Consider the following 57,671-nt stretch of genomic DNA (forward strand, 5'->3'; position numbering starts at 1 on the left):
ATCCGTACCCGCGGCCCGGTCTCCCCCGCCGGGCGCAGCCACAGATCCCAGACGCCCTCCGTCAGCTGGGAGTAGGCCACCGTGAGACCGAACCGGGCCTGGTCCAGGGTGACTTCGGCCCGCACCACGGTCTCCGGCTCCGCGCGGACGCGCAGTTCGGCGTAGGCGTCGGGGGTGAGCTCGACGCCGTACACCTGACCCCGTACGCCCAACTCCGCTTTTCCGATGCGCAGTTCGCCCGCCTCGGCGTGCGGGGCGCGCAGCCAGCTGCGGACGGAGAGGTTGCCGTGCTTGGTGCCGTACGGGATACGGACGGCGACATGGCCGCGGGCACCGCTCGGCACCCGGTCGACCAGCGAGCGCAGGTCGTTGAGGCCGGGTGCCAGGCGCTGCGGCTCGCCGCCGGCGACCTGGGCGTAGGCGTCCCAGCGGCCCTCGGGCAGCTCGACACTGCTGGGCAGCGCGGCACGCAGCCGGCCGTCGGCGGCCGGGGTGAGCGGCAGCCGGACCTCCTGGACGCCGTCCCGGTGCCGGAGCACGAGATGCGTGTCGCCGACCGCGGCGTCCGGGCCGGGGTCGGTGATGTCGAAGGTGAGCCCGCCCGCAGAGTCGGCGATGCAGTCGGCACCCGGAGGCATGGTCACGTCCTTCTCGGAGTGCCGGTGCGAGGCCTGCGGAGCCACCGTCATCATGCGGAGCTGTCCTTTCCGAGTACGGTCCGTCCGGCATCCCGGACGGCATACGCACCGCCGAGCAGGGCGCCGCGCGTGCGATGCAGTGAGCCGCGCATCCGGCCGATCTTCGAATCGCCGCCGCGCGGGACGAGACCGGAGAAGATCGACTCGTAGCGTTCGGCGATCCGGGCGGGGTCGAAGCGCGCGGAGTCCTCGAGCGCGGCGTGCGCCATCCGCTGCCGCAGCTCGTCGTTGTTGATCAGTTCGAGCAGTCCGTCGGCGATGGCCTCGACGTTGCCGACGGGCACGAGACGTCCGTCCACGCCGTTGTAGATGATCTCCCCCGGGCCGTGCGGGCAGTCCGTGGAGACGACGGGCAGGCCGCAGCGCATGGCCTCGACGATCGTCATGCCGAAGGACTCCAGGCTGGAGGTGACGGCGGCGATGGATCCCTTGGCCCACTCCGGCTCGATGGGATGCGCCGGGCCCATCAGCAACACGTGGTTGTAGAGGCCCAGTTCGTCGATGAGCTTTCGCAGCTTGTCCTTCTGCTTGCCGCCGCCGTAGATCCGCAGCCGCCAGTCGGGCCGCTGCCGGCGCACCCGGTCGAAGGCCTTGATCAGCAGGTCGTACCGCTTGACCGGGGCGAGCCGCCCGGCCGCCACGACCCACTTGCCGGAACCGTCCGCAGGCTCGATGCCGGGGGCGGGCACCGGGTTGGGGACGGCCTCGACGTGCACGCCGGGCAGCCGCATCTTCTTGCCGTACGCCCCCGCGTCCGCCTTCGTGGTCGTGGTGAGCGCGTCGAGCCGCGGGTAGGCGCCGCGCAGTTCCGTGCGCAGGGACTCCGAGTGGGTGTCGAGCGTGAGGTGCTCCTGGCCGACGCGGAGCGGCCCCCGTCTGGTCTCGCGGGCCAGATGCACGTTGAGCCCCGGACGGGTGCCGATCACCACGTCGGAGTCGACCTTCGAGAGGTGGTCCGCGATACGGCGGTCGGTCAGAGCGCTGTACTGGTCGTAGCGGACCTCCCCACGCGGGAAGACGCGGGCCGGCGCCCGGTAGGCGGGGTCGTCGCCCTCGTACCCCGGGCTGTTCGTGCGGATGTCGACGAGATGGCGCACGCGCACACGTGGATCCGGTGCGAAGACCGGCTCGTCACGGTGGCGGAGTACGGAGACGATCTCGACGTCGTGCTGCTCGGCAAGGGTGTTCGCAAGGTTGTACGTCGTCCGGATCGTCCCACCGATTCCGTAGGCGTTGTGTATCAGGAAAGAGATCTGCATGCGTCCCCGTATCTCCGGCTCATCCAGCTACCTGTGGGTTAGACCGGGGAGTTGGGGTGATGGTTGGGCTTACTTATCATCCTGTTCCCGAACAGTTGCGCCATCGGTAGCCGGATGGGGGAACCTTTTGGCGCCGGGACGCATCAGGGCTTGTAGGGCAACTGCGGCACGTCGAAGCATTCGTCGTTCATGTCGCCCTGAGTCACCCACCCGTCGGCGTCCTCCCAGCGGGCCACCGAGAGGCAGGTCCTGCGGGTCTTCGGGGGTTCGGGCAGGCGCTCGTACCGGACGGGCAGCAGCAGACCGTCGGCCGTGTACGGCTTCCCGGTGTCCATGAAACGGTCGACGCACGCGCGCGTGACGCCCGTCTTCGCGCAGGACCTGGCCGCGTCCGTGAACCACATCGCGGCGGCCCAGCCCTCCAGCTGCCACTGGGAGTGGCTCTTCAGGTTCTTCGTGCCGTCCCGGAACTCCCGTAGGGCCTCCTGGTCCGTGGCCGTGTCGTCGTAGTTGCGGCTCGCGCTCGTCGCCCACAGGGCGTTGCGGCAGCGCGGCGCGTCCTTGTAGTCCTCACGGACGGTGGACGTCCAGTTCTGCACGTTGGTGACCTTGGCGAGGACATCGGCGCCGACGTCGTCCATCGCCTTGCACAGCTGCGCGTTGCCGTAGGTGTCGATGGCGTCGAAGACCACGTCGGCGCCCTGTTCCTTCAGATCGGCCGCCGCGGCACGGAAGTTGGGCAGCGCGAAGTCGACCTGTTCGGTGACCACCTTGTAGCCCTCGGCCTTCAGGCCCTGGGTGACGAGCCGCGCGTACGCGGCCGACGCGGACTGGTTGTACGAGACGACGGCGGCCGTCCGGGCGCCCTGCTCGCGCTTGAAGTAGCGGTAGATCTCGGTGCCGCCGTACAGCTTCCCGTCCCAGCCGGGCTTTCCGTTCCGCGGGGCGAGGCTGCCGTAGATCCCGTACAGGTGCGGATAGGTGTCGTACGCCGCGCCGATGGGCTGCCCGCCGATGTCGGGCACGCGCGCGCGTGACACCCGGGAGGCGCCCGCGTAGTCGAGCGCGCTGGTGGCGACGAGGGCGACGACCTTGTCCTCGTCGACGAGCTTGTGCACGCATTCGTTGTTGCCGACACCGCTGCCGCCGTCGTCGCACATACGGACGTCGACCCGGCGGCCGTCGATGCCGCCGCGCGCGTTCAGCCGGTCGAAGTAGGCCTTCGCACCGTCACGCGGCCCGGTGAAGGTGTTGCCGCCGACCGGGCTGGTGGCGCTCGTGATGATGCCTACGCGCAGGGGTTCCGCGGTGCCGCTCCGCGTAGGCGTACGGCCTGGCCGGTCCTCGAAGTCGCTCTCCGGGAGACGGCTGCCGCAGGCCGTGCCCACCAGGAGCAGCAGGCCCGCGACAGCGCACTCAGCAACCCGGACCCGGCGACGCATTGCCGCTCAGCCCGACCAGACCGCACAGCGTCTTGACGGACACCTTCCACGTGCCGTCCTGCTCGACGGCGGTCCCCGCGGCGTTCGGCATGACCGTGGCGCCCTTCAGGGTGAGCGTGTACGTCACGTTCGCCGCGGTCGGCGCGGTGAACTCGACCTGGTCGACGGTCGCCTCCACCTGCCCGCCGCGCTCGTCGCCGCTGAAGCTCTCCAGAACCTGAGCCATGTTGTCGCCGTTCTCCAGGACGGCCTGTTTGTCCTTCAGGGGGACGTCGGGGTCGAAGAACTTCTTCCAGTTCTCCTTGATCTCCTTCTCGGCCGCCGCCGGATCGTCCGGAGCGCTCGCGCTCGGACTCGGCTCGGTCGTCGTGGGCTGCTCCACGGAGGGCGAGGGCGGAGTCGTGTCGTCGCCGCCGCTGTCGTCGCCGCAGGCCGTAAGAGCCGAGGCGAGGACGAGTACCGCCACCGCCAGCCCCCGGCCTGTCCCCCGCCTGAGGTCACTCCCGAGAACCATCTGGCTCACCACCGGGTGTCGGTCCGGGCCAAGTGCGCCCGGAGCTTTCAGGGTCAGCTTGCAGAAGGCATAGTGCAAGTCCATCGGCGGACTTGGAAGACAGCCGGACACATGACATGGGAGCCCCCATGCGAACAGCTCGACTGCGGACCGTGCACCCCGTCCTCTGGGCCGGGTGGGCCGCGCTCGCCGCGGGAGCGGTGCTGTGCGTCCTCGGCTGGTACGGGATCTCCGGCGAGCGGTTCGCCGAGCGCCAGCTGCCCTACCTGGCGTCCTGCACGGTGCCGGGTGCCGCGCTGATCATCGCGGGCGCGGTGCTCCTCACCCACGGCAGGAACGCCCTCGCTGCGGCCCGCGTGGAGGAGCTGTACGGGCTCCTGGTGGCCGCCGATCCCGCCGACGCCGACGAGTCCGGGCAGGCGGCTTCCGCGCCCGTGGCCGTCAGCGGAGACCTCCTGATGGTGCCCGGCGGCACGCTGTGGCACCGCGCGGACTGCCCGCTGGTCTCCGGGAAGACGGAGGCCCTGCCGGTCGACTCACGGGTCCTCGCGGGCGGGGAACTGGCCCCCTGCCCGATCTGCGAGCCCACCGCCTCGGACGCCCGGTCGTCCGGGGCGGACGGCTGATGGCGACCCTGACGTACGACCTCACGCTCGCCGGGCTCTCCGTCGGCAGCGCCGCCGCGCTCACCGGGATCGGCCTGGTCGTGACCCACCGGGCGACCGGAGTGCTCAACTTCGCGCACGGCGCCATCGCCATGGTGTGCGCCTATCTGCTGTGGCAGCTCACGGTCGAGTGGGACTGGCCGCTGCCGCTCGCCGCCGCGCTCACGCTGCTCGTGGTGGCCCCGGGCATCGGCATGGCGCTGGAACGGTTCGTCTTCCGTCCCCTGTCCGTCCTCGGCAGCGACCCGGCGCAGACCCTCGTCGCGTCCATCGGCGTGTTCGTCCTGCTCGTCGGCGGCGCGGCGCTGATCTGGGGCCCCGGCGCGCGCTCGGACGCGCCGGCACTCGTCTCGGCGGACCCCTGGGGGCAGCTGGCCGTGACCCTCGTGCTGGCCGTCGGCGTCGGCGCGGTGATCCGCTGGACCCGCTTCGGCCGGGAGCTGCGGGCCGTGGTCGACGACCGGTCACTCGCCGTCCTCGGCGGCATCGACGCGGACCGGGTGGCCGCGGCCGGCTGGGCCTTCGGCTCCTTCACGGCGGGCCTGACGGGCGTGCTGCTGGCCCCGTACGTACGCCTGGACCCGTACGGCATGCCACTTCTGGTGATGGAGGTGGTGGCGGTCGCGGTGGCCGCCCGGATGCGGAGCCTGCCGGTGGCCGTGGTCGTGGCCCTGGGCATCGGGGTCGCCCAGAGCCAGCTCACCCGGCTGCATCCGACGGGCTGGCGGGAGCCGCTGCTCCAGGCGGTGGGCGCGAACCTCTTCGTCGTCGCCCTGCTGATCGCGGCGCTGGTCCTGCCGGGAATCGGCACGCGGGACGCGCTTCCGCGCACGGCGACGGCCCGGGTGGCAACCCCGCCGGGCGCGTGGATCGTGGCCGTGGTCCTGTTCCTGCTCCCCCTGGGCTTCGCGGGCTCGGACCTGCACACGTCCGTCCAGGTCCCGGCCCTGGGAGTCGTCCTCCTGTCCCTGGTCGTGGTGACGGGCCGCGGTGGCCAGATCTCACTGGGCCAGGCGGCGTACGCGGGTCTGGGCGCCCTCTTCACCGCACTGCTGGCGGCCGGCCGCTTCCCGGGCCTGCCGGAGCTCCCCGAACTGGCCGCGCTCGCGGTCGCCGTCCTGCTGGTGGCACCCCTGGGCCTGCTGACCGGCTGGCCCGCCATCGGCCGCCACGGCCTGGCCCTCGCCCTGGCCACCTTCGCGGTGGGCGTCGGCGTCAGCCGCTTCGTCTTCGCCCAGCCGTACGCGACCTCGGGCCTGACGCTCGGCCGCCCGGCGGGCTTCGACGGCGACCGCGCCTACTACGCCCTCGAACTCGTCCTCCTCGCGGGCGCGTTGCTGGCCGCCCACGCACTGCGCCGGGGCCGTACGGGCCGGGCCCTGGCCGCGATGCGCGACCACGAGGCGGGCGCGTCGGCGGCGGGCGTCCGCGTGCCGGCGCTCAAACTGACGGCCTTCGTGGCGGGCGCCGCGCTGGCCGCGCTCGGCGGCGGCATGCTCGGCATGGGCCTGCGCGCCTTCGACCCCGCCGCGTACGACCCGGTCCGCGGCCTGCTGTGGTTCGCCGCGATCGTCGTCCTCGGCGCCGACAGCGTCCTCGGCGCGCTGCTCGCGGCGGCCCTCCTGGTCGGCCTGGACGCAGGCACACGCGGCGGCGTCGCGGCGGCCCTGATCGGCCTCCTGGCCGTCCTCGTGGGCCGCTTCCCGGGCGGCCCGTACGAGGCCCTGCGCCTGGCGGCCGAACGCCTGCGCCTGCGCCGCGAGGTGACGCTCACTCCCCTGGGCACCGGGGTGAGACGGAGACTGCGGGCGACACTCACGGGGCCCGGCACCCGCCCCCACGTGGTGGCCGCGGCGGGCGCGACTGCGGTGACGGTCCCGTACGCCGCCCCGGACACCGGCATGAACACGGGCACGGACACCGGCACGAGGCTCACCGGAGGCCGCCCGCTGGTGACTCGGCCGGTCCCACGGCCGACTCCGGCGACCGGCGAGCCCGGCCCTTCCTGGCCATCCGACACGACGGACCGTGCCGCCGGTCCCAGGTCCACGGATTCCGGCGCTCCTCCGACGCCCGGTGAGGACCGGGGCGAGGGCCCGGCTCGACCCGCCCAGGTCCCCGAGGCGAAGGGCCCGGGTCCGGGTCCCGCCGAGAACCGGAACCAGCCCAGCACGCCCGGCCCTCGCACCCACGGCGGCGAACCCAACACCCCGCGGCCCCCCGACCACGCCAGGCAATCCGACGCGGCGCAGCCGACCCCGCCCGTCGGCCCCGGAACCCCCACCACAGGGCCTGCCTCGCCCACCCGCCCCCGGCCGTTCCGCACCACGCCGGTTCACCCCGTCCACCCCGTGCTCCGCGCCCGTGCCCTCCGTGTCGCCTACGACGGGTTCACCGCTCTGGACGGCGTGGACCTCGATCTGGTCCCGGGTCGGATCACCGCGGTCGTCGGGCCCAACGGGGCAGGGAAGAGCACCCTGTTCCACTGCCTCGCCGGGACCGTGCGGCCGGATGCCGGGCGGATCGGGCTCGGGGAGCGGGACATCACCCGGCTGCCCGCCCACGCCCGGACCCGGCTCGGTATCGCCCGCACCTTTCAGCAACTCGCCGTCTTCCCCACCCTCACGGTGGCCGAGAACGTACGCGTGGGTGCCGAGCAGGGCCGAGTCGTGGACGCGGACGCCGTGGAACGGACGCTGCGGCTGCTCGGGCTCGACGGAGCCGTACGGGCACTCCCGGCGGCAGGCCTGCCGACCGGCACCCTGCGGCGGGCCGAACTCGCACGGGCCCTGGCGGGAAACCCCCGTGTCCTGCTCCTCGACGAGCCGGCGGCAGGGCTGGACACGGCCGAAGTGGCGGCGCTGGCCCGCGTGCTGGGGGCGCTGGCCGCGGACGGTACGGCCCTGCTCGTCGTCGAGCACGACCTGGACCTCGTGGCCGACCTGGCCGACACCGTGCACGTGATGACGGCGGGCCGCGTCGTCGCCTCCGGCCCCGCCGACCACGTACTCGAAGGCCTCGACCGGCTGGAAGCACACCAGGGGTACCAGGGACACCAGGGCGGCCAGGGAAGCCAGGGGCTCGGAACGGCGGTCGACGGATGAGCGCGCCCGGGATCTCCCTGCGCCACGCGCGCGTGCGGTACGGCCCGCTGGAGGCGCTCCACGGGGTGTCGCTCCACGCTCCCGCCCCCGGCGTCACCGTCCTGCTCGGCCGCAACGGCTCGGGCCGTACGACCGCGCTGCGCGCCCTCGCCGGAACCGCGCCCCTCTCCCGCGGGGCCGTGGTCTGGGACGGCACCGACGTCACGGGGATGCCCGCGTACGAACGGGCCCGCCGCGGTCTGTGCCTCGTCCCGGACCGCCGGGCCGTCTTCGGCTCGCTCACCGTCCGCGAGAACCTCGGACTCGCCGCCCCCGGCCAGGACTTCACGCCCGCCCTGGAGGCGTATCCCCAACTGGGCCCGCTGCTCGCCAGAAGAGCGGGAACCCTCTCCGGCGGCGAGCAGCGCATGCTCGCCCTCTCCCGCGCCCTCCTGGCACGCGCGCGCGTGGTCCTCGTCGACGAACCCGCACAGGGCATGTCCCCGACGGTCGCCGCCCGCACCTACGAGCTGCTGAGCGGCCTCGACGCCTGCGTGATCGTGGCCGAGCAACGCCTGCCGCCCGGCCTGCGCGCAAGGACGGCGATCGTGTACGAACTCCGGCGCGGCGCTGTCGTGTTCAGCGGCGAGGCTACGGAGACGGCGGAAACGGCGGCGACGGCTGCCTCGGCAACGGCGGGCCCATCAGGACCGGCAGAGGCTTCGAGGCGGCACGGGCCTGTGGGGACTGCAGGACCTCCTGCGTCTCCCGTGCCTCCCGTGCCTCCGAGTCCGACATGCCCGAGAGACTCGGGGAGCCGGTGGCCGCGTCCTCCGGAGGAACCGCCGGAGGAACCGCCGGAGACGTCACCGGAGGAAGCACCGGAGTGACCAGCCGTCCCGGTCCCGCCCCCTTCGGCAGCTTCAGCATGGTGCCGGAATTCAGCTGCCCCGGGTCCTCGCCGACCATCTTCCGGTTGAGCTTGTAGAGCGCCTTCCAGCCGCCCTTGACGCGGTACCGGCGGGCGATCGACGCGAGTGACTCACCACGTTTCACGAAGTGGGCCCGGCCCTTGAGTTTGTACCTCTTGGCACAGACGGGCCACGCCTCCCACCCCTGGACGCTCACCACCTCCTCCGCGACCCGGATCTGCTCGGCCCGCGTGGCGAGGTCCGCGCGCGGCGCGTAGGCCAGTCCGCCGAACGCCTTCCAGGTGGGCTGCCAGAACTGCAGCCCTCCGTAGAACCTGTTCCCGGTGTTCGCGTTCCAGCGGCCACTGCTCTCGCACTGGGCGAGACAGCCCCACGGCCACTGGTCCTTGGCACAGCTGTAGGGCACCCGGCCCGGCACCGACGGACCGGGTGCCGTGGGCGGCGGTCCCGCGGGCGGTGGTGCCGCGACCGCCGCCCCGGGGGCGAGTAGGGCCAGGACGACGGCGACGACAGCCGCGTACCGCATGCTCTTGATCGACATCGGGCCACGCTAGGCAGGGTGGTGAGGGCCCATCCGTGAGCCGCGCAGGCGTCCGACGGGGCCCCACCCGGTCGGAGGACCGGGTGGGGCCCCGGCCCGAAGGCAGGAGTCCGGCTCAGAGCCTCGGGCTCAGAGCTCCAGACGCTGGCCGGGGACGATCACGTCGGGGTCCTTGCCGATGGCGGCCTTGTTGGCGGCGTAGATCCGCTGCCAGGTGGTTCCGTGCCGGGCCGCGATGGCGCTCAGCGTGTCGCCGCTGCGGACGGTGTAGTCGCCGCGGGACGAGCCGCGGCCGGTGTGGCCCGTCGAACGGTCCGGCGTCTTCGCCGGCTTCGACGGGGCGGCCTTGGTGGTGGGGGTGCTGGGCGCGGACGCCGCGGGCGCACCGCCGGACGCGCCCGCGCGTGACGAACAGGTGGGCCAGGCGCCCCATCCCTGCCCGCGCTGCACCTTGGTGGCGACAGCGATCTGCTGCGCCTTGGAGGCCTTGTCGGCCGTGGACGCGTAGGCCGAGCCGCCGTACGCGCGCCAGGTCCCGGCGGAGAACTGGAGTCCTCCGTAGTAGCCGTTCCCGGTGTTGATGTGCCAGTCGCCGCCGCTCTCGCACTGGGCGATGCGGTCCCACACTCCGCTGTCCGCCGCCGCGGCGTTGCCGGTGGCGGCCAGCAGTCCGAGCGGGGCGAGCAGTACCGCCCCGGCGAGGACCGCCGTGGTGCGGGTCTTACGAGTGGTATCGGCACATTCGGACATGTAGTTCCCTCTCCAAGGACCCGGGCTCCCCCAAGGCGGCACGGAAGGTCCCGCGTGTCGACGCGGCCCTTCCGTTTCGCCCCGTCCGCCGGAGATGGTGCTGGTGTTGCTGGTGGCGCCGGTGTTGCAGGTGGCGCGTTTGACTGGCTTGCGGTGCGTTCGGCGGACGTACCCGAGCGGTGCTCGTTGCACACGGCGGAGCAATGTAGAGAGCCCGGAGGCCCGGTAACAACCAACTCCCTGTCATTCCAGGCCAGTTCACCGTTACCGGGAGTATCAGCGAATTTGAGACACCCGCTTCATTCGCTGATTTCCGGATTTGTCGACCAACGGACCTGACGATCTGTGACTCACCTCACCGGATCAACTTCCTTGGAACCCCGAGAAGTTGGCGTGGAGTAACAGATTCCGCAGCCGGGTTCACCCTGTGCGCAGGATGGTTCGATTCCGTTCGCTCTCGGGCGTGACTCCGGCCACAGATCGCCCGTTGTCTTCTTCATGAGCCGGGAACCCATCCGGTTCATGGGCCGGGGGCCACCCGGCCGCACCACGCACCGCATCCCGAGGAGCCACCCGTGCCGCGCATGCTCGACGTCAGCGACGACGTACGCGCCGAGATCGGCGACGAAGAAGCCGACCGGCTGCTCGCCGGAGAGAACGCCCCGGGCAGTTACGACTGCACGTCCTGCCGCACCCAGGGCGACTCCGAACAGGAGCGCACCAGCACCGTCCTGTTCATCGGCGACGAGACGGCCGTACTCGCCTTCGCCCACGCCACCTGCCTGCCCTCGCAGGTCGTCCAGGTGACCGAGGAGCAACTGCAGGGCGCCGTCCGTTCCATCACCGGCGACTCCATCACCGGGGACGAGCGCCCCGCCGAGGCCCTGCCCGAGCAGGCCGTCCTCGGAGTCACCAGCGGGCTCGTCCTGCTCGGCGGCGAGCTGCACCCCGCGCTCGTCGTCGAGCCGACCGGACGCATCGCCCGGCCCGGCACGACGGGAGGAGCGGGCGACGACTTCCTGCCGCTCCTCATCGAGCAGGGCTTCATGCCGCTGAGCCAGATCACGGAGGTGCCGCCCGTACTGCACGGCTGGTCCGTGCTGCTCGCCATGGGCCAGCTGCACGCGGTCCTGCAGCCCGGCACCGGCGGCGGCTCCCCCGTCGCCTGGTGGCAGGCCCACCAGCCGCTCCAGGTCACCGACAGCTGGCGGGCCGCCGCCAACAAGCACCAGCAGGTGCTGCTGTTCGCGGCCCCGGTCGGCTCGATCGGCCGCCAGCCCCGCGAGGACCTGCTGCGCCAGGCCCTCGACAAGGCTGCCGCGGGCGGCCAGCTGGTGGCGAGCGCGATGCCCCTGGCCGGCACCTGAGCGCGGGCCCCGGTCCACGAATGCGCCGGAAACGCTCCCGGTGACCGGCCAATACGGACCGGCGGCCGCATCCGAAGGGCGGCGGGGTCGTTGGCACAGACGTGCACACCTACGACTCCCCCCGCCGCCTGCCGTACACGTCCCCCATCCCGGCCATGCGGCCGGTACAGGACACCGCGGGCACCCCTTCGGCCACGCCGATCTACGACGCGCTCTTCGCGGAGTTCCGCAAGGCCTTCCGGACCCTGCCGGGCGACCGCAGCGGCGAGGAGGAGCTCGGCTTCACGGCTTTCGGGACCGGGCCGCACGGCGGAGGCCTCTACGGCTCGGGGCTGCACGGCTCGGGCCTGCAGGGGTCCGGGCTGCACGGGACGGGGCTGCTCAGCACGAGCTCGTACAACTCGGGTGCGTACACGCCGACCGCGTACGGAATGCGGCACGTCGGGCAGCACCAGACGGGGCAGGTGTCCACGCACCAGAGCCAGACCGTCACGTCCGTCTGGCAGCCGGTGGCGCGGCAGCACGCCACCGGTCTGATCCCGGCGGCGCTCCCGCCCGGACCGCGCCGGGAGCGCTGAGGCACCGGGAAGACTGAGGCACATGGGTGAGGGCCCCGCGGTTCTGCGGGGCCCTCACCCATGTGCGTACACGTCCTGTGCGGCTACTTCTTCTTGCCGCGCTTCTCGCGCACCCGCACCGAGATGTGGATCGGCGTGCCCTCGAAAGAGAACTCCTCGCGCAGCCGGCGCTCCACGAAGCGGCGGTAGCCGTGCTCGATGAAGCCCGAGGAGAACAGCACGAACCGCGGCGGCTTGGTGCCCGCCTGGGTGCCGAAGAGGATGCGGGGCTGCTTGCCGCCCCGGACCGGGTGCGGGTGGGCGGCGACCAGCTCACCCAGGAAGGCGTTCAGCCGGCCCGTGGGAACACGCGCCTCCCATCCCTCGATCGCGGTCTCGATCGCCGGGACGAGCTTCTCCATGTGGCGGCCGGTGCGCGCCGAGACGTTGACCCGGGGCGCCCAGGAGACCTGGGCGAGCTCGGTCTCGATCTCGCGCTCCAGGTAGTAGCGGCGCTCCTCGTCGAGGGTGTCCCACTTGTTGAAGGCGAGGACGATCGCGCGCCCGGCCTCGACGGCCATGGTGACGATGCGCTGGTCCTGGACCGAGATGGTCTCGGAGGCGTCGATCAGGATGACGGCGACTTCGGCCTTCTCGACCGCGGCGGCCGTACGCAGCGAGGCGTAGTAGTCGGCACCCTGCTGGAGGTGGACACGCTTGCGGATGCCCGCCGTGTCGACGAACTTCCAGGTGACACCGCCGAGTTCGATGAGCTCGTCGACCGGGTCACGGGTGGTGCCCGCGATCTCGTTGACGACCACGCGGTCCTCGTTGGCCACCTTGTTCAGCAGCGAGGACTTGCCGACGTTCGGGCGGCCGATGAGGGCGATGCGGCGCGGGCCGCCGATCGCCGTGCCGAAGGTCTGCGCGGGGGCCTCGGGCAGCGCCTCCAGGACGGCGTCCAGCATGTCGCCGGTGCCGCGGCCGTGCAGCGCGGAGACGGGGTGCGGCTCGCCGAGGCCCAGGGCCCACAGGTACGAGGCGTCGGCCTCGCCGCTCAGGCCGTCGACCTTGTTGGCGCACAGGACGACGGGCTTGCCGGCCTTGCGCAGCAGACGCACGACCGCCTCGTCGGTGTCGGTGGCGCCGACCTTGGCGTCGACGACGAAGACGACCGCGTCGGCCGCGTCGATCGCGTACTCGGCCTGCGCGGCGACGGACGCGTCGATGCCGAGGACGTCCTGCTCCCAGCCGCCGGTGTCGACGAGCTTGAAGCGGCGGCCCGCCCACTCGGCCTCGTAGGTGACGCGGTCGCGGGTGACGCCCGGCTTGTCCTCGACGACAGCCTCTCGGCGGCCGATGATCCGGTTCACCAGGGTCGACTTGCCGACGTTCGGACGGCCGACGACGGCGAGGACCGGGAGCGGGCCGTGGCCGGCCGCCTCGATCGCGCCCTCGATGTCCTCGACGGCGAAGCCCTCTTCCGCGGCGAGCTCCATGAACTCCGCGTACTCGGCATCGCCAAGCGCCCCGTGCTCGTGCTCGGCCGAGCCGTCGGGCTGGATGTGGTCGCTCATGAAGTCCGTACCTCGTAGTTCATCGTGGTGATCGGTGGACCACCCGTATCAGGTGATCCACTACTGAAGTGTCTCTTAACGCCCCGTGAGGCGCCTGGCGTTTTCCAGGTGCGCGGTCAGCTGCTTCTGGATCCGCACGGTCGCCTCGTCGAGCGCCTTGCGTGTACGCAGTCCGCTGCCGTCGCCCGCCTCGAAGGGGTCCCCGAAGACGACGTCGACCCGGCTGCGCAGCGGGGGCAGCGCCTTTACCAACCGTCCGCGCCGCTCCGTGCTTCCCAGAACGGCGACCGGGACGATCGGGGCCCCGCTGCGGACGGCGAAGTAGGAGAGCCCGGCGCGCAGTGCGGCGAAGTCGCCCTCGCCGCGCGTGCCCTCCGGGAAGATCCCGAGGACCCCGCCGTTCTGCAGCACGCCCAGCGCGCGCGTGATGGCCGTCCGGTCGGTGGTGTGACGGTCGACCTTGATCTGGCCGATGCGGGTCATGAAGGGGTCGAGCGGGCCGACGAACGCCTCCTTCTTGACGAGGAAGTGCGAGGGCCGGGGCGCCACACCGATGACCATCGGGCCGTCGATGTTGTGGGAGTGGTTGACCGCGAAGATCACCGGGCCGGTCGCGGGCACCTTCCAGGCACCCAGCACCCTCGGCTTCCACAGGCCGTACATCAGGCCGACGCCGATGCGCCGCCCGACCTCGGCGCCCTTGACCGAGGGCACGGACGCGACGCTCACTTCGTGGCCCGCTTCTCCTCGACGAGGGTGACGACGCACTCGATGACCTGCTGGAGCGTGAGGTCGGAGGTGTCCACCTCGACCGCGTCGTCCGCCTTGGCGAGCGGCGAGGTCTTACGGCTGGAGTCGGCCGCGTCCCGCTTGATCAGGGCCTCGCGGGTGGCGTTGACGTCGGCGCCCTTGAGCTCGCCGCTGCGGCGGGCCGCGCGGGCCTCCGGGGACGCGGTGAGGAAGATCTTCAGGTCGGCGTCGGGCAACACGGTCGTGCCGATGTCCCGGCCCTCGACGACGATGCCCTGCTCGGCCGCCGAGGCGATCGAGCGCTGCAGCTCGGTGATCCGGGCCCGTACCTCGGGCACGGCGCTGACCGCGCTGACCTTGGAGGTGACCTCCTGGGTGCGGATCGGGCCCGCGACATCCGTGCCGTCGACCGTGATCGTCGGCGCCGAGGGGTCCGTACCGGACACGATCTCGGGCTTGCCGGCCGCGTCGGCGATCGAGGAGGGGTCGGTGATGTCGATGCCGTTGGTCACCATCCACCAGGTGATCGCCCGGTACTGGGCGCCCGTGTCCAGGTAGCTCAGGCCGAGCTTGGCGGCGACGGCCTTGGAGGTGCTCGACTTGCCCGTGCCGGAGGGACCGTCGATGGCGACAATCACGGCCGGAGCGGTCCGGGCGGCGGTGGTTTCCACGGGTGCGGGCACCTTCCTGGTTCGGGGTGGTGGGCTGGTTCGGGGCGCGATCGTGCCCCGAACAAGGTTACTGGCTTCCCGGACCCCGTTTTACGGACCCCGCGGTGCCCCCGTCCCAGCCCCCGGGCCACCGCCGCGACGATCACCAGGACGATCATCGGGACGGCCACCGGAACCGGGTTCACGGCGTCGCGTCGCGCGTCGTCGCCCGGCGCTACTGCCGGATCGACCAGCCCCGCTCCCGCAGCGACGCCGTCAGCACGGGTGCCGCCGAGGGCTTCACCATCAGCTCGACCAGACCCGCCTGCTGCCCGGTCGCGTGCTCGATGCGGACGTCCTCGATGTTGACGCCCGCGCGGCCCGCGTCGGCGAAGATACGGGCCAGCTGGCCCGGCTGGTCGTCGATGAGGACGACGACGCTCTCGTACACGGTCGGGGCCGTGCCGTGCTTGCCGGGGACACGGATCTGGCCGGCGTTGCCGCGGCGCAGGACGTCCTCGATGCCGGTGAAACCCTCGCTGCGCTTGGCCTCGTCGGAGGACTGGAGGGCGCGCAGGGCCTGCACGGTCTCGTCCAGGTCGGCCGAGACGTCCGCGAGGAGGTCGGCGACCGGGCCCGGGTTCGCGGAGAGGATGTCGATCCACATCCGCGGGTCGGAGGCGGCGATCCGGGTCACGTCACGGATGCCCTGACCGCAGAGGCGTACGGCCGCCTCCTCGGCGTTCTCAAGGCGCGCGGCGACCATGCTCGACACCAGGTGGGGCATGTGGGAGACGAGCGCGACCGCGCGGTCGTGGGCGTCGGCGTCCATGACGACCGGTACGGCACGGCAGTGCGAGACGAGTTCCAGCGCGAGGTTGAGGACCTCGGTGTCCGTGTCCCGGGTCGGCGTCAGCACCCAGGGGCGCCCCTCGAAGAGGTCCCCGGTCGCGGCCAGCGGGCCCGACTTCTCACGGCCCGACATGGGATGCGTACCGATGTACGCGGACAGGTCCAGGCCCAGCGCTTCCAGTTCGCGGCGCGGGCCGCCCTTGACGCTGGCCACGTCGAGGTAGCCGCGCGCGACTCCGCGCCGCATCGCGTCGGCGAGCGCCGCTGCCACGTGCGCGGGCGGCGCCGCGATGATCGCGAGGTCGACGGGTCCGGTGGGCTCCTCGTCCGTACCGGCGCCGAGCGCGGCGGCCGTACGGGCCTGCTCCGGGTCGTGGTCGGCGAGGTGCACGACGACGCCGCGCCCCGCCAGGGCCAGCGCGGCGGACGTACCGATCAGTCCGGTGCCGATGACAAGTGCGGTTCTCACTGGGCGATGTCCTTGCGGAGCGCGCCCGCGGCACCCAGGTAGACGTGCGCGATCTCGGCGCGCGGCAGATCGGACTCGATGTGCGCGAGGACCCGCACGACCCGGGGCATCGCGCCCTCGATGTCCAGCTCCTGCGCGCAGATCAGCGGTACGTCGACGATGCCGAGCTTGCGTGCCGCGGCGGCCGGGAAGTCGCTGTGCAGGTCGGGCGTCGCCGTGAACCAGATGCTGATGAGGTCCTCGGTGGTCAGCCCGTTCCGCTCAAGTATGGCGGTGAGCAGCTCGCTGACCTGCTCGTCCATGTGGCCGGCCTCGTCCCGCTCCAGTTGGACGGCGCCCCGGACCGCTCGTACCGCCACGGTGATGCTCCTTGCTGATGTACGGCTCTTGGTCCATCCAGCCTAGTCAGCCCTCGATGGCCCGGTACCGGGCGCCCGCCTGCCGAGACGCCCGGCGCGCTGTCCCGGATGGGCGCACGGGCGCGTCGAGATCCTCGGAACCGCCGCCGCGAAAGCCTCAGAACCGCTGCTGCCTGACGAGGTCCTCGAGCGAGGCGTCCGGCAGGTGTCCGTCGGGGCTCAGCCGGTCGACCACCTGAGGCAGGGTCTGCGCGATCTCGGTGGCGGCCCGGTCGGTGGTGACGCCCGCCTCGTCGGCGACCTGCTTGAGGGTTTCGTCGGGCAGCGCCTGCTGGATCTGCGCGCCGGTCACGGACTGGTTCTCGCCGGTGCCGACCCAGGAGTCCTTCTGCTCCGTGAGGCCGGACCGGGTGAGCAGGTCCATCAGGCCGCCCAGCGGATTGCCACCGTTCCCGGTGCCGCTCCCGGTGCCACCGCTCCCGCCCCGGCCGTTCATGAGCGCCTGGAGCAACGAGCCCAGAATGGCGGCCCCTCCGACTCCACCGGCCCCTCCGCCGGTGCCGCTCCGAGCGCCTCCGCCGAGAACACTGCCGAGCAGACTGCCCAGATCGTTACCCGCCATGGTCGTGCCCTTTCGTGGAGGTGGCCGATCCGTTCCGTGGGGCTCGTGCCGTGAGCCGCTCGACCCGGATTGCACCAATGTCACCCGAATAACTACTTGGCACCACTTGGAGTGAAGTTGTCCTCTACGGTGTGATCGTCCTTTGATTTCCGCGAAGTCGCTCCTGTGCGCCTCTGGACGCAGGGGCCGCGGGTCCGCTTGCATGGTGAGGCTGTCCGCGCCACGCCTCGGGGGAGGCTCGATGAAGCGTTCCGGACCACTTTTCACGCTCCTCGCGGGACTACTGCTCGCCCTGTTCATGCTGTCGCTCAACGTGACATCAGGGACGCGCAGTACGTCGACCGGGAGCGAGTCCTCGGGTGATGTCGTGTCGGCGAGCCCGACACCCACGGCCTCACCCCCGTCGGGCAAGCCGTCGACCTCGCCCTCACCCAGCCCGTCGAAGACCGCCGTGCCCAACGCCGACTACGCGGGCCGCACGGACGACGACTCCTCCGCGATCGCGGTCACCCTGCGCGACGGCAAGGCGGTCGCGTACTTCTGCGACGGCAAGGACCAGGAGTCGTGGCTGAAGGGCGACGTGAAGGCCGACGGCAGCATGCGGCTCACCGGCCAGAACGGCAACGTCCTCACCGGCGAGCTGAAGGGCAAGCGGATCCGCGGCACGGTCGACATGGGACAGCGGAAGTACGGCTTCACGGCCGACAAGGCCGTCAAGCCCTCCGGGCTGTACCGCGCCACCGCCACCGTGCGCGGCGCCGAGGTCGACGGCGGCTGGATCGTCCTGCCGAGCGGCCAACAGGTCGGCATCCTCAACCGCGCGGGCAAGCCGAGCCCCGCACCTCGAATCGACCCCGAGACCGGCGCCGTGACGGTCGACGGGCAGAAGCTCACGGCCAAGCCCGTGACCCCGTGACCCCGTGTTCCGCCCGCCCGCCCCTCCGCTCCACTCCGTACTCCGCTCTTCGCTCCGCCCCTTGCCCCATGACCCCGTGACCGCAGGGAGCCGACCATGACCGTGGACCCGAACGCCGCCACCCAGGGCTTTCCGCCGCCCGCCCCCGCTCCCCGCCGCCCGGGAGCCGCCACCTATCTCGTACCGGCCCTGGTCGCGGGCGCGGTCGCGGTCGGCCTCGGCGTCTACGGCAATGTGCACGACCCGGAGGGCACCGCCTTCAACCTCGCGGGCTTCAGCAGCACGAGCGCGGTCAAGTCGTGGCTCGCCACGACCGCGATGGGCTTCGCGGTCGTACAGCTCGTGTCGGCTCTGATGGTGTACGGGCGCATCCCGGGCCCGAGCTGGTCGGGCGTACTGCATCGCTGGTCGGGCCGAATCGCGTTCCTTGTTGCGGTTCCTGTCGCTGTGCACTGTCTGTACGCCTTGGGCTATCAGACGTACGAACCGCGCGTTTTGTGGCACTCGGTCCTGGGTTGCTTCTTCTTCGGTGCATTCAGTGCCAAGATGCTGCTGCTCCGCTCGGAGCGTCTGCCCGGCTGGGTGCTGCCCATCGTCGGCGGACTTGTCTTCTCGGCCCTGACGGTGGTCTGGCTGACCTCCGCCCTCTGGTTCTTCCGCACGTTCGGAGTGACGACATGACCCACCCCTCCACGCGGCGCGCGGTCCTTGCGACGGGCACGGCCGCGCTGATCGCCGGCTGCAGCAACTACGGGGACGAGAACGGTGGTGGCAGTGAGGAGGGGGCGTCCTCCGTCGCCCCCGCGGAGAGCGGGACCGGGGGCGAGGCGCCCGCCGGTGAGGCGCTGACCAAGACCGGCGACATCCCGGTCGGCGGCGGCAAGATCTTCAAGGACGAGAAGGTCGTCGTCACCCAGCCCGAGAAGGACGGCTTCAAGGCCTTCTCGGCGGTCTGTACACACCAGGGCTGCATCGTCGCCACCGTCTCGGACGGCACGATCAACTGCGCCTGCCACGGCAGCGAGTTCCGCATCGCCGACGGCGCGGTGGCCAAGGGCCCGGCCCAGAAGCCGCTCCCCGCGAAGCAGATCACGGTCACGGGCGACTCGATCAGCGTCACCTGACCCACCACGCGCGGCCCGCCGCACCGGTGGGCGCGCGGGTCGGCCAATCGCCGCCCCCATGGACGGTCAGTCGTCCCATGAGCCGATCACTCGTCCCAGAGCGCGCCCAACGCCATCAGGTCCCCCTGGTACTCGATCCTGTCGGCCCACTCCGTAGGCCATGCATCGGCACCGAGGTACGCCCCTGCGAAAGCGCCGGCGAGGCAGGCGATCGAGTCCGAGTCCCCCGAGGTGCAGGCGGCCCGGCGCAGGGCCGTCACCGGCTCGTCCACGAAGAGCAGGAAGCACAGCAGACCGGTGGCGAGGGCCTCCTCGGCGATCCACCCGGCACCCGTGGCCAGACAGGGGTCCGTCTCGGGCGACGGCGACCGCAGGGCCGCCTGAAGCCGCTCCAGGACCTCCAGGCACTCGTCCCAGCCGCGCGAGATGAAGTGCGTCGGCGTCGGGTCCTGGGAACGCGTCCACAGGTCGCCGAGCCAGCGCTCGTTGTAGCGCGTGCGGTTCTCGTACGCGTACGAGCGCAACTGGCCGACCAGTCCGGTCGGCTCGGCACCCTGCGCGAGCAGTCGCACCGCGTGCGCGGTGAGGTCGGACGCGGCGAGCGCCGTCGGATGGCCATGGGTGAGCGCGGCCTGCAACTGGGCGGCGCCCGCGCGCTGTTCGTCGCTGAGCCCGGAGATGAGACCGAGAGGCGCGACACGCATGTTGGCGCCGCAGCCCTTGGAGTGGATCTGGCTGGCGTCCTGCCAGGGCAGGCCCTCACGCTTCAGCTTCTCGCAGGCGACCAGGCACGTACGTCCGGGTGCGCGGTTGTTCTCCGGCGACTGGAACCAGTCCACGAACTCCTCACGTACGGGCCGCTCCATCCGCTTGGGCCCCAGCAGGCCCCTGTCCATGGCCGTCCGCAGCCCCCGTCCCAGTGCCAGCGTCATCTGCGTGTCGTCGGTGACGTACGCGGGGGTGGGCAGCTCCATCTCCCGCCAGGGCCCGCACTTGGCGAGGATCGACGGCACGTCGTTGAACTCGGTCGGGAAGCCGAGCGCGTCCCCGAGGGCGAGCCCGACCAACGCCCCGGTGGCGGCGTGCTTCCTGACGGTCGTGGTCATGAGGATCGTCCTTCCGGAGACGGGTTCGAAGACGGGGACGGGGACGGTGGCCGCGCGGGCGCCGATGCCGAAGTCGGCCGCAGCAGTGGTGGGTGCAGTGCGGTGGCGTCGCCCGCGCGGTACAGCGCGGCAGGCTTCCCCCGGCCTCCGGTCAGCCGGGCCGCACCGGGGATCTGCTCGACGAACCCGGGTGTGGCGAGCACCTTGCGCCGGAAGTTGGGCCGGTCGAGCGCGGTCCCCCACACGGTCTCGTAGACCTGCTGGAGTTCCCCGAGCGTGAACTCCGGCGGGCAGAACGCCGTGGCCAGGCAGGTGTATTCGAGCTTGGCGCCGACCCGCTCATGGGCGTCGGCGAGGATCCGGTCGTGGTCGAAGGCGAGCGGTCCGAGCCCGTCGTACGCCAGCCAGCGCGCGCTCGCCGCGTCCCCGCCGCCGCGCGGCTCGGGCGGGTCCGGCAGCAGCGCGGTGTACGCCACGGAGACGACCCGCATCCGGGGATCGCGGTCCGGCTCGCTGTAGGTGCGCAGCTGTTCCAGATGCAGCCCGGACACGTCCGACAGGCCGGTCTCCTCGGCGAGTTCACGCCGGGCGGCCGTCCCGGCGGACTCCTCGGGCAGCACGAACCCTCCGGGCAGCGCCCATTGGCCCCTGTACGGCTCCTGTCCGCGCTCGATCAGCAGCACCTGGAGCCCGCCCGCCCGGACCGTGAACACCGCGAGATCCACGGTGACGGCGAAGGGCTCGAAGGCGTATTTGTCGTAGCCCTCCATGACCCCCTCCTCGTGGCCTGCGCGGCCGTCCTGCACCTCGCCGGGCGACGGCCCAGGGACCGGGACCACCCCCGTGGGCCCTGCTCCATCGGCCGCGCCCGGCGAGGGCGTTCCCTTAATGGTCAGTACGACTATAAATAGCGGGACGGGCCGCCACAACCCCCGAACGCACATCGACCGGCCCCGGGAAAGTCCCGGAACCGGCCGATGCCGTACCAAACAGGTCTCTACGAAGGGGAGGCCTAGAGGCCGACCTCCTGCATCAGCATCCCGACCTCGGTGTTCGAGAGGCGCCGCAGCCAGCCCGACTTCTGGTCGCCCAGGGTGATCGGCCCGAAGGACACGCGCACGAGCTTGTCGACCGGGAAACCGGCCTCGGCGAGCATGCGCCGCACGATGTGCTTGCGGCCCTCGTGGAGGGTCACCTCTACGAGGTAGTTCTTGCCGGTCTGCTCGACGACCCTGAAGTGGTCCGCCTTCGCGTAACCGTCCTCCAGCTGGATGCCGTCCTTGAGCTGCTTGCCCAGGTCGCGCGGGATCGGGCCCACGATGTGCGCGAGGTAGACCTTCTTCACGCCGTACTTGGGGTGCGTGAGGCGGTGTGCCAGCTCGCCGTGGTTGGTGAGCAGGATGACGCCCTCGGTCTCGGTGTCGAGCCGCCCGACGTGGAAGAGCCGTGTCTCACGGTTCGTCACGTAGTCACCGAGGCACTGACGACCCTCGTTGTCCTCCATGGTGGACACCACGCCGGCGGGCTTGTTCAGCGAGAAGAACTGGTACGACTGCGTGGCGACGGTCAGTCCGTCGACCTTGATCTCGTCGTTCTCCGGGTCGACGCGCATGCCCTGCTCGACGACGATCTCGCCGTTGACCTCGACGCGGGACTGCTCGACCAGCTCCTCGCAGGCACGCCGCGAACCGTAGCCCGCGCGCGCGAGCACCTTCTGCAGACGCTCGCCCTCCTGCTCGGCGCCCGGGAAGGTCTTGGGCGTCTTGATCTCGGGCCTGCCCGCGTACCGGTCGCGGTTGCGCTCCTCGGTACGCGTCTCGTACTCACGGGAGCGCGCGTTCTCCGTACGGCCGCCGCGCTGCTGGCCCTGCTTGGGGCCGCCCTTGGCGCCGCCGCGGGCCGCGCTGCCGCGCCCCGACTTGGGGCCGTCGTGGGTGGCGCCGGGGCCTACGTCGTAGCGGCGCTCCTCCGGGCGGGGGTTGCCGGCGCGCTTCGGCCTGTCGTCGCGCCCTCCCGCGCTCCGCTGCGGGGAGCCGCCCCCGCCGGTCCCGCGGGAATTGCCGCCTCCGCCGGATCCGCGGGGGGCGCCACCTCCGCCTGAACCGCGAGGGGCCCCGCCCCCACCGGAACCGCGGGGGCCACCGCCTCCACCGGAACCGCGAGGGTTACCGCCCCCGCCGGTTCCGCGCGGGTTGCCGCGCCCGTTGTTCCTGCCACTGCCGCTGCCACTGCTTCGCATCAAAGTTCCGTCGTCGTCGTGTCGTCTGCATCTGCGTCCGGCGCATCCGGATCGAACGACGGGACCCCTTCCAGCGTCTCTGCTTCGATCGCATCCGCCTCCGGAAGGAAGGGTGCGAGCTCCGGGAGCTCGTCCAGGCCGCGCAGGCCCATTCGCTCCAGGAAGTAGTTCGTCGTCCTGTACAGGATCGCACCTGTTTCGGGTTCCGCGCCCGCCTCCTCGACCAGACCCCTCTGCAGGAGGGTGCGCATCACGCCGTCGCAGTTCACTCCGCGGACCGCCGAGACCCGGCTGCGGCTGACCGGCTGCCGGTACGCGACGACCGCCAGCGTCTCCAGCGCGGCCTGGGTGAGCCGGGCCTGCTGCCCGTCGAGGACGAAGCGCTCGACGGCCGCCGCGTACTCGGGCCGGCTGTAGAAACGCCAGCCGCCGGCGATGAGCCGCAGCTCGTAGCCGCGCCCCTGGATGGTGTACTCGTCGGCCAGCTCGCGCAGAGCAGCCGCGATCCGCCGCTTCGGCCGCTCCAGGATCTTCGAGAGGTGCTCCACGGTCGCGGGTTCGTCCACGACCATGAGGACGGCCTCCAGGGCGGGCTTGAGGTCGAGATCGGCGACGCCGGGCGGACCCGCCGGGGCCTCGGTGGTGTCCTCGCTCACGCCTTCTCCTCCTTGACCGGTTCCGGCGGCCTGTCGAACTCGTCGGTCACCGTCGGCTGCGCGTCCCCGTCCCCGCCCGTCCAGCGCACCACCAGGTCCCCCAGAGCCTCCTCCTGGTCCAGGGAGACCGCCTTCTCCCGATAGAGCTCCAGAAGGGCCAGGAAACGCGCCACGACGGTGAGGGTGTCGTCGGTGTCCTCGACGAGCGAGCGGAAACTGGCCTCTCCGAGCTCCCGCAACCGGGCCACGACGATCGCGGCCTGCTCCTGCACGCTCACGAGCGGCGCGTGGATGTGGTCGACGTACACCTGGGGCTTCGGCCTGGGCTGCATCGCCTTCACGGCGAGCTTGGCGAATCCTTCCGCCCCGATGCTGATGACGACCTCGGGCAACAGCTCGGCGTGGTGCGCCTCCAGCCCGACGGTACGGGGGTAGCGGCGCGCCTCCTCGTCGAGGCGCCGGTTGAAGATCTCGGCGATCTGCTTGTACGCGCGGTACTGCAGCAGCCGCGCGAAGAGCAGGTCCCTGGCCTCCAGCAGCGCCAGATCCGCCTCGTCCTCGACCTCGGCGGACGGCAGCAGCCGGGCGGCCTTCAGATCGAGCAGCGTCGCCGCGACCACCAGGAACTCGGTCGTCTGATCGAGATCCCAGTCCGGCCCCATCGCCCTGATGTGCGCCATGAACTCGTCGGTGACCTTGGAGAGCGCCACTTCGGTGACATCCATCTTGTGCTTCGAGATCAACTGAAGCAGCAGATCGAACGGCCCTTCGAAGTTGGCGAGCCGAACTTTGAAGACCCCGTCGTCGGGTTCATCGGCGACGGGCTCTTCGGGCTCGACGGCCTCGGGCTGTTCTTCGGGGCGGACGGCTCCGGGCTCGCCGGACGGCTCGCCCGCCGCGTTGTGCCCACCGTCCGCAGCCGGAGTGTCGTCCCCAACCACGGACGGGCTCTCCACCACAGGCGGCTCAGGCTCCACGGCAGGCGGCAAGGCCTCACCTGGAGGCTCAGGCGGGGCACCCCCAGGCCCCCGCCCCAGCACACGCCGACGACCACCGGAACCGCCGGAGGCCGTGGCAGGGACGTCGTTCGAGGTCATAGCCGTCGCAGGCTACCGCTACCGCCCGCGCAACCGTCGTACGAGGATGCTCGCGTCCCCACGGGATTCGAGATCCGCGAGCACCACGGCGACAGCCTCCCGCACGATCCGCCCACGGTCGACGGCCAGCCCGTGCTCCCCACGGAGCACCAGCCGGGCGTGCTCGAGGTCCATGAGCTCCTCGGCGGACACGTACACCGTGATCTTCTCGTCGTGCCGCTCGCGCCCGCTGGGGCGCCGCCCGGAGCCGCGCCCGCGCTTGCGCGGCTGCGCCCCCGCGGAGGGCCCGGCAGAACCTTCCTGCACCCCCTGACGCCCGGAACGGTCCCCGGCGGCGCCCCGACTGCGGGACTCACCGTCGGAGGACTCGGCGTCGGAGGCGACATGTTCGTCGCCCTCGCCGTCGCCGCCCCGCACGGGTACCGACTGTGGACCGTCCTCCCCGGCGGCAGCGGCGTCGCTCTCGCCCGCCGGAGCGGGAACCCGGGCCTCGCCGTTGGCCTGGCGCCTGGGACTGGACGCCTGAAGCGCCATTCCCCCGGTCGTACGGAACAGTTCGTCGGCCCCCGGCAGACTCACTCGGCGTGACACCGGGCGAGCACCTCCCTGGCGAGCTGGCGATAGGCGGCGGCACCGACGGAGTTGGAGGCGTACGTCGTGATCGGCTCTCCGGCGACCGTGGTCTCCGGGAAGCGGACGGTCCGGCCGATCACCGTGTGGTAGACGTGATCGTCGAACGCCTCGACCACGCGCGCGAGCACCTCACGGCTGTGCACGGTCCGCGAGTCGTACATCGTGGCGAGGATGCCGTCGAGCTCCAGCTCGGGGTTGAGCCGCTCCTGGACCTTCTCGATGGTCTCGGTGAGCAGCGCGACACCTCGGAGGGCGAAGAACTCGCACTCGAGCGGCACGATCACCTTGTGCGCCGCCGTGAGGGCGTTGACGGTGAGCAGACCGAGCGAGGGCTGACAGTCGATCACGATGTAGTCGTAGTCGGCCATCAGCGGCTTCAGGGCCCGCTGCAGTGTGGACTCGCGCGCGACCTCGGACACCAACTGGACCTCGGCGGCCGACAGGTCGATGTTGCTGGGCAGCAGGTCCATGTTCGGGACCGCTGTCTTCAGGAGCACCTCGTCGGCCGCCATGCCCCGCTCCATGAGCAGGTTGTAGACCGTGAGGTCGAGCTCCATCGGGTTGACGCCGAGGCCCACGGACAGTGCGCCCTGCGGGTCGAAGTCGACGAGCAGGACCCGGCGTCCGTACTCCGCGAGTGCCGCGCCCAGGTTGATGGTCGACGTCGTCTTGCCCACGCCGCCCTTCTGGTTGCACATCGCGATGATCTTCGCGGGGCCGTGGTCGGTCAGCGGGCCCGGGATCGGGAAGTACGGCAGCGGGCGCCCGGTCGGGCCGATGCGCTCACGGCGCTGGCGCGCCGCGTCGGGCGCGAGCGTGGCCGCGTACTCCGGATCGGGCTCGTATTCGGCGTCGGGGTCGTAGAAGTGCCCCTCGGGCAGGTCGTCGTAGTCGGCGAAGTGGGTGCGGTTCTCGCCACTTCCGTTGCCGGCCATGGCGTTCACGTGATGGCCATCCATGCTCTGGTGTGCTGTCTGAGTCATCTTCGGACTCTGGTGGGCTGCGAAGGTGCGCACAGCAACGGAGCCGACAGCCTCGAGCCCCGTGGGCCTTGAGCCCTGCGCAGGCATTCCTGGTTGACCACCCCCGGGAGTAAATGTCGACTCATTCACAAGTCGTCTTACCTCCTTGGTGACCAGGAAACTTCTAGATAGGTCAGCGTGGCACCATGCCGACGGTTGGCGACTCTATGGCGTGTCACCGGTCCGCAGCAACACAATCCGCCGGACCCGGCCCGATGTGTCGGCAACGGAACACCCCTCTGTCAAGGGCGTAAGGGCGTCGCACGGCAGGTTTCACGGGTGTGCGAAACGGTTCAAGGGTTACGTTCGAGGCGAGTTGAACGAGTCTCGCAAAGTGACTCGACACACATCCGGCCGGACCTTGTGGGACAAGGTCCGGCCGTACGCGCCATGTTGACGACCTGTGTTGACGTATCGCCTTTTATCGGTGGAGAGATCGCCCGACGGGTCGGGACAGATCGGTCGTATCGTCAGCCGAGCAGAGTGTCCAGCTCGACGTGCTCCAGCCCGTGCGCCTCCGCGACCTCGCGGTAAACGACCTTGCCGTCATGGGTGTTGAGACCCCTCGCGAGCGCGGGGTCACGGCGCAGCGCCTCGACCCAGCCGCGGTCCGCCAATTCCACGATGTAGGGCAGCGTGGCGTTCGTGAGGGCATATGTCGACGTGTTGGGCACGGCGCCCGGCATGTTGGCGACGCAGTAGAAGACCGAGCCGTGGACCGGGAAGGTCGGCTCCGCGTGAGTCGTCGGACGGGAGTCCTCGAAGCAGCCACCCTGGTCGATGGCGATGTCGACAAGAACACTTCCGGGCTTCATTCGCGACACGAGCTCGTTGGTGACCAGTTTCGGTGCCTTGGCGCCCGGGATGAGCACGGCGCCGATGACGAGGTCGGCCTCCAGGACGGCCTTCTCCAGCTCGAAGGAGTTGGACATGATCGCCCGGACCTTGGTGCCGAAGACCTTGTCGGCCTCGCGGAGCTTGTTGATGTCGCGGTCGAGCAGCGTGACATGGAAGCCCATGCCGACGGCGATCTGCGTGGCGTTCCAGCCGGAGACACCGCCACCGATGACGACGGCCCGCGCGGGCTGCGTACCGGGGACGCCACCGGGGAGCACACCACGGCCGCCGACCGAGCGCATCAGGTGGTACGCGCCGACCTGCGGGGCGAGGCGGCCCGCGACCTCGGACATCGGGGCGAGGAGCGGGAGCGCGCGGCTGGGCAGCTCGACCGTCTCGTAGGCGATCGCCGTGGTGCCGGACTCGACGAGCGCGTCCGTGCACTCCTTGGACGCGGCCAGGTGCAGGTAGGTGAAGAGCGTCTGGTCCTTGCGGAGGCGGTGGTACTCCTCGGCGATGGGCTCCTTGACCTTGAGCAGCAGGTCGGCGGTGGCCCAGACCTCGTCGGCGGTGGCGACGATCCGCGCACCCGCGGCGACGTACTCCTCGTCCGGGATCGACGAGCCGACTCCGGCGTTGTGCTCGATGAGGACCTGGTGGCCGTGGCGCACCAGCTCGTGCACGCCGGCGGGGGTGATGGCCACCCGGAACTCGTTGTTCTTGACCTCGCGGGGGATGCCGACCTTCACGTCGATCACGGTCCTTGGCTCAGAAGGGGTCTGGGGTCACGCATGCCAGGACATGGCCCGACATACCGGCACGCACGGGAGCACACCGGGAGACACCACGAAAAGACGCGGCGGAGCCAGTCTAATGAAGGGATTCCCTCTGTCTAGCCTTTCAATGCATCAATCTTCGTCGGATGTACTACGGATTTCGCAGGCGTTAGCGTCGTGTTCCCTGGTTGACGCCTCCTCTGGGAGCTCGTCACCCAGCATGCGCTCGGCCGCGCCGCGGTGCAGCCCGGCGGCCGCGGGGTCCCCCAGCCGGTCCAGCGTGTCGGCGAGCCGGAGGTGCAGTGCGGCCTGCAGCCGGGTGTCCTCGGCGCGGCGCGCCCACTCGACCGCCTCCTGGCAGGTGGCGAGGGATTCCTCGGGCCGGCCCGCGTACTCCTGCACCCGTCCCATCTCGCTCAACGCCCTTGCCTGACCGGCCACATCGCCGCTCTTGCGGTAGCCGGTGATCGCCGAGCGCCAGTTGCGCAGCGCCTCGCCGTAGCGGCCCGCGTAGGTGTGCGCGGTGGCGATGCGTCCGTGCAGCCGGGCCACGTCCTCGCGCTCGTCGCGCGCGAGCCGCTGAGCGAGGGCACGCCCGAACCAGTCGGCGGCCCGGTCGTGGTCGCCGAGCTCCTGGTGCGCGCCGCCTACGGATTCCATCGCGCGGCCGGTCGCATACGGGTCGTTCGCCTCGCGTCCGGCGTCCAGAGCGGCCCGGTAGCGGGCCAGCGCACTCCTCGTGCGGCCGGTCTGGGCGTCCAGGTCGGCGAGGTTCAGCAGCGCGGCGGCCTTCTCGCGGGGCAGGTCCCGGCGCTCGGCCACGTCCAGGACGAGCCGGTGGATGCCGTACAGCTCGGGCGCCGCCGCCTGCGTACCGAAGTGCGCGACCATCGCTCTGACCAGGGCGGCCATCAGGCGGCGGGCCAGCGTGTCCAGCTCCCCGTCGGCGACCGCGAGCCGGGCCGCGGCGAGCAGCGCGGGCTGGCGGATGCGCAGCCAGTCGGCGGCGGCGCGGGGGTTCGGGAAGCGCAGCGCGCGGGGCATCCCGGCGAGTTTCTCGCGGGCCGGGGAGCTGTCGGTCTCGGTGATCGCGCGGCAGGAGACCAGCAGCCGGACGGTCCGTTCCAGCATCCGGGCGCGCGCCAGCTGGAGTTCGGCCGGGCGGTCCTGGGTCTCGGTGAGCGAGCGCAGCAAGGGCAGCAGACAGCCGGGCACCTCGTACTGCGGCAGGGGCGACTCGACGGACCGGACGAGGCCGAGCTTGGTGAAGTCGTCCAGGGTGGTGCGGGCGGCGCCGACCGAGCAGCCGGCCAGCGCGGACGCGGTGTGCGGGTCCACGAGGCCCGCGGGGGCGAGCGAGAGCAGTCGCAGTATCCGCGCGGCGGCCGAGGGCAGGGCCGCGTACGAGAGGCGGAAGACGCGTTCGAGGACGTCGAGAAGCCGGCCTTCGTCACCCTCGGTGCGCAGTTGTTTGGCCAGGTCGGCCACGGCCGCCTTGGGCCGGTGGGCCAGCCAGGCGCCGGCGAGGACCAGCGCGGCGGGCTGGGAGGCGCAGATCTGCACGAGCCCTTCGGCCGCCAGCGGGTCGACGGTGATGCGTACCGAGCCGGTGTACCGGTCGAGGAGTTCGAGGGCGGACTTGGTGTCGAGGCCGCCGAGGGTGCAGGGCCGGACGTCGGAGATCCCGGTCAGGGGTCCGCCCGAGACGGCGACGACGAGACAGTCGGGGGTCTCCGGGAGGAGCATGTCGACCTGCTCGGCGTCCGCCGCGTCGTCCAGCAGGAGCAGCACACGGCGCGGGGCGAGCCCCTCGCGCAGCCGCTCGGCGAGCTCGTCCTCGCCGGCCCCTGCCTGGGCGTTCAGTTCGAGAGCGGTGAGCAGGTCACGGGCGGTCCGTTCGGTCGCCACGGGCGTGCCGTCGGGCTCGGTGAGCCGGGCCCTCAGGACACCGTCCGGGTAACTGTCCGCGACCTGCCGTACGAGTTCCTCGGCGAGCGCGGTCCTGCCCGATCCGGGCTTGCCCGCGATGAGCAGCACGCGCGCGCGTGGCGCTTTGCGGCCCGCGAGGGTGTCCAGACCGGCGCGCTCGATGTCGGCGCGCAGTTCCTTCAACTCTCTTGTACGGCCGAGGAACTGACTCTCCGTGGGAGAAGGCTCGGCAGCCGGGCGCTGCTCTTCCTCCGACACCGCCGTGTCGCCGGCGTCCACCGCCTGATCCGTCACGGGCCACACTCCCGTCCCACTGCACGCGCAAGCCCGCCGGGACTCCGGTCGGGGCGTTTCCAGAGCCTAGTTCACGCTCTGCGACGATCTGTGCCGAGCGCGGCGGGCACGTCCCCCGATCGGATCAGGCGATCGTCACACCGGCGGTCCGCACACATGTGCCCGAGCGGATTCAGGGACGGGCCGAGCAGTGGATTCAGGGATGGGGTCCGGAGCAGGTGCCGGAACGGCTTTCGAAGCGAGTGCCGGAGCGGCTCACGCCTCGAAGGGGCGCGCGGGCCACGGCGCCTCGGCCGGGCGCAGGGCGTCCAGGCCGTCTCCCTGCTGCGCCGCGATCAGCGAAAGCACGCCCACGACCAGGCAGTTGTTGTGCAGCTCCCCGGTGAGTACGCCCCGGACGAGCTCGTCGACCGGGACGCGGGAGAGCTCCATGTCGGCCTCCTCGTCCTCGACCTCGAAGCGCTGTCCCTCGGCCTCGGAGAGATCGCGGGCGAGGAAGATGCGTACAGCCTCGTCGCAGCCGCCGGGCGTGGTGAACACGTCGGTGAGCACCCGCCAGTCCTCGGCCTTCACATGGGCCTCTTCGTAGAGCTCGCGCTGGGCCGCGTGCAGCGGGTTCTCGCCGGGGATGTCGAGCAGCCCGGCCGGGATCTCCCACAGCTTGTGGCGTACGGGGTGCCGGTACTGGCGGATGACCAGGACGCGGCCCAGGTCGTCGAGGGCGAGGACGGCCACCGAACCCGGGTGGACCTGGTAGTCGCGGTGGACGACCGATCCGTCGGGCATGACCACGTCGTCGGTGCGCACGGAGGTCTTGTTGCCCACGAACGGGGTCTGGGTCGCCCTGACCTCCCACTCCTCGGCGGTGTCCTTGATGGTCATGTCGACTTGTCCTCCCACACGCACGAACCTGCGCACAACGACTCTGCGCCCAACGGAAATACGCCCTACAGAAGCCCTACGAAACCGGGGCACGCGTCTCGAAAGACACGCACCCCGGCAACCGTACAACCCGCGTGCTACTTGGCCGTCTTGCGCTCCACAGCGGCCTTGACCAGGCCCGCGAAGAGCGGGTGCGGCCGGGTCGGACGCGAGCGCAGCTCGGGGTGCGCCTGCGTCGCGACCAGGTAGGGGTGGACGTCCCGCGGGTACTCCACGTACTCCACGAGCTTGCCGTCCGGGGACGTCCCGGAGAACTGCAGGCCGGCCTTCTTCTCCAGCTCGGCACGGTAGGAGTTGTTCACCTCGTAGCGGTGGCGGTGACGCTCCTCGACGTACTCCTTGCCGTCGTACACCTCGCGCACGATCGAGCCCTCGGCGAGCTTGGCGGGGTACATGCCCAGGCGCATCGTGCCGCCCATGTCGCCGTCGCCCGCGACGATGTCGAGCTGCTCGGCCATGGTGGAGATGACCGGGTGGCCGGTGGCGGAGTCGAACTCGGTGGAGTTGGCGTCCGGGATGTCGGCGAGGTTGCGCGCGGCCTCGATCACGATGCACTGCAGGCCCAGGCAGAGACCGAGCAGCGGGATCTTGTTCTCGCGGGCGTACTGGATGGCGCCGACCTTGCCGGACACGCCGCGGTCGCCGAAGCCGCCGGGGATGCAGATCGCGTCCACGTCGCCGAGCTGCTTCGCGGCGCCCGCCGGGGTCTTGCAGTCGTCCGAGGTGACCCACTTGATCTTCACGCGGGCCTTGTTGGCGAAACCGCCGGCGCGCAGGGCCTCGGTGACCGAAAGGTAGGCGTCGGGCAGGTCGATGTACTTGCCGACGAGCGCCATGTTGATCTCGTGGACCGGGCGGTGGACGCGGTCCAGCAGGTCGTCCCAGGTCGTCCAGTCGACGTCGCGGAACGGGAGGTCGAGCTTGCGGACGACGTAGGCGTCGAGGCCCTCGGTGTGCAGGACCTTCGGGATGTCGTAGATGGACTTGGCGTCGATGGCCGCGACCACGGCCGCCTCGTCGACGTCGCACATCAGGGAGATCTTGCGCTTGATCGCGGTGGGTACCTCGCGGTCGGCGCGCAGCACGATCGCGTCTGGCTGGATACCGATGCTGCGCAGAGCCGCAACCGAATGCTGGGTCGGCTTCGTCTTCAGCTCCCCGGAGGGGCCGATGTACGGAAGGAGCGAGATGTGGACGACGAACACATTGTCGCGACCGACCTCGTGACGGACCTGACGGACGGTCTCCAGGAACGGCTGCGACTCGATGTCGCCGACGGTGCCGCCGACCTCGGTGATGACGACGTCGACGTCGTCGGTGGCCATGCGGCGGATGCGGTGCTTGATCTCGTTGGTGATGTGCGGGATGACCTGCACGGTGTCGCCGAGGTACTCGCCGCGCCGCTCCTTGGCGATGACCGTCGAGTAGACCTGCCCGGTGGTGACGTTGGCGGAGCCGTCCAGGTCGACGTCGAGGAAGCGCTCGTAGTGGCCGATGTCCAGGTCGGTCTCGGCGCCGTCGTTGGTGACGAACACCTCACCGTGCTGGAACGGGTTCATGGTGCCCGGGTCGACGTTCAGATACGGGTCGAGCTTCTGCATGGTGACCCGCAGACCCCGCGCCTTGAGCAGCGCGCCCAGGCTGGAGGCGGTCAGGCCCTTACCGAGGGAAGAGGCGACACCCCCGGTGACGAAGATGTGCTTGGTCGTCGTGGCTGTGCTGCTTCGGAAAGCAGCGGGCGGCATGGCCAAGAGGGGGCTCCCGTGGTCGCGGTGTCTGGTGCGGTACGGCTGCCCGACCCGGAGGATTCCGGAGGTGCCGTCGCTGCGGTTCGGGGGTCCCTTTTCCTGCCGGGGCGCCCACCGGTCCACGGGCTACCAGGGTATCAGCGACAGGGCGAGGCCGCTTCCGGCCACGCTCTGCACACGGGTCGACACGGACCACAGTCGTGCTCACTCGTTCGGCTCAGACGGGTTGTCGGGAGCGGCGCGCGGATCATCAGCGTGCGTCGTATCCTGCTCGGACGATCGCTGCCGAGTCAGGCCGGCAAACGGCACCACCCACGCCCGTCGCCCGGAACTTCGAGAGCTCGTCAGTTCGTTTCGCTACGACATCACCACGACAATTGACGTCGCGCGACGACGATTTACATACGTTCCCTTGACCGCAAAGAGCGACCGCCCCCTGGGGGGCGACGTGGCCGTTCGACTGGAGTTGCACGTGGCCGGGCGCATCGAAGACTACGCACTAATCGGAGACATGCAGACAGCTGCGCTGGTCTGCAGAGACGGCACGGTGGACTGGCTGTGCCTCCCCCGCTTCGACTCCCACGCCGTCTTCGCAGGACTTCTCGGCACGGAGGAACATGGATTCTGGCGGCTCGGTCCGGCGCACGCCGCCGACGCCGCACCGCCCACCGCGGTCCGCCGTCGCTATCGCGGCGACTCGCTGATCCTGGAATCCGAGTGGGACACGTCACGCGGCACGGTCCGCGTGACGGATTTCATGCCTCCGCGTGACGGCGCGCCGCAGCTGATCCGGATCGTCGAGGGCGTCACGGGCCGCGTCCCGATGCGCTCCGCGCTGCGGATGCGTTTCTCGTACGGGCGTGTGGTGCCCTGGGTGCACAAGCACGAGGGCCGGACGGTGGCCGTCGCAGGGCCCGACTCGGTGTGGTTCGACACGGAGTGCGAGACCTACGGCAAGGCCCTGACGACGTACTCGGACTTCACGGTCGCGCCGGGTGACCGGATCGCGTTCACGATCTCCTGGGAGCCCTCGCACAAGCAGCCGCCCGCGCTGCCGGAGCCGGAGGCCTCCCTTGAGGCCACCGAGGAGTTCTGGCGCGAGTGGGTGGACCAGTGCACGTACCACGGGCCCTACCGCGAGGCCGTGGTCCGCTCGCTGATCACGCTGAAGGCGCTGACGTACGGGCCGACGGGCGGCATCGTCGCCGCGCCCACCACCTCCCTGCCGGAGGAGATCGGCGGTGTCCGCAACTGGGACTACCGCTACACCTGGCTGCGTGACGCGGCGATCACCCTGTCGTCGCTGCTGCGCACGGGCTACCGCGAGGAGGCTCGTGCCTGGCGCGAGTGGCTGCTGCGCGCGGTCGCCGGCGACCCGGAGAACCTGCAGATCATGTACGGCATCGCGGGCGAGCGGGAGTTGGGCGAGGCGGAGCTCGACTGGCTTCCCGGGTACGAGAACTCCGGACCCGTACGCGTCGGGAACGGCGCCGCGCACCAGCTCCAGCTGGATGTGTACGGCGAGGTGACGGAGGCCCTGCACCTGGCCCACATGACGGGTCTGGCCCGCAACGACTACGCCTCGCTGCTCCAGCTCAAGCTGATCCGCTACCTGGAGGACCACTGGGACGAGCCGGACGAGGGCATCTGGGAGGTGCGCGGCCCGCGCCGCCACTTCGTTCACTCGAAGGTGATGGCCTGGGTCGCCGTCGACCGGACGATCAAGCTCATCGAGTCCGGTGACGCGGACGGCCCGCTGGAGAAGTGGCGCGAGCTGCGCGACGACATCCACCGGGACGTGTGTGAGAAGGGTTACGACAAGGAGCGCAACACCTTCACGCAGTCGTACGGCTCGAAGGAGCTGGACGCCTCGCTCCTGCTGATCCCGCAGATGGGCTTCCTGCCGCCGGACGACAAGCGCGTGATCGGCACGATCGAGGCCATCCAGCGCGAACTGTCCACGTCGGACGGCTTCATCCTGCGCTACCCGACCTCCGGCGAGGACGCGGGCGTGGACGGCCTGGAGGGCGACGAGGGCGCGTTCCTGGCCTGCTCGTTCTGGATGGCGGACGACCTCGCGATGATCGGCCGCGTGGACGAGGCCCGCAAGCTCTTCGAGAAGCTGCTGGCCCTGCGCAACGACCTCGGTCTCCTCGCCGAGGAGTGGGACCCGGTTCTGCAGCGCCAGGTCGGCAACTTCCCGCAGGCGTTCAGCCACGTGCCGCTCATCGACACGGCACTGCGGCTGACGGCCTCCGGGGCGTACGGAGGCTGACCAGGAGGGTCGTGCGGCTGCCTCAGGATGGCCGCACGACCGTCGTCCTGCCCGGCTCGGCGCGACCGATGGCCCCCGCCCGCCTAGGCTGGAAGCACCTACATGCCCCTGCTCTGGAAGGGGGGCGGCCATGGCTTCCCTCTCGAAGGCGGGCGCGGCGCTCGCCGCACTCCGCGAGGATCTCGCCGGTGACGTGATCACCCCCGAGGATCCGGGGTACGACGAGGCCCGGGCGGTCTTCAACGCGATGATCGACCGGCGCCCGGCCGTGATCGCGCAGTGCGCGAACGAGGCCGACGTCGGCCGTTCGGTGCGGTTCGCCCGGGACCTGGATCTGAAGATCGCGGTCCGCGGCGGCGGCCACAGCGTGGCGGGCATGGCCCTGAACGACGGCGGTCTGGTGGTCGACCTGCGCCGGATGCACGAGGTGACGGTCCATCCCGGAGCGGCGGCGGTACGCGTCGAGGGCGGCGCGACGATGAGCCACATGGACCGCGCCACCGAGCCGCACCACCTGGCGACCACCGGGGGCCGCGCCTCGACCACCGGGGTCGGCGGCTTCGTGCTGGGCGGCGGAAGCGGCTGGCTGGAGCGGAAGTTCGGGCTCGCGATCGACAACCTGCTCGGCGTCGACCTGGTGACCGCCGACGGCTCGACGGTCCACGCGAGCGCCGAGGAGAACCCCGAGCTGTTCTGGGCGCTGCACGGCGGTGGCGGGAACTTCGGCGTCGCGACGGCGCTGACCCTGAGACTCCACGAGCTGCCCGAGTTCGCGATGGCCATGCTGCTGTACCGCCCGGAGTCCGGCCCTGAGGTGGCCCGCGTCTTCCGCGAGATCATGGAGACCGGGCCGGTGGAGGCGGCCGGCGGCGTGCTCTACATGACGGGACCGCCCGAGGAGTTCGTCCCCGAGCACCTGGTCGGCACGCTGCTGTGCGGGGCCCTCGTGACGTACGCGGGCAGCCAGGAGGACCTGCGCAAGACGGTGCAGCCCCTGCTGGCGCTGCCGCACGAGGTGGAGATGGTCACCGCGATCCCGTACGCGGACCTCCAGTGCATGATCGACGATCCGCCGGGGATGCGGAACTACTGGTCGGCGGAGTATCTGACGGGCGCGCCCGACGAGCTCCTGGACGTCTTCTGTGCCCGCGCGGACACGATGCCCGTGCCCACCGGGACCCAGCACGTGCTGTTCCCGCTGGGCGGCGCGGTCGCCGACGGCCCCCGCGAGTACCCGGTGCCGTACCGGGACTCGCCCTGGGCCGTGCACCCGTTCGGCATCTGGGAGGACCCCGCGGACGACGAGCGCTGCATGCGGTGGGTACGGGACGTCCGTGCCGACGTCCGCCCGTGGAGCACCGGCGCGGTCTACCTCAACTTCATCGGCGACGAGGGCGAGGACCGGGTGGAGGCGGGCCTGGGCGCCGAGAACACCCGTCGGCTCGCGGCGGTGAAGGCCCGGTACGACCCGGACAACGTGTTCCGCTTCAACCACAACATCGCGCCCGCGTAGGCCCTGTCCGGCACGTCACGGCAGGTGGAGGACGAGGTAGCGTCCGCGTCATGGACAGCCGTATCGACACGCCGGACACGCACGGTGGCGGGATCACCGTGCAGCGGGCCCTGGAACTGCCCGGGCTGCGCGGCGGCCTGCCGGAGATCCTCGCGGGCGCCGACCGGCTGGGCCGCACCGTGCGCTGGGTGCACGCGGGCGAGGTACCGAACATCGCCTCGCTCCTGAAGGGCGGCGAACTGCTCCTGACCACGGGTTACGGGCTCGGCACCCGCCCCGCCGACCAGCGCGCCTTCGTCCGCACCCTCGCCGAGCGCGGGATCGCGGCCCTCGTCGTGGAACTGGGGCCGCGCTTCACCCGGCTGCCCGCGGCCCTCGTGGAGACGGCCCGTACGGCAGGTCTGCCGCTGGTCCAACTGCACCGCGAGGTGCCGTTCGTGACGGTCACCGAGGAGATCCACACCGAGATCGTCAACGGCCACTACGCCCTGCTCCAGCAGGCCGAGGAGGTACACCGGCGCTGCACCCAGGCCCTGCTCGGCGGGGGCGGCATCCCCCAGGTCCTCGGCATCCTCGCCGACTTCAGCGGCAACCCGGTCTTCCTGGAGACCCCGGACGGACAGCTCCTGTACGCCGCCGGGACCGGCCCCGCGAACGCCGACCCGCTCCAGGTGTGGGAGGGGCTGCGCGGCCAGCACCAGGACGATCCGCCGGCGGGGTCGGTCCTCGTGGACGTGCCCGGCGGAGGTCCCGGCACGGGCTCGGTCCGGGCCCGGCTCGTCCTCCTGCCCGTGAACGCCCCCAACGCCCCGCTCGCACCCGTGCACCGCATCGCGGCGGAACGGGCCGCGGGGATCCTCGCCGTGGTCCTTATGCAGGCCCGTCAGGAGGAGGAGCTGGCGGCGCGCGGGCGCGGCGACTTCCTCACCGACCTCGCCGAGGGCCGTATCGCCGCCGAGGACGCGCCCGCGCAGGCCCGCGTGCTCGGCTTCAAGCCCGGTCCCGGGCCGCTGCTCCCGGTGGTGATGAGGCTCGCCGACGGACTGCCTCCCGGCGGGGGCTGGGCCGTCCTGGCGCGCGCGGTCGCCGAGGAGCTGGCCTCGGTGGGGGTGCCGGTCCTGCTGGGCGTACGCCCCGTCGAGGGCCGCGTACCGCTGCTGCTGGGCCTGCGCACGGAGTCCGAGCGGGTGACCGTCGCGGACCGGGTCGCGGCGGCGCTGCGGGCCGGTGTGGAGCGGGCGGGCATGCAGCGTCCCGGGGCGCAGCCGCCGGTCGTGGTGGTCGGTGTGGCGGGCGGCTGGGCGGCCGCGTCGGCGAGCCTGCGGCACGCGGCCGAGACGGCCACGGCGGCCCAGGGGCTGTCCGACCGCCCCTGGTACGACGCCCGCCGCCTGGACATCGACCTGCTGCTGTGGCGGCTGCGGGACCACCGGGACCTGGCCGCCTTCGTGGACCGCGCCATCGGCCCGCTCCGCGACCACGACAACCGCTCCAAGCCTCCGCTGCTGCCCACCCTGGAGACGTATCTGGCGCACGCGGGCCGCAAGGCGGAGACCGCACGCGAACTGCACCTCAACCGGCAGACGCTCTACAACCGGCTCGCGAGGATCGGGGAGCTGCTCGGGACGGACCTCGACGACCCGCAGACGGTACTGGCGCTGAGCCTGGCGCTGCGGGCCCGCAGACTCGTCCCGTAGCCGCCGGGTTCCTGATCCGGGTTACGGCAGCGGCAGGGGCTTGGTCAGTTCGTCGTACACGCTGAGGACTTGGGCCACCGTCTCGTCCTCGGTCGGCCAAGTGGCCACCTGGAGCGTGCCCTTGTCCCTGAGGAGCTCGCGCCGGGCGGGGTCGGCGAGAAGAGCCTCGACGGCCTCGGCGAGCGCTTCGGAGTCTCCGTGCGGGACGAGTTCGGCCGCGTCGCCGACGAGTTCGGGGATGCCTCCGGCAGCCGCCGCGACGAGCGGCACGCGCGCGTGGAGGGCCTCCTGGGCGAGCACGGAGCGCGATTCCCAGCTGCCGGGCAGCAGCGCGAGATCGGCGGCGGCGAGCAACTCCCCGATGTCGTCACGCGGACCGACGAGACGCACGGGCAGCCCCTCGCTCACGATCCGCCGCTGCAGTTCACCGCGCAGCGGCCCCTCCCCCGCGATCACGAGCAGGGGTACGGGGTCGAGCCGCCGCCATGCGCGCGTGGCGTCCAGCAGCGTGTCGTACCCCCGGTGCCGGTCGAGGGAGCCGACGGCCATCAGCAACGGCCGGTCGGTCGCGCCGAGTTCGGCACGCGCCTTGGGGCGCAGCCGGTCGGCGTCCTCGCTCTCGGCGAGGGGCCGGCGCGGAGCGGGCAGCGCGACCGCGGCGAGCCGCGCGTCCCGGGCGCCCCTGCTGCGGGCCCGGTCCACGAGGTCGGACGAGGATCCGAGGACCACGGACGCGGCCCTGGCCACGCGCCGCTCCAGGAGGCGCAGCAGATGCGCCCGCGCGCCCTCGGCGTACGGACGTGAGTGCAGGGTGACGACGAGCGGGACGCGCCGTCCGCTGAGCGCGAGCGCGGCCCGCAGCGCGGAGTGCAGCCCGTGCGCGTGCACCAGATCGGCGTCCGCGCAGGCCGCCCGCAGCACGGCCATGGAGGTCGGGTCGTTCCGCCGCGGCACATGCACGTGGTCGGCCCCGACGCCGCTGAAGTCGTACGTGTGGTCCGCGCTGGCCGGGGCGCACACGGTGACCCGCACGCCCCGGGCGACGAGCCCCGACGTCAGCGACCGCACATGGGCACAGCTGCCCGCGCTGCCGCCGCCGAGCACTTGGACAGTACGCAGCGGCGACTGTCCGGGCGGTGAGTGGCTGCTCACGTGGATCACGTGGCCGGGGCTCCTGGTTCGGCGTCGGGCGGTCACGAAGAAACTACAGAAGGAACGCGCGGTGGGGGTGTACCGCTCGGGTTCCTCTTCCAAGGATGCCAGGGCTCGCGGGAGTTACGGACCATCGAGGGGGTGGGGTGGGGGTGGGTGGCGCGCCGGGGAGGCGAACAGTCACTCACATGAGTGATTGAGCCCGCCGGGCACACAAGCGCCCCGCCGCGGAACGGCACAAGCCCGAGGCCCAGACCTGGACCCGGACCCGGCCCCAGCTCCAGCCCTCCGAGCGACTGCCCGTCAACGGCCACCCGTCAACGACTACCTGTCGGCCCGGGCCGTCGCCAGCAGCTCCTCCGCGTGCGCCCGGGCCGTCTCCGAGTCCTCCTGTCCGGCCAGCATCCGCGACAGCTCCCGCACCCGCTCCTCGCCCTCCAGGACCTTCACCCCGGACCGCGTGACCGACCCGTCGTTGGTCTTCTCGACCAGCAACTGCCGGTCGGCGAAGGCGGCCACCTGGGGCAGATGGGTGACGACGACGACCTGCGCGCTCTTGGCGAGCTTGGCGAGCCGCCGCCCGATCTCGACCGCGGCCTTGCCGCCCACACCCGCGTCGACCTCGTCGAAGAGATACGTCGGCACCGGATCCGTACCCGCGAACACGACCTCGACGGCGAGCATGACGCGCGACAGCTCACCGCCGGACGCGCCCTTGGCGATGGGCCGCGGCGGCGCCCCCGGGTGCGGGGCGAGGAGGAGTTCGACCTCGTCGACCCCGGCGGGCCCGTACGAGACCGGACGGCCGCCGACCTCCACGCCCTCCGGGTCCTCGGTCTGCCGGATCTCGAAGGACACGCGCGCGTGGGGCATGGCGAGCGAGGCGAGTTCGGCGGTCACGGCGGCGGCGAAGCGCTCGGCGGCCTCCGTCCGGGCGTCCGTCAACGCCTGCGCCAGCCCGCCCAGTTCTGCCCGCAGGGCGTCCCGCTCGGCCGTCAGCTCCCCGAGCCGGTCGTCGTCGCCGTCCAACTCCAGGAGGCGCGCGACCCCTTGCTCCGCCCAGGTGAGTACGGCACCTACGTCCTCGCCGTACTTGCGGGTGAGCGCGGTGAGCGCGGCGCGCCGCTCCTCGACCGCGGCGAGCCGCAGCGGGTCCGCGTCGAGGTCGTCGGCGTACCCAGCCAGCTCGCCCGCCACATCGCCCAGCAGGATCCCGATCTCCCCGATGCGGCCGGCCAGCGCTCCGAGCGCCGCGTCGTGGGACCGTACGGCCTCCAGGGCCCGGTGTGCGCCCGCGACGAGCGTCGTGGCGTCGATGCCCTCCGGGTCCTCGGGGTTGCCCGCGAGGGCGGCGTGCGCGGCCGTGGCGGCGGACGCGAGCGCCTCGGCGTGCCCGAGCCGCTCGGCCTCGGCCGCCAGCTCGACGTCCTCGCCCTGGCGCGGCTCCACCGCGGCGATCTCGTCGAGCCCGAAGCGCAGCATGTCGGCTTCCTGGGCACGCTCCCGCGCGCGGGTGGTGATCTCGTCCAGCTCGGTGGAGATGGCGCGCAGCCGCCGGTAGGCGCCCGCGTACTTGGCGAGCGGCACGGCGACGGCGTCGCCCGCGTACCGGTCGAGGGCCTGCCGCTGGCGGGACAGCTTGAGCAGCCCCTGCTGGTCGGTCTGGCCGTGCACGGCCACCAGGTCGTCGGCGAGCTCGGCGAGCAGCCCCACCGGCACGCTGCGCCCGCCCAGGTGCGCGCGTGAGCGCCCCTCGGCGGAAACGGTACGGCTGATGAGCAGCACGCCGTCGTCGAGCTCGGCGCCGGCCTCCTCGGCCCGTACGACGGCCGAGGCGCCGTCGGGCACGGAGATCCGCCCCTCCACGACCGCGTTCTTGGCCCCGATCCGCACGAGGGCCGGGTCGGCGCGCCCGCCCAGCAGCAGGCCCAGGCTGGTGACCACCATCGTCTTGCCCGCGCCGGTCTCACCGGTCACGGCGGTGAAGCCGGGTGACAGCTCGACGACCGCGTCGTCGATGACTCCGAGCGACCGTATCCGCATCTCCTCCAACACGGACATGACCATACGAGGTTTCCCCCACCCGGCGCGACGCCGCCCCCGCCACCTCCCCACGCGGCGGGCGAAGGACAGGGGCGCAGCCCCGGCCTTCAGGGGCGCGGAGAACCGCGCTGCCGGCCCCGCCCACCCGCACGAGACCAGCAGCTCCCACCCCGCACCCCCGCCCCCTGCGGAGCACTCAGTGCGGCGCGCCCCGCCAACCCGCCACCGGCAGCGCGAACTTGGCGACGAGCCGGTCGGTGAACGACGCGTGGTGCAGCCGCGCCAGCCGCACCGGCACCGCGCCCCTCCGGACCTCCACCCGGGCACCGGGCGGCAGCTCGATCGTGCGGCGGCCGTCGCACCACAGCACCCCGGGCGGGATGTGCGGCAGGACCTCCACGGCCAGCACCGAGTTCGGCGAGGTCACCAGCGGCTTGGCGAACAGGGCGTGCGCGCTGATCGGCACCATCAGCAGCGCCTCGACCTCCGGCCACACCACGGGCCCGCCCGCGGAGAACGCGTACGCCGTCGACCCGGTCGGCGTCGACAGGACGATCCCGTCGCACCCGAACCCGGTCACCGGCCGCCCGTCGATCTCCAGCACGACCTCGAGGAGCTTCTCGGCCCCCGCCTTCTGCACGGCGGCCTCGTTGAGCGCCCAGTCCGTGTGGACGACATCGCCGTTGCTGTGCACGACGACGTCGACGGTCATGCGCTCCTCGACCTCGTAGGCCTTCGTCACCACCCGGTCGACGACCTTGTCGAGGTCGTCGCGCTCGGCCTCCGCGAGGAAGCCGACACGCCCGAGGTTGACGCCGAGCATGGGCACCCCGGAGGCGCGGGCGAACTCTGCGCCGCGCAGCAGCGTCCCGTCACCACCGAGGACGATCAGCAGTTCACACCCGTCGAGGCACTCAGGTGTCGCCTCCTTGACGAGCTCCACACTCTCCGGGAGCGGCAGATCGGCCGCCTCCGCCTCCAGGACCCGTACGCCGAGACCGGAACGCACCAGCCCCTCGACGACGAGCTCGGCACTGCGGATGGCCGCGGGCCGTCCGGTGTGGGCGAGCAGGAAAACAGTACGAGCTCGGGTCTGTGTCAACGCGGCCCCTCCGCCACTGCACGGTCAACGTCGGCCGGGTCCAGTGCGGGTGCCCCGGCACGCAGCCACAGAAAGTACTCGACATTCCCCGAGGGCCCGGGCAACGGACTCGCCGTCACACCGTTCACCCCGAGTCCCAGTTCCCCCGCCTGGCGGGCCACGCCACGCACGGCGTCCGCCCGTAGCTCGGGGCTGCGGACCACGCCGCCGCTCCCCAGCCGTTCCCTGCCCACCTCGAACTGCGGCTTGACCATCATCACCAGGTCGGCTCCGGGCGCCGCGCACCGCACAAGGGCGGGCAGCACCAGGCCGAGCGGGATGAAGGACAAGTCACCGACAACAAGATCCACCGGCTCCCCATCGATCGCCTCCAACGTCAACTCGCGTACGTTCGTACGGTCCTTGACGGTGACGCGTTCATCACTCTGAAGAGACCAGGCCAACTGCCCGTACCCGACGTCCACGGCGACGACGTGGGCGACGCCCGCGCGCAGCAGCACATCGGTGAACCCGCCGGTCGAGGCGCCGGCGTCCAGAGCCCGCCGTCCCTCGACCGCCAGGCCGAGCGGTACGAAGGCCTCCAGCGCCCCGGCGAGCTTGTGGCCGCCGCGCGAGACGTAGTCGGGATCGTCGTCGTCCTGGGTGACCAGGATGGCGGCGGCGGTCTCCACCTGGGTGGCGGGTTTGGTCGCGAGGGTCTTGCCGACGGTGACCCGCCCGGCGGCGATCAGCTGTCCGGCGTGCTCGCGCGAGCGGGCGAGTTTGCGTCGGACCAGTTCGGCGTCGAGGCGGCGTCGTGCCACTCCTGCCACGTTCGGTTCAGCTCCTGTTGCTGTTGCTGTACGGCGTCGGGGGCGCCGGAGGTCCCGGGCGGGCGTCGAGCGCGGTGAGCGCGTCGCGCAGCCCCCTGTGCACATCCTCGTACACCTCCACATGGCCGTCCGTGGCGAGGTGGTCCACATCGGCCAACCGGTCGAGCTGGGCGTCGACCTCGGCGTTGCCCGTGGGCGTACGCGGCACGTGGAGGGGAGCGGGGGCGGCGGGGTCGTCCTCGGGCTCCGCGGCGGGCCCTGCCCCGGCCTGAGGTTCGGGCTCGCCTTCGGGCCCGGGCCCGGCCGTGGCCTCGGGGTCCGCGGACGGCACCGGCACCGGCTCGGTCACGGGCTCGACCGGAGTCAGTGCCTCCGCGCCGAAGGGTCCTGTGTCGAAGGCCCCCGTCTCCGGGCCGGTCATGGAGTCGCTCATGACCCGACGCTACCGCGAAGCGCTGGGGTACCGTCGATCGCGATGGCCACGATTGAGGAGTGCCGCAGCGCACTCGACAAGCTCTCGGACAACATGGCGGGCGCGGACGGCGACGTACGCAGCGCGGCGGCGTTGGACCGCTCGCTGAGCTGCCGTATCACCGACCTCGACATCACCTTCGTAGGCCGTCTCAAGGACGGCCGGATCGAGGTGCTCGACACGCTCCAGGGCCCGCCGCCCGACAAGGCCGAGATCCGGCTCACGATGACCGGCGACGACCTGGTCGCGATGGTCGACGGCGAGCTGAACTTCGCGAAGGCCTGGGGCTCGGGCCGGGTCAAGCTCGAAGCGGGCCTGCGCGACCTGCTCCGGCTCAGAAAGCTTCTCTGACCCCGCCGGGCCCGCCTTCGGCGATCCCGCGGGAGCACTAGCTCTTCGCGACCCCGACGGGCGCGGCGGCGGTCGTACGTGCCTTCCGCGCCGCCGGCACCACCAGCGGCGTACCCGTCTCCGGGTCGTCGATGACCTGGCAGCGCAGCCCGAAGACCTCCTCGACCAGCTCGGCCGTGACGATGTCGGCCGGGGCGCCCTCGGCGATCACCGAGCCCTCGCGGAGCGCGATCAGATGGGTGGCGTACCGGGCCGCGTGGTTGAGGTCGTGCAGTACGGCGACCAGGGTGCGGCCCTGCTCCTCGTGGAGCTCCGCGCACAGGTCGAGCACGTCGATCTGGTGCTGGATGTCGAGAAAGGTGGTCGGCTCGTCGAGCAGCAGCAGCGGGGTCTGCTGGGCCAATGCCATGGCGATCCACACGCGCTGGCGCTGGCCTCCGGAGAGCTCGTCGACATATCGGTCGGCCAGTTCGGCGACTCCGGTCGAGGTCATGGACTCGCGCACGATCCGCTCGTCCTCGGTCGACCACTGGCGCAGCAGCCCCTGGTGCGGGTAGCGCCCACGCCCCACGAGGTCGCCGACGGTGATCCCGTCGGGCGCGATCGACGACTGCGGCAGCAGCCCGAGCGTCCTGGCCACCTTCTTGGCGGGCATCGACTGGATGACCTGCCCGTCGAGCAGCACCCGGCCCTGGTTCGGCTTCAGCATGCGGGACAGGGCGCGCAGCAGCGTGGACTTGCCGCAGGCGTTCGGGCCGACGATCACCGTGAACGAGTTGTCCGGTATCTCGACCGACAGCTGCTCGGCGATGACGCGCTGGTCGTAGGCGAGGGTGACGTTCTCGGCGGACAGGCGGTTCACAGTGCTCCTTCGGGTGTTCGTGCGCGGCCCGCCATCGGAGCCCGTATTCGTCTTGCTGGTCCTGCTCGTCTCGCGGTCGGCGTTCATATCCGGCCCGCCTTCCGCTCGGTGACCAGGAGCCACAGCAGATAGACGCCGCCGAGCACGCCGGTCACGACGCCGACGGGCAGCTGGTCGGCGCCGAACGCCCGCTGCGAGGCCCAGTCCGCGACGACCAGCAGGGTGGCGCCCATGCACATGGCGGGCACCAGGTTGGGTCCCGGCGTACGGGTGAGGCGCCGCGCGAGCTGCGGTGCGGTGAGCGCGACAAAGGCGACCGGGCCCGCGGCGGCGGTGGCGGCCGCGGTGAGCAGCACGGCGGCCACCAACAGCAGCAGCCGCGTCCGCTCGACCCGCACCCCGAGCGCGTACGCCACGTCGTCGCCCATCTCCAGCATCCGCAGCCCGCGCGCGTTGCCGAGGACCAGCGGTACGAGGACGGCGCACAGGCCGAGCAGCGGCCAGACCTGGGCCCAGTCACGGCCGTTGAGCGAGCCGGTCATCCAGACGACGGCACGGGCCGCGTCGACGAGGTCGGCCTTGGTGATCAGATAGCCGTTGACGGCGGTGACGATCGCGGAGACACCGATACCGACCAGAACGAGTCGGTATCCGTGTACACCCCGCTTCCAGGCGAGCACATAGATGGCGAGCCCGGTCACCAGACCGCCGACCAGCGCCCCGACGGCGACCTGGGTGGCGCTCCCGGAGAACAGCACGATCATCACGAGCGCGCCGGCCGTCGAGCCCTGCCCGACGCCCAGGACGTCCGGACTGCCCAGCGGATTGCGGGAGATGGTCTGGAAGAGCGCGCCTCCGAGCCCGAGCGAGGCCCCCACCAGGAGCCCGACCAGGACCCGAGGCAGGCGCAGCTCGTTGACGATGAACTCCTGGCCCGCGTCGCCGTTGCCGACCAACGTCCTGAGGACGTCGGCGGCCGGTATCGGGAAGTCGCCGGTGCCGATCAGCACGACACTCGCGGCGAGCGCGGCCACGAGCAGCAGCACGACGACCGTGAACCCACGGACATCGAAACGGACCGACATCCCACCGCCGGTACGCACGGTCCGAGCCCGAAAGGCCCGTGCTGGACCTGCCTGATCGAGCCCGCTCTGCTCGTGTTCTGCCTGATTGCGTGGGGGCTTCACAGCTGCGCCGTCCTCCGCCGTCGTACGAGAAAGATGAAGACCGGCCCGCCGAGGATCGCGGTGACGATGCCGACCTGGAGTTCCGCGGGCCGCGCGACCAGCCGGCCGATCACATCGGCGCCCAGCAGCAGCACCGGCGACAGCACGGTGGCGTACGGCAGGATCCAGCGCAGGTCGGGCCCGGTGAAGGACCGTACGACGTGCGGAACCATCAGCCCGACGAAGACGATCGGCCCGCAGGCGGCGGTCGCGGCCCCGCAGAGCACGGTCGCGGCGGCCATGGACAGACCGCGGGTGCGGTTCAGGTGCGCCCCGAGCGCGCGGGCGGTGTCGTCGCCCATGGCCATGGCGTTGAGCGGCCGGGCGAGGGCCAGCGCGAGAACCGTGCCGACCACGAGGAACGGCAGCACCTGCTCGATGGTCGAGTTCGTGGCCGAGGCCAGCGAACCGACCGTCCAGAAGCGCATCTTGCTGAGCGCGGCCTCGTCGGTGATCATCACGGCCTGCAGATAGCCGTAGAGCGCGGCGCTGATCGCGGTACCGGCGAGCGCGAGCCGCACCGGCGTGGCACCCCGGCTGCCGCCGAGGAAGTAGACGAGCGCCCCGACGACGGCGGCCCCCGCGAAGGCGAACCACACATAGCCGCTCAGCGAGGTGACACCGAAGAAGGTGATGGCCGTGACGACCGCGGCGGACGCGCCGGCGTTGATGCCGAGCAGCCCCGGATCGGCGAGCGGGTTGCGGGTCAGCGCCTGGAGGACCGCCCCGGAGAGGCCGAGCGCGGCGCCGACGAGCAGCCCGAGGACCGTACGCGACAGCCGCTCGCCCACCACGACGTCGCCATACGTCCCCGAGTCCTCGAACAAACCGTGCCAGACCTGCTCCAGCGACAGCTCTTTTGCGCCGATCGCGATGCTCGCCAGGGCGACGAGCACCAGCACGGCGAGGGACACGAAGAGCCCAGCGGCCCGTATCGCCCGGCGGGTTGGGGGCGCGGGGGCGGTCTCCGCGCTCGGTTCAGGGGGACTGTCGACCAACACCCGGTTAGGTTAGCCTACCCTCGCCACGCGTCACGATCCCGTACGCCGTGACCTGCGCAACCACCCTCCTGAGGCCGCACTCCGGGCCACCGCCGAAGGCCCCGCCCGAAAGGCCCGCGGGATCCGCCGGGCCCGCGCTCAAAGCCCCAGCCGCGCCAGCGCCTTGCCCCCGTCCAGCTCGCACGCCGCGTCCCCCGCAGCCGTCCAGGCGGCGGCACACAGCGCCCGCAGCCCGTCCATCGCCTCGCCCGCACCCTCCAGTTCCAGCCGCTCGGTGCCTGCCGTCGCCGTCCAGCCCCCGCAGCGGAACCCTTCGCCCGCCTCGACGACCTCCGGCTGCCCGGTCAGCATGCCCCGCAGATCGGCGTCGACGTACGTCGGCCGGTGCTGCGGCGGCGCGGCGAGGAGCTGCGCCCCGTCGGTCACGCCCGTGAGCACCAGCAGCGAGTCCACCTCGCCGTTGAACGCCCCTTCGATGTCCGTGTCGAGCCGGTCCCCGACGACCAACGGCCGCTCGGCCCCGGTCCGCAGGATCGTCTCGCGGTGCATCGGCGGCAACGGCTTGCCCGCCACCTGCGGCTCGCTGCCGGTCGCGATCCGTACGACCTCCACGGCCGCGCCGTTGCCCGGGGCGATCCCGCGCGCGCTGGGGATCGTCAGATCGGTGTTGGACGCGAACCACGGCACCCCGCGCGCGATGGCGTAACAGGCTTCCGCGAAGCGGCCCCACGACAGATCGGGCCCGCCGTACCCCTGCACGACCGCCACCGGCTCGTCCTCGGCCGACTCGACCGGTTCGAGCCCGCGCTCGCGCAGCGCGACCCGCAGCCCCTCCCCGCCGATCACCAGCACGCGCGCCCCCTGGGGCACCTGCTCGCTGATCAACCGGGCCACCGCCTGCGCCGAGGTGATGACGTCCGACTCCTCCGTCGGTATCCCCAGCTCCGTGAGGTGCGCGGCGACGGTGTCGGGCGTCCGCAGCGCGTTGTTCGTCACATACGCGAGACGCATTCCGCCCGCGCGGGCCGTGCCGAGCGAGTCGACCGCGTACGCGATCGCGTTCCCGCCCGCGTACACCACCCCGTCCAGGTCGAGCAGTGCCGTGTCGTACGCCTCGCTCAGGGCCCGGTCACTGCCCTCGGGGCGCGTCCTCACGGTCTGGCTCATTACGCATCGCTCCTCGTTCGATCCCTTTCCCCCGATCATCCCGCATGGCACTGACACACTTACGATGCACCAATGAACACTGCAGGTCCCGCGGACGTACCGGCACGCATGGGCCTTGATCTGACCCCGTTCCGGGGTCTGCGCTACGACCCCGACCGGGTCGGCAGCCTCTCCGCCGTCACGTCCCCGCCGTACGACGTGGTCGTACGGCCGGACGGTCTGCACCACCTCGAATCGGCGGACCCGCACAACATCGTCCGGCTGATCCTCCCCCAGGCCACCACGCCCAGCGTCCGCAACGAGCAGGCGGCGGACACCCTGCACCGCTGGCTGTCCGAGGGCGTCCTGACCACGGACTCCGAGCCGGGTCTGTACGTCTACGAGCAACGCCACGGCGACGGCATGCTGCAACGGGGCATCATCGGCGCCCTGCGCCTGTCGGAGGCGTCGGACGGCGTGGTCCTGCCCCACGAGGACGTCATGCCGCACGTCGTCGCGGACCGCGCCGCCCTGATGCGCGCCACCTCCGCGAACCTCGAACCCCTGCTGCTGACCTACCGCGGCAACGGCACCGCCTCAGGCACGACGGCCGTCGTGGAGCGCGCCGCCGAGCGCCCTCCCCTGCTGTCCACGACCACGGAGGACGGCTTCAGCCACCGCCTGTGGGCCGTGACCGACCCGGCGGACCTGGCCGAGATCCGGACAGACCTGGCCCACCGCCAGGCCCTCATCGCCGACGGCCACCACCGCTGGGCGACGTACTTGCGTCTACGCGCGGAGCATCCCTCCCCCAGCCCCTGGGACTTCGGCCTGGTACTCCTCGTCGACACCGCCCGCTACCCACTCCGCGTCCGCGCGATCCACCGCCTCCTGCACCGCCTCCCGGTGGCCGACGCCCTGGCGGCCCTCGGCGACGACTTCCGCGTACGCCAGGTCGACGGCCCGCTCCCCAAGGCCCTGGAGGCCCTCTCCCTAGCAGCCACCGAGGGAAACGCATACCTCCTTGCGGGCGACGGCACCTTCCACCTCGTCGACCGCCCGTCCCCGGACCTGCTCGCCCGTACGATCCCGGCGGACCGCCCCGAGACCTGGCGCACCCTCGACGCGACGGTCCTGCACGCCACGCTCCTCGACCACGTCTGGCAGATACCCGACGTCCCGGAGCACATCGCCTACATCCACGACACAGCCGCCACGGTCGCCAAGGCGGAACGCGACGGCGGCACGGCCGTCCTGATGCACCCGGTCCACGAGGAGGTCGTACGCGACCTCGCGAGCCAGGGCGTCACCATGCCCCGCAAGTCGACATCGTTCGGCCCGAAACCGGCGTCGGGCCTGGTGCTGCGCACCCTGGGCGCCTAAAACACGAATGGGCGGGACCCCCGAGGGGATCCCGCCCATGTACTCGTAGTACTACGCAGTCCTCGTACGACTCCTGCGGGGCTGTCAGCCCTTCAGGTCGTCCTCGTCGCCGTCCAAGTCGTCGACGTCATCGACGTCGTCCTGGCCATCGTCATCGATGCTGTCCTCGGCGGGCTCCGACTCCGCCTCCGGCGCTGACTTCGCTTCCGGAGCCTCGGAGTTCACGACCTCGACATCCCCGTCGCTGTCGCTATCGGTGTCGGTGTCGCCGTCGTCTTCGACGAGGGCGTCGACGAACTCCACACCGTCCAGCTCGGCGAGCCGGTCCGAGGCGTCCGTGCTGCCGTCCTTGTCGGACTCGACGGCCTTGGCGAACCACTCACGCGCCTCGCCCTCACGCCCGGCCGCGAGCAGCGCGTCGGCGTACGCGTAACGCAGCCGCGCGGTCCAGGGCTGCACCGAGTTGGAGGCGAGCTCGGGGCTCTGCAGCGTGACGATGGCCGCGTCGAGCTGGTCCATGTCCCGCCGCGCACCGGCCGCCACGAGCCGCATCTCGACCTGGCCGGCCTTGTCTAGCTTCTGAACCTCGGGGGCCCCGGCCATGTCGAGCGCCTTCTCGGGCCGCCCGAGACCGCGCTCGCAGTCCGCCATGACGGGCCACAGGTCCACGTTGCCGGTCATGCGCCGCGCGGCCCGGAACTCGGCGAGCGCCTCGCTGTACTTCTGGCTCGCGTACGCGGCGAAGCCGGCCGCCTCGCGCACGGCGGCGACACGCGACGCCAGCCGCAGCGCGACCCTGGAGTAGCCGTACGCCCCCTCGGGGTCCTCGTCGATGAGCCTGGCCACCATCACCAGGTTCCGGGAGACGTCCTCGGCGAGCCCCTTGGGCAGGCTCTGCAGCTCCTGCTTTACGTCCTTGTCGATCTCCTCGCCCGTGACGTCGTCCGGGATCGGCAGCCGCTTGATCGGCTCACGGTCGCGGTCCCGCTCGTCACGGAAGCGCCCGCCGCCACGACGGTCGTCGCCGCCCCGTCCACCACGGTCGTCCCGCCCGCGGAACCCGCCGCCACCGCCGGCGGGACGGCCACGGCTGTCATCGCGACGCGGTCCGCCACGACGGTCGTCGCCGCCTCGCCCACCACGGTCATCCCGCCCACGGAACCCGCCACCGCCACCACCAGCGCGGTTGTCGTCCCGACGGAAGCCGCCACGGTCACCGCCACTGCTGCTGCCGCCGCCACGGTTGTCATCACGGCGGTCGTCACGCCGATCATCCCGACGGACGTAACCGGTACGGTCACCGTCGCGACGGTCGTCCCTGCGGTCGTCGCGACGGAAGCCACCACGGTCGCCGCCACCACTGCTGCCGGCGCCACGGTTGTCATCGCGACGGTCGTCACGGCGGAAGCCACCGCGATCGCCGCCACCGCTGCGGTTGTCGTCGCGACGCGGGGCGCCTCGCTCGTCGTCACGGCGGAACGCCGGACGTCCTCCACGGTCATCGTCCCGACGGAACCCACCGCGGTCACGGTCGTCACGGCTCGGCCCACTGGGACGGTCATCACGCCGGAACGGCGGACGACCACCACGGTCGTCATCCCGACGGTCGTCACGGCGGAACGCCGGACGATCACCATCGCGCCTGAACCCGCCACGGTCGCCACCGCCACCGCGGTTGTCGTCACGCCGGAAGCCACCACGGTCGCCGCCACTGCTGCTGCCGCTACGGTTGTCATCACGACGGTCGTCACGCCGGAAGGGCGGACGGTCACCATCACGCCGAGGGCCACCACGGCTGTCATCGCGACGGAATCCGCCACGATCACTGCTACCACCGCGGTTGTCGTCACGGCGGAAGCCGCCACGGTCACCGCCACCACTGCTGCTGGCGCCACGGCTGTCGTCACGGCGGAAACCACCGCGATCGCCGCCGCTGCTACCACTGCGGTTGTCGTCCCGACGGAAGCCGCCACGATCGCTGCCGCCACTGCCGCTGCGGTTGTCGTCGCGACGCGGGCCGCCCCGCTCGTCGTCACGGCGGAACGCCGGACGGCCACCACGGTCATCGTCCCGACGGAACCCACCGCGGTCACGGTCGTCACGGCTCGGCCCACTGGGACGGTCATCACGACGGAACGACGGACGAGCACCACGGTCACGGTCGTCGCGCCCGCGGAATCCGCCGCCACTGCCGCCACCGCGGTTGTCGTCGCGACGGAAGCCGCCACGGTCACTGCTACCACCGCTGCCGCTACCACCACGGTTGTCATCACGGCGGAAGCCACCACGGTCGCCGCCACCACTGCTGCCGGCGCCGCGGTTGTCATCGCGACGGTCGTCACGCCGACCGTTCCCGCCACGGTCGTTGTCGCGACGCGGACCCCCTCGGTACCCGCCCCGGTCACCACTGTCCCGGCGTCGCTGGTCGCGCTCCGGTCGCTCGTCGGGAGAGTTGGTGGACATGGGTGACTCCTGTCATCGGTACCGCAAGTCATTCTCGCGCAGCCGGGTACCCAGCGCGCTTCGGAAAACAAAAAAGGACCTCTGGTCCCAGCGAGTCGCTGGGACCAGAGGTCCTCCAAATATTGTTCGGCGGCGTCCTACTCTCCCACAGGGTCCCCCCTGCAGTACCATCGGCGCTGTGAGGCTTAGCTTCCGGGTTCGGAATGTAACCGGGCGTTTCCCTCACGCTATGGCCACCGAAACCCTAATGGTTTCGAGCGAACAAGCACACTTTTCAGTTGGGTGTTCTGCTCAAAAGCCGACAACTGTTCGTTGTCTCAGAACTAACACAGTGGACGCGAGCAACTGAGGACAAGCCCTCGGCCTATTAGTACCAGTCAGCTTCACCCCTTACGAGGCTTCCACATCCGGCCTATCAACCCAGTCGTCTACTGGGAGCCTTAACCAATCTAGTTGGTGGGAATACTCATCTCGAAGCAGGCTTCCCGCTTAGATGCTTTCAGCGGTTATCCCTCCCGAACGTAGCCAACCAGCCATGCCCTTGGCAGGACAACTGGCACACCAGAGGTTCGTCCGTCCCGGTCCTCTCGTACTAGGGACAGCCCTTCTCAATATTCCTACGCGCACAGCGGATAGGGACCGAACTGTCTCACGACGTTCTAAACCCAGCTCGCGTACCGCTTTAATGGGCGAACAGCCCAACCCTTGGGACCGACTCCAGCCCCAGGATGCGACGAGCCGACATCGAGGTGCCAAACCATCCCGTCGATATGGACTCTTGGGGAAGATCAGCCTGTTATCCCCGGGGTACCTTTTATCCGTTGAGCGACGGCGCTTCCACAAGCCACCGCCGGATCACTAGTCCCGACTTTCGTCCCTGCTCGACCCGTCGGTCTCACAGTCAAGCTCCCTTGTGCACTTACACTCAACACCTGATTGCCAACCAGGCTGAGGGAACCTTTGGGCGCCTCCGTTACTCTTTAGGAGGCAACCGCCCCAGTTAAACTACCCATCAGACACTGTCCCTGATCCGGATCACGGACCCAGGTTAGACATCCAGCACGACCAGACTGGTATTTCAACGACGACTCCACAGACACTGGCGTGCCCGCTTCAAAGTCTCCCAGCTATCCTACACAAGCCGAACCGAACACCAATATCAAACTGTAGTAAAGGTCCCGGGGTCTTTCCGTCCTGCTGCGCGAAACGAGCATCTTTACTCGTAGTGCAATTTCACCGGGCCTATGGTTGAGACAGTCGAGAAGTCGTTACGCCATTCGTGCAGGTCGGAACTTACCCGACAAGGAATTTCGCTACCTTAGGATGGTTATAGTTACCACCGCCGTTTACTGGCGCTTAAGTTCTCAGCTTCGCACACCCGAAAGTGCACTAACCGGTCCCCTTAACGTTCCAGCACCGGGCAGGCGTCAGTCCGTATACATCGCCTTACGGCTTCGCACGGACCTGTGTTTTTAGTAAACAGTCGCTTCTCGCTGGTCTCTGCGGCCACCCCCAGCTCAAGCAGCAAGTGCTATCACCGGTGATGGCCCCCCTTCTCCCGAAGTTACGGGGGCATTTTGCCGAGTTCCTTAACCATAGTTCACCCGAACGCCTCGGTATTCTCTACCTGACCACCTGAGTCGGTTTAGGGTACGGGCCGCCATGAAACTCGCTAGAGGCTTTTCTCGACAGCATAGGATCATCCACTTCACCACAATCGGCTCGGCATCAGGTCTCAGCCTTGATGTGCGACGGATTTACCTATCACACGGCCTACACCCTTACCCCGGGACAACCACCGCCCGGGCTGGACTACCTTCCTGCGTCACCCCATCACTCACCTACTACAGGTCTGGTCCGTCGGCTCCACCACTCCCCTTTGCCCGAAGGCTCCAGGGCGGCTTCACGGACTTAGCATCGCCTGGTTCAATGTTTGACGCTTCACAGCGGGTACCGGAATATCAACCGGTTATCCATCGACTACGCCTGTCGGCCTCGCCTTAGGTCCCGACTTACCCTGGGCAGATCAGCTTGACCCAGGAACCCTTAGTCAATCGGCGCACACGTTTCTCACGTGTGTATCGCTACTCATGCCTGCATTCTCACTCGTGAACCGTCCACCACTAGCTTCCGCTGCGGCTTCACCCGGCACACGACGCTCCCCTACCCATCCCAGCGGGCGTTGGCCCTCAATGCTGAAATGACACGACTTCGGCGGTACGCTTGAGCCCCGCTACATTGTCGGCGCGGAATCACTAGACCAGTGAGCTATTACGCACTCTTTCAAGGGTGGCTGCTTCTAAGCCAACCTCCTGGTTGTCTCTGCGACTCCACATCCTTTCCCACTTAGCGTACGCTTAGGGGCCTTAGTCGATGCTCTGGGCTGTTTCCCTCTCGACCATGGAGCTTATCCCCCACAGTCTCACTGCCGTGCTCTCACTTACCGGCATTCGGAGTTTGGCTAAGGTCAGTAACCCGGTAGGGCCCATCGCCTATCCAGTGCTCTACCTCCGGCAAGAAACACACGACGCTGCACCTAAATGCATTTCGGGGAGAACCAGCTATCACGGAGTTTGATTGGCCTTTCACCCCTAACCACAGGTCATCCCCCAGGTTTTCAACCCTGGTGGGTTCGGTCCTCCACGACCTCTTACAGCCGCTTCAACCTGCCCATGGCTAGATCACTCCGCTTCGGGTCTTGAGCGCGCTACTAAACCGCCCTATTCGGACTCGCTTTCGCTACGGCTTCCCCACACGGGTTAACCTCGCAACACACCGCAAACTCGCAGGCTCATTCTTCAAAAGGCACGCAGTCACGACCCACCAAGTAAACTTGATGAGCGACGCTCCCACGGCTTGTAGGCACACGGTTTCAGGTACTATTTCACTCCGCTCCCGCGGTACTTTTCACCATTCCCTCACGGTACTATCCGCTATCGGTCACCAGGGAATATTTAGGCTTAGCGGGTGGTCCCGCCAGATTCACACGGGATTTCTCGGGCCCCGTGCTACTTGGGTGTCTCTCAAACGAGCCGTTGATGTTTCGACTACGGGGGTCTTACCCTCTACGCCGGACCTTTCGCATGTCCTTCGCCTACACCAACGGTTTCTGACTCGTCTCACAGCCGGCAGACTGTGAAAGAGAGATCCCACAACCCCGTACACGCAACCCCTGCCGGGTCTCACACGTATACGGTTTGGCCTCATCCGGTTTCGCTCGCCACTACTCCCGGAATCACGGTTGTTTTCTCTTCCTGCGGGTACTGAGATGTTTCACTTCCCCGCGTTCCCTCCACACACCCTATGTGTTCAGATGTGGGTGACAGCCCATGACGACTGCCGGGTTTCCCCATTCGGAAACCCCCGGATCAAAGCCTGGTTGACGGCTCCCCGGGGACTATCGTGGCCTCCCACGTCCTTCATCGGTTCCTGGTACCAAGGCATCCACCGTGCGCCCTTAAAAACTTGGCCACAGATGCTCGCGTCCACTGTGCAGTTCTCAAACAACGACCAACCACCCATCACCCCGAACCAGTAGTCCGAGTGCACTGGGGCCGGCACTGAAGATCCAGACACAAGGTCCGTACCCTCAGACACCCAACAGCGTGCCCAACACCCTCGCCACTCGTGATCAGCTTTCCACGCCCCAAAGGGACAGTACTTGCAGCCCGAGATGACTGAGAGTGCCGAATAATCAACGTTCCACCCATGAGCAACCAGCATCAGACATTCGCCGATGTACTGGCCTCTGACCCGGCGAACCGAGTAAGAAGTGCTCCTTAGAAAGGAGGTGATCCAGCCGCACCTTCCGGTACGGCTACCTTGTTACGACTTCGTCCCAATCGCCAGTCCCACCTTCGACAGCTCCCTCCCCACAAGGGGGTTGGGCCACCGGCTTCGGGTGTTACCGACTTTCGTGACGTGACGGGCGGTGTGTACAAGGCCCGGGAACGTATTCACCGCAGCAATGCTGATCTGCGATTACTAGCAACTCCGACTTCATGGGGTCGAGTTGCAGACCCCAATCCGAACTGAGACAGGCTTTTTGAGATTCGCTCCGCCTTGCGACATCGCAGCTCATTGTACCTGCCATTGTAGCACGTGTGCAGCCCAAGACATAAGGGGCATGATGACTTGACGTCGTCCCCACCTTCCTCCGAGTTGACCCCGGCAGTCTCCTGTGAGTCCCCATCACCCCGAAGGGCATGCTGGCAACACAGAACAAGGGTTGCGCTCGTTGCGGGACTTAACCCAACATCTCACGACACGAGCTGACGACAGCCATGCACCACCTGTCACCCGACCACAAGGGGGGCACCATCTCTGATGCTTTCCGGGCGATGTCAAGCCTTGGTAAGGTTCTTCGCGTTGCGTCGAATTAAGCCACATGCTCCGCTGCTTGTGCGGGCCCCCGTCAATTCCTTTGAGTTTTAGCCTTGCGGCCGTACTCCCCAGGCGGGGAACTTAATGCGTTAGCTGCGGCACCGACGACGTGGAATGTCGCCAACACCTAGTTCCCACCGTTTACGGCGTGGACTACCAGGGTATCTAATCCTGTTCGCTCCCCACGCTTTCGCTCCTCAGCGTCAGTAATGGCCCAGAGATCCGCCTTCGCCACCGGTGTTCCTCCTGATATCTGCGCATTTCACCGCTACACCAGGAATTCCGATCTCCCCTACCACACTCTAGTCTGCCCGTATCGAATGCAGACCCGGGGTTAAGCCCCGGGCTTTCACATCCGACGTGACAGACCGCCTACGAGCTCTTTACGCCCAATAATTCCGGACAACGCTTGCGCCCTACGTATTACCGCGGCTGCTGGCACGTAGTTAGCCGGCGCTTCTTCTGCAGGTACCGTCACTTTCGCTTCTTCCCTGCTGAAAGAGGTTTACAACCCGAAGGCCGTCATCCCTCACGCGGCGTCGCTGCATCAGGCTTTCGCCCATTGTGCAATATTCCCCACTGCTGCCTCCCGTAGGAGTCTGGGCCGTGTCTCAGTCCCAGTGTGGCCGGTCGCCCTCTCAGGCCGGCTACCCGTCGTCGCCTTGGTGAGCTTCTACCTCACCAACAAGCTGATAGGCCGCGGGCTCATCCTTCACCGCCGGAGCTTTCAACCCACCGAGATGCCTCGGCGAGTGTTATCCGGTATTAGACCCCGTTTCCAGGGCTTGTCCCAGAGTGAAGGGCAGATTGCCCACGTGTTACTCACCCGTTCGCCACTAATCCACCCCGAAGGGCTTCATCGTTCGACTTGCATGTGTTAAGCACGCCGCCAGCGTTCGTCCTGAGCCAGGATCAAACTCTCCGTGAATGTATTCCCGTAATCGGGATGACACCACGAGAGCGGAACAACCGGGCGGAATAAGCCCGGTCGTTCACAGCGTCCTCGCTGTGCGCCTGCCGGAACAATGCCCGGCAGGACTTTTTCAAAGGAACCTCCACCCACCACAAGAAGTGATGGACGGGGTATCAACATATCTGGCGTTGATTTTTGGCACGCTGTTGAGTTCTCAAGGAACGGACGCTTCCTTTGTACTCACCCTCTCGGGCTTTCCTCCGGGCTTCCCTTCGGTCTTGCGTTTCCGACTCTATCAGACCCTTTCGGGCCGTGATTCCCAGTCGGTGGGATTTGCCTTTTGGCCTCGCGGCCTTTCGACATTCACTACGTTAGCCGATTCCCTCAGCAACTCATAATCGAGTTCCGCAAGCTTGAATTCAGGCATGCAGGCACGCCGAATTCGCCCTCGCTCAGAGGAAGTCGTAGGTA

45 protein-coding genes, 3 rRNA genes and 2 pseudogenes (1 of these 50 cut by a window edge) are annotated in these 57,671 nt (G+C 70.2%); 13 read left to right on the top strand and 37 right to left on the bottom strand.

All coding sequences use genetic code 11. The features are described 5' to 3' along the window. The 4 genes from ACN20J_RS12300 to ACN20J_RS12315 all read right to left on the bottom strand — a co-directional run. Positions 1-692, bottom strand: the 5' portion of a protein-coding gene (locus tag ACN20J_RS12300) for a hypothetical protein (protein ID WP_372505529.1). It extends 157 nt beyond the left edge of the window; 692 of the gene's 849 nt are visible here — the first part of the coding sequence; it begins with the start codon at positions 690-692; its stop codon lies beyond the left edge, outside the window. After that, positions 689-1,957, bottom strand: a complete 1,269-nt coding sequence (locus tag ACN20J_RS12305; RefSeq protein ID WP_190229464.1) for a glycosyltransferase family 4 protein — start codon at positions 1,955-1,957, stop codon at positions 689-691. Before ACN20J_RS12305 ends, ACN20J_RS12300 begins: the two co-directional genes overlap by 4 nt. Before the next feature lie 143 nt (positions 1,958-2,100). Then, a complete protein-coding gene (locus ACN20J_RS12310; RefSeq protein ID WP_190229465.1) occupies positions 2,101-3,399 on the bottom strand; it encodes an ABC transporter substrate-binding protein in 1,299 nt (432 codons plus the stop codon). After that, the gene (locus ACN20J_RS12315) at positions 3,374-3,913 is read right to left on the bottom strand and encodes a hypothetical protein (RefSeq protein ID WP_190229466.1); all 540 of its coding nucleotides are present in this window, start codon (positions 3,911-3,913) and stop codon (positions 3,374-3,376) included. The genes ACN20J_RS12310 and ACN20J_RS12315 overlap by 26 nt, the downstream gene beginning before the upstream one ends. Positions 3,914-4,041: 128 nt before the next feature. Here ACN20J_RS12315 and ACN20J_RS12320 point away from each other — a divergent pair, with 128 nt between their 5' ends. The 3 genes and pseudogenes from ACN20J_RS12320 to ACN20J_RS12330 all read left to right on the top strand — a co-directional run. After that, complete coding sequence (locus ACN20J_RS12320; protein WP_361996931.1) at positions 4,042-4,539, top strand: hypothetical protein; 498 nt, start codon at positions 4,042-4,044, stop codon at positions 4,537-4,539. Next, on the top strand, positions 4,539-7,682 hold the full coding sequence (locus ACN20J_RS12325) for an ABC transporter permease subunit (RefSeq protein ID WP_419665891.1): 3,144 nt from the start codon (positions 4,539-4,541) through the stop codon (positions 7,680-7,682). The genes ACN20J_RS12320 and ACN20J_RS12325 overlap by 1 nt, the downstream gene beginning before the upstream one ends. After that, a pseudogene (locus ACN20J_RS12330) lies at positions 7,679-8,320 on the top strand (ABC transporter ATP-binding protein); the annotation flags it as partial. The gene ACN20J_RS12325 and the pseudogene ACN20J_RS12330, both read left to right, overlap by 4 nt. On the opposite strand, the gene ACN20J_RS12335 reads toward ACN20J_RS12330, so the two are convergent. Both ACN20J_RS12335 and ACN20J_RS12340 read right to left on the bottom strand, forming a co-directional pair. Further along, positions 8,313-9,134 carry a transglycosylase family protein gene (locus ACN20J_RS12335; RefSeq protein WP_189840174.1) on the bottom strand — a complete coding sequence of 274 codons (822 nt, stop codon included), beginning with the start codon at positions 9,132-9,134 and terminating at the stop codon, positions 8,313-8,315. The pseudogene ACN20J_RS12330 and the gene ACN20J_RS12335 sit on opposite strands and share 8 nt — an antisense overlap. Positions 9,135-9,263: 129 nt before the next feature. Continuing rightward, a complete protein-coding gene (locus ACN20J_RS12340; RefSeq protein ID WP_189840175.1) occupies positions 9,264-9,884 on the bottom strand; it encodes a transglycosylase family protein in 621 nt (206 codons plus the stop codon). 575 nt (positions 9,885-10,459) lie between these two features. Here ACN20J_RS12340 and ACN20J_RS12345 point away from each other — a divergent pair. Continuing rightward, entirely contained in the window at positions 10,460-11,251 is a 792-nt protein-coding gene (locus tag ACN20J_RS12345) for a hypothetical protein (RefSeq protein ID WP_055613800.1), read from the top strand. Between the two features lie 155 nt (positions 11,252-11,406). Then, positions 11,407-11,829, top strand: a complete 423-nt coding sequence (locus ACN20J_RS12350; RefSeq protein WP_361899594.1) for a hypothetical protein — start codon at positions 11,407-11,409, stop codon at positions 11,827-11,829. A gap of 83 nt (positions 11,830-11,912) precedes the next feature. Here ACN20J_RS12350 and der read toward each other — a convergent pair whose 3' ends face one another. The 6 genes from der to ACN20J_RS12380 form a co-directional block, all read right to left on the bottom strand. Continuing rightward, complete coding sequence (gene der, locus ACN20J_RS12355) at positions 11,913-13,385, bottom strand: ribosome biogenesis GTPase Der (protein WP_189840177.1); 1,473 nt, start codon at positions 13,383-13,385, stop codon at positions 11,913-11,915. Positions 13,386-13,460: 75 nt separating this feature from the next. Beyond that, positions 13,461-14,048 carry a lysophospholipid acyltransferase family protein gene (locus tag ACN20J_RS12360; RefSeq protein ID WP_189840241.1) on the bottom strand — a complete coding sequence of 196 codons (588 nt, stop codon included), beginning with the start codon at positions 14,046-14,048 and terminating at the stop codon, positions 13,461-13,463. Positions 14,049-14,110: 62 nt separating this feature from the next. Beyond that, entirely contained in the window at positions 14,111-14,806 is a 696-nt protein-coding gene (gene cmk / locus ACN20J_RS12365) for a (d)CMP kinase (protein WP_189840178.1), read from the bottom strand. 214 nt (positions 14,807-15,020) lie between these two features. Next, entirely contained in the window at positions 15,021-16,106 is a 1,086-nt protein-coding gene (locus ACN20J_RS12370) for a prephenate dehydrogenase (protein WP_189840179.1), read from the bottom strand. Beyond that, positions 16,103-16,465, bottom strand: coding sequence for a chorismate mutase (aroH, locus tag ACN20J_RS12375; RefSeq protein ID WP_189840180.1), 363 nt, complete (start codon positions 16,463-16,465; stop codon positions 16,103-16,105). The genes ACN20J_RS12370 and aroH overlap by 4 nt, the downstream gene beginning before the upstream one ends. 157 nt (positions 16,466-16,622) lie before the next feature. Continuing rightward, entirely contained in the window at positions 16,623-17,387 is a 765-nt protein-coding gene (locus tag ACN20J_RS12380; RefSeq protein ID WP_419665892.1) for a YidB family protein, read from the bottom strand. Between ACN20J_RS12380 and ACN20J_RS12385 the strand changes: the two genes are divergently transcribed. From ACN20J_RS12385 to ACN20J_RS12395, 3 genes are all read left to right on the top strand, one after another. Next, positions 17,329-18,003 (top strand): hypothetical protein, encoded by a 675-nt coding sequence (locus tag ACN20J_RS12385; protein WP_189840182.1) that lies wholly within the window; start codon positions 17,329-17,331, stop codon positions 18,001-18,003. The two genes, ACN20J_RS12380 and ACN20J_RS12385, sit on opposite strands and share 59 nt — an antisense overlap. Before the next feature lie 96 nt (positions 18,004-18,099). Beyond that, positions 18,100-18,684 (top strand): DUF6529 family protein, encoded by a 585-nt coding sequence (locus ACN20J_RS12390; RefSeq protein ID WP_189840183.1) that lies wholly within the window; start codon positions 18,100-18,102, stop codon positions 18,682-18,684. Then, positions 18,681-19,127 (top strand): Rieske (2Fe-2S) protein, encoded by a 447-nt coding sequence (locus ACN20J_RS12395; protein WP_190229470.1) that lies wholly within the window; start codon positions 18,681-18,683, stop codon positions 19,125-19,127. Before ACN20J_RS12390 ends, ACN20J_RS12395 begins: the two co-directional genes overlap by 4 nt. An 86-nt stretch (positions 19,128-19,213) precedes the next feature. Here the strand turns inward: ACN20J_RS12395 and ACN20J_RS12400 are convergent, their stop codons facing one another. The 11 genes from ACN20J_RS12400 to ACN20J_RS12450 form a co-directional block, all read right to left on the bottom strand. Next, positions 19,214-20,233, bottom strand: coding sequence for an ADP-ribosylglycohydrolase family protein (locus tag ACN20J_RS12400; protein WP_419665893.1), 1,020 nt, complete (start codon positions 20,231-20,233; stop codon positions 19,214-19,216). Then, positions 20,230-21,003: an NUDIX hydrolase gene (locus ACN20J_RS12405; protein WP_419665894.1), complete on the bottom strand. Its 774-nt coding sequence runs from the start codon at positions 21,001-21,003 to the stop codon at positions 20,230-20,232. The genes ACN20J_RS12400 and ACN20J_RS12405 overlap by 4 nt, the downstream gene beginning before the upstream one ends. Positions 21,004-21,245: 242 nt before the next feature. Beyond that, on the bottom strand, positions 21,246-22,472 hold the full coding sequence (locus ACN20J_RS12410; RefSeq protein WP_419665895.1) for a pseudouridine synthase: 1,227 nt from the start codon (positions 22,470-22,472) through the stop codon (positions 21,246-21,248). After that, positions 22,472-23,128 (bottom strand): SMC-Scp complex subunit ScpB, encoded by a 657-nt coding sequence (scpB, locus tag ACN20J_RS12415; protein WP_189840188.1) that lies wholly within the window; start codon positions 23,126-23,128, stop codon positions 22,472-22,474. Before scpB ends, ACN20J_RS12410 begins: the two co-directional genes overlap by 1 nt. After that, entirely contained in the window at positions 23,125-24,225 is a 1,101-nt protein-coding gene (locus tag ACN20J_RS12420; protein WP_190229473.1) for a segregation and condensation protein A, read from the bottom strand. Before ACN20J_RS12420 ends, scpB begins: the two co-directional genes overlap by 4 nt. A gap of 18 nt (positions 24,226-24,243) precedes the next feature. Beyond that, on the bottom strand, positions 24,244-24,816 hold the full coding sequence (locus ACN20J_RS12425; protein ID WP_189840190.1) for a hypothetical protein: 573 nt from the start codon (positions 24,814-24,816) through the stop codon (positions 24,244-24,246). Next, a complete protein-coding gene (locus ACN20J_RS12430) occupies positions 24,801-25,928 on the bottom strand; it encodes a ParA family protein (protein ID WP_079053143.1) in 1,128 nt (375 codons plus the stop codon). Before ACN20J_RS12430 ends, ACN20J_RS12425 begins: the two co-directional genes overlap by 16 nt. Before the next feature lie 422 nt (positions 25,929-26,350). Beyond that, positions 26,351-27,466 carry an alanine dehydrogenase gene (ald, locus tag ACN20J_RS12435; RefSeq protein ID WP_189840242.1) on the bottom strand — a complete coding sequence of 372 codons (1,116 nt, stop codon included), beginning with the start codon at positions 27,464-27,466 and terminating at the stop codon, positions 26,351-26,353. 159 nt (positions 27,467-27,625) lie between these two features. Further along, entirely contained in the window at positions 27,626-29,716 is a 2,091-nt protein-coding gene (locus ACN20J_RS12440; protein ID WP_419665896.1) for a tetratricopeptide repeat protein, read from the bottom strand. Between the two features lie 255 nt (positions 29,717-29,971). Beyond that, positions 29,972-30,598: an NUDIX domain-containing protein gene (locus ACN20J_RS12445; protein WP_190229474.1), complete on the bottom strand. Its 627-nt coding sequence runs from the start codon at positions 30,596-30,598 to the stop codon at positions 29,972-29,974. A 137-nt stretch (positions 30,599-30,735) separates the two neighbouring features. Next, positions 30,736-32,403: a CTP synthase gene (locus tag ACN20J_RS12450; protein ID WP_055613782.1), complete on the bottom strand. Its 1,668-nt coding sequence runs from the start codon at positions 32,401-32,403 to the stop codon at positions 30,736-30,738. A gap of 475 nt (positions 32,404-32,878) precedes the next feature. On the opposite strand from ACN20J_RS12450, the gene ACN20J_RS12455 reads away from it, so the two are divergent. From ACN20J_RS12455 to ACN20J_RS12465, 3 genes are all read left to right on the top strand, one after another. Next, complete coding sequence (locus ACN20J_RS12455) at positions 32,879-34,681, top strand: glycoside hydrolase family 15 protein (RefSeq protein WP_189840243.1); 1,803 nt, start codon at positions 32,879-32,881, stop codon at positions 34,679-34,681. Between the two features lie 130 nt (positions 34,682-34,811). Beyond that, a complete protein-coding gene (locus ACN20J_RS12460; RefSeq protein WP_190229475.1) occupies positions 34,812-36,194 on the top strand; it encodes an FAD-binding oxidoreductase in 1,383 nt (460 codons plus the stop codon). A 50-nt stretch (positions 36,195-36,244) separates the two neighbouring features. Next, a complete protein-coding gene (locus ACN20J_RS12465) occupies positions 36,245-37,891 on the top strand; it encodes a PucR family transcriptional regulator (RefSeq protein ID WP_189840194.1) in 1,647 nt (548 codons plus the stop codon). Positions 37,892-37,912: 21 nt separating this feature from the next. Here ACN20J_RS12465 and ACN20J_RS12470 read toward each other — a convergent pair whose 3' ends face one another. The 5 genes from ACN20J_RS12470 to ACN20J_RS12490 form a co-directional block, all read right to left on the bottom strand. Beyond that, positions 37,913-39,052, bottom strand: coding sequence for a glycosyltransferase family 4 protein (locus tag ACN20J_RS12470; protein WP_361899635.1), 1,140 nt, complete (start codon positions 39,050-39,052; stop codon positions 37,913-37,915). Between the two features lie 315 nt (positions 39,053-39,367). Next, positions 39,368-41,110 (bottom strand): DNA repair protein RecN, encoded by a 1,743-nt coding sequence (recN, locus tag ACN20J_RS12475; protein WP_189840196.1) that lies wholly within the window; start codon positions 41,108-41,110, stop codon positions 39,368-39,370. A gap of 172 nt (positions 41,111-41,282) precedes the next feature. Beyond that, positions 41,283-42,188: an NAD kinase gene (locus tag ACN20J_RS12480; protein WP_055618637.1), complete on the bottom strand. Its 906-nt coding sequence runs from the start codon at positions 42,186-42,188 to the stop codon at positions 41,283-41,285. Then, positions 42,185-43,000, bottom strand: a complete 816-nt coding sequence (locus tag ACN20J_RS12485) for a TlyA family RNA methyltransferase (protein ID WP_055618638.1) — start codon at positions 42,998-43,000, stop codon at positions 42,185-42,187. The genes ACN20J_RS12480 and ACN20J_RS12485 overlap by 4 nt, the downstream gene beginning before the upstream one ends. 7 nt (positions 43,001-43,007) lie before the next feature. Further along, positions 43,008-43,331, bottom strand: a complete 324-nt coding sequence (locus ACN20J_RS12490) for a hypothetical protein (RefSeq protein ID WP_361899670.1) — start codon at positions 43,329-43,331, stop codon at positions 43,008-43,010. 144 nt (positions 43,332-43,475) lie between these two features. On the opposite strand from ACN20J_RS12490, the gene ACN20J_RS12495 reads away from it, so the two are divergent. Next, positions 43,476-43,823 carry an SCP2 sterol-binding domain-containing protein gene (locus ACN20J_RS12495; protein WP_189840197.1) on the top strand — a complete coding sequence of 116 codons (348 nt, stop codon included), beginning with the start codon at positions 43,476-43,478 and terminating at the stop codon, positions 43,821-43,823. Between the two features lie 37 nt (positions 43,824-43,860). Here ACN20J_RS12495 and ACN20J_RS12500 read toward each other — a convergent pair whose 3' ends face one another. From ACN20J_RS12500 to ACN20J_RS12515, 4 genes are all read right to left on the bottom strand, one after another. After that, entirely contained in the window at positions 43,861-44,772 is a 912-nt protein-coding gene (locus tag ACN20J_RS12500; RefSeq protein WP_190229477.1) for an ABC transporter ATP-binding protein, read from the bottom strand. Beyond that, positions 44,769-45,770, bottom strand: a complete 1,002-nt coding sequence (locus tag ACN20J_RS12505) for a FecCD family ABC transporter permease (protein ID WP_189840198.1) — start codon at positions 45,768-45,770, stop codon at positions 44,769-44,771. The genes ACN20J_RS12500 and ACN20J_RS12505 overlap by 4 nt, the downstream gene beginning before the upstream one ends. Before the next feature lie 98 nt (positions 45,771-45,868). Continuing rightward, positions 45,869-46,912, bottom strand: a complete 1,044-nt coding sequence (locus ACN20J_RS12510) for a FecCD family ABC transporter permease (protein ID WP_190229479.1) — start codon at positions 46,910-46,912, stop codon at positions 45,869-45,871. A gap of 138 nt (positions 46,913-47,050) precedes the next feature. Then, a complete protein-coding gene (locus tag ACN20J_RS12515; protein ID WP_419665897.1) occupies positions 47,051-48,079 on the bottom strand; it encodes an HAD hydrolase-like protein in 1,029 nt (342 codons plus the stop codon). A gap of 72 nt (positions 48,080-48,151) precedes the next feature. Between ACN20J_RS12515 and ACN20J_RS12520 the strand changes: the two genes are divergently transcribed. Next, positions 48,152-49,441 (top strand): DUF1015 domain-containing protein, encoded by a 1,290-nt coding sequence (locus tag ACN20J_RS12520; RefSeq protein WP_361996903.1) that lies wholly within the window; start codon positions 48,152-48,154, stop codon positions 49,439-49,441. 84 nt (positions 49,442-49,525) lie between these two features. On the opposite strand, the gene ACN20J_RS12525 is transcribed toward ACN20J_RS12520, so the two are convergent. The 5 genes and pseudogenes from ACN20J_RS12525 to ACN20J_RS12545 form a co-directional block, all read right to left on the bottom strand. Further along, positions 49,526-50,398, bottom strand: coding sequence for a hypothetical protein (locus ACN20J_RS12525; RefSeq protein WP_419668873.1), 873 nt, complete (start codon positions 50,396-50,398; stop codon positions 49,526-49,528). Between the two features lie 342 nt (positions 50,399-50,740). Next, positions 50,741-51,904 (bottom strand): annotated as a pseudogene (locus tag ACN20J_RS12530) (hypothetical protein); the annotation flags it as partial. A gap of 124 nt (positions 51,905-52,028) precedes the next feature. Continuing rightward, positions 52,029-52,145, bottom strand: a 5S ribosomal RNA gene (rrf, locus tag ACN20J_RS12535). Positions 52,146-52,251: 106 nt separating this feature from the next. Further along, a 23S ribosomal RNA gene (locus tag ACN20J_RS12540) occupies positions 52,252-55,375 on the bottom strand. A 312-nt stretch (positions 55,376-55,687) separates the two neighbouring features. Continuing rightward, positions 55,688-57,215 (bottom strand): 16S ribosomal RNA (locus tag ACN20J_RS12545). The 16S, 23S and 5S rRNA genes sit together here, the layout of an rRNA operon. Positions 57,216-57,671: the final 456 nt, after the last annotated feature.

Source organism: Streptomyces sp. 2-1 (assembly GCF_048564895.1).
Taxonomy (GTDB): Bacteria; Actinomycetota; Actinomycetes; order Streptomycetales; family Streptomycetaceae; genus Streptomyces; species Streptomyces phaeochromogenes.

Coding starts and splice junctions, on each gene's coding strand:
- ACN20J_RS12325 (WP_419665891.1), top strand. CDS start 4,539: ATGGCGACCCTGACGTACGACCTCACGCTCGCCGGGCTCTCCGTCGGC.
- ACN20J_RS12460 (WP_190229475.1), top strand. CDS start 34,812: ATGGCTTCCCTCTCGAAGGCGGGCGCGGCGCTCGCCGCACTCCGCGAG.
- ACN20J_RS12515 (WP_419665897.1), bottom strand. CDS start 48,079: ATGAGCCAGACCGTGAGGACGCGCCCCGAGGGCAGTGACCGGGCCCTG.
- ACN20J_RS12340 (WP_189840175.1), bottom strand. CDS start 9,884: ATGTCCGAATGTGCCGATACCACTCGTAAGACCCGCACCACGGCGGTC.
- ACN20J_RS12450 (WP_055613782.1), bottom strand. CDS start 32,403: ATGCCGCCCGCTGCTTTCCGAAGCAGCACAGCCACGACGACCAAGCAC.
- ACN20J_RS12385 (WP_189840182.1), top strand. CDS start 17,329: ATGAAGCGTTCCGGACCACTTTTCACGCTCCTCGCGGGACTACTGCTC.
- ACN20J_RS12335 (WP_189840174.1), bottom strand. CDS start 9,134: ATGTCGATCAAGAGCATGCGGTACGCGGCTGTCGTCGCCGTCGTCCTG.
- ACN20J_RS12350 (WP_361899594.1), top strand. CDS start 11,407: ATGCGGCCGGTACAGGACACCGCGGGCACCCCTTCGGCCACGCCGATC.
- ACN20J_RS12315 (WP_190229466.1), bottom strand. CDS start 3,913: ATGGTTCTCGGGAGTGACCTCAGGCGGGGGACAGGCCGGGGGCTGGCG.
- ACN20J_RS12390 (WP_189840183.1), top strand. CDS start 18,100: ATGACCGTGGACCCGAACGCCGCCACCCAGGGCTTTCCGCCGCCCGCC.
- ACN20J_RS12410 (WP_419665895.1), bottom strand. CDS start 22,472: ATGCGAAGCAGTGGCAGCGGCAGTGGCAGGAACAACGGGCGCGGCAAC.
- ACN20J_RS12305 (WP_190229464.1), bottom strand. CDS start 1,957: ATGCAGATCTCTTTCCTGATACACAACGCCTACGGAATCGGTGGGACG.
- ACN20J_RS12405 (WP_419665894.1), bottom strand. CDS start 21,003: ATGGAGGGCTACGACAAATACGCCTTCGAGCCCTTCGCCGTCACCGTG.
- ACN20J_RS12520 (WP_361996903.1), top strand. CDS start 48,152: ATGAACACTGCAGGTCCCGCGGACGTACCGGCACGCATGGGCCTTGAT.
- ACN20J_RS12320 (WP_361996931.1), top strand. CDS start 4,042: ATGCGAACAGCTCGACTGCGGACCGTGCACCCCGTCCTCTGGGCCGGG.
- der (WP_189840177.1), bottom strand. CDS start 13,385: ATGAGCGACCACATCCAGCCCGACGGCTCGGCCGAGCACGAGCACGGG.
- ACN20J_RS12420 (WP_190229473.1), bottom strand. CDS start 24,225: ATGACCTCGAACGACGTCCCTGCCACGGCCTCCGGCGGTTCCGGTGGT.
- ACN20J_RS12500 (WP_190229477.1), bottom strand. CDS start 44,772: ATGAACGCCGACCGCGAGACGAGCAGGACCAGCAAGACGAATACGGGC.
- ACN20J_RS12445 (WP_190229474.1), bottom strand. CDS start 30,598: ATGACCATCAAGGACACCGCCGAGGAGTGGGAGGTCAGGGCGACCCAG.
- ACN20J_RS12495 (WP_189840197.1), top strand. CDS start 43,476: ATGGCCACGATTGAGGAGTGCCGCAGCGCACTCGACAAGCTCTCGGAC.
- ACN20J_RS12380 (WP_419665892.1), bottom strand. CDS start 17,387: ATGAACAGGGCGAGCAGTAGTCCCGCGAGGAGCGTGAAAAGTGGTCCG.
- ACN20J_RS12400 (WP_419665893.1), bottom strand. CDS start 20,233: ATGACCACGACCGTCAGGAAGCACGCCGCCACCGGGGCGTTGGTCGGG.
- ACN20J_RS12360 (WP_189840241.1), bottom strand. CDS start 14,048: ATGTACGGCCTGTGGAAGCCGAGGGTGCTGGGTGCCTGGAAGGTGCCC.
- ACN20J_RS12395 (WP_190229470.1), top strand. CDS start 18,681: ATGACCCACCCCTCCACGCGGCGCGCGGTCCTTGCGACGGGCACGGCC.
- ACN20J_RS12465 (WP_189840194.1), top strand. CDS start 36,245: ATGGACAGCCGTATCGACACGCCGGACACGCACGGTGGCGGGATCACC.
- ACN20J_RS12505 (WP_189840198.1), bottom strand. CDS start 45,770: ATGTCGGTCCGTTTCGATGTCCGTGGGTTCACGGTCGTCGTGCTGCTG.
- ACN20J_RS12310 (WP_190229465.1), bottom strand. CDS start 3,399: ATGCGTCGCCGGGTCCGGGTTGCTGAGTGCGCTGTCGCGGGCCTGCTG.
- recN (WP_189840196.1), bottom strand. CDS start 41,110: ATGGTCATGTCCGTGTTGGAGGAGATGCGGATACGGTCGCTCGGAGTC.
- ACN20J_RS12430 (WP_079053143.1), bottom strand. CDS start 25,928: ATGCCTGCGCAGGGCTCAAGGCCCACGGGGCTCGAGGCTGTCGGCTCC.